61 protein-coding genes and 4 tRNA genes are annotated in these 54905 nt (G+C 64.7%); 59 read left to right on the forward strand and 6 right to left on the reverse strand.

The window, feature by feature from the left end; translation table 11 throughout:
- The first annotated feature begins 209 nt into the window (after positions 1 to 209).
- The 4 genes from IEX88_RS23070 (at position 210) to IEX88_RS23085 (ending at position 3979) form a co-directional block, all read left to right on the forward strand.
- Complete coding sequence (locus IEX88_RS23070; RefSeq protein WP_188854847.1) at positions 210 to 971, forward strand: SDR family oxidoreductase; 762 nt, start codon at positions 210 to 212, stop codon at positions 969 to 971.
- A gap of 58 nt (positions 972 to 1029) precedes the next feature.
- A complete protein-coding gene (locus IEX88_RS23075) occupies positions 1030 to 1455 on the forward strand; it encodes a cupin domain-containing protein (RefSeq protein ID WP_188854848.1) in 426 nt (141 codons plus the stop codon).
- 81 nt (positions 1456 to 1536) lie between these two features.
- Positions 1537 to 3006, forward strand: coding sequence for a mechanosensitive ion channel domain-containing protein (locus tag IEX88_RS23080; protein ID WP_188854849.1), 1470 nt, complete (start codon positions 1537 to 1539; stop codon positions 3004 to 3006).
- A 208-nt stretch (positions 3007 to 3214) separates the two neighbouring features.
- Positions 3215 to 3979, forward strand: coding sequence for an SDR family NAD(P)-dependent oxidoreductase (locus tag IEX88_RS23085; protein WP_188854850.1), 765 nt, complete (start codon positions 3215 to 3217; stop codon positions 3977 to 3979).
- Positions 3980 to 4182: 203 nt separating this feature from the next.
- Here IEX88_RS23085 and IEX88_RS23090 read toward each other — a convergent pair.
- Positions 4183 to 4258, reverse strand: a tRNA-Thr gene (locus IEX88_RS23090).
- Positions 4259 to 4457: 199 nt separating this feature from the next.
- Here IEX88_RS23090 and rbsK point away from each other — a divergent pair.
- The 8 genes from rbsK (at position 4458) to IEX88_RS23130 (ending at position 12333) form a co-directional block, all read left to right on the forward strand.
- The gene (gene rbsK / locus IEX88_RS23095) at positions 4458 to 5378 is read left to right on the forward strand and encodes a ribokinase (RefSeq protein ID WP_210319328.1); all 921 of its coding nucleotides are present in this window, start codon (positions 4458 to 4460) and stop codon (positions 5376 to 5378) included.
- Positions 5379 to 5639: 261 nt separating this feature from the next.
- Positions 5640 to 6698: a sugar phosphate isomerase/epimerase family protein gene (locus IEX88_RS23100; protein ID WP_188854852.1), complete on the forward strand. Its 1059-nt coding sequence runs from the start codon at positions 5640 to 5642 to the stop codon at positions 6696 to 6698.
- 69 nt (positions 6699 to 6767) lie between these two features.
- The gene (locus tag IEX88_RS23105) at positions 6768 to 7946 is read left to right on the forward strand and encodes a Gfo/Idh/MocA family protein (RefSeq protein ID WP_188854853.1); all 1179 of its coding nucleotides are present in this window, start codon (positions 6768 to 6770) and stop codon (positions 7944 to 7946) included.
- Between the two features lie 430 nt (positions 7947 to 8376).
- Complete coding sequence (locus tag IEX88_RS23110; protein ID WP_188854854.1) at positions 8377 to 8565, forward strand: hypothetical protein; 189 nt, start codon at positions 8377 to 8379, stop codon at positions 8563 to 8565.
- Between the two features lie 151 nt (positions 8566 to 8716).
- Positions 8717 to 9124 carry a peptide-methionine (R)-S-oxide reductase MsrB gene (msrB, locus tag IEX88_RS23115; RefSeq protein ID WP_188854855.1) on the forward strand — a complete coding sequence of 136 codons (408 nt, stop codon included), beginning with the start codon at positions 8717 to 8719 and terminating at the stop codon, positions 9122 to 9124.
- A 133-nt stretch (positions 9125 to 9257) separates the two neighbouring features.
- Positions 9258 to 9701 carry an iron-responsive transcriptional regulator RirA gene (gene rirA / locus IEX88_RS23120; protein ID WP_188854856.1) on the forward strand — a complete coding sequence of 148 codons (444 nt, stop codon included), beginning with the start codon at positions 9258 to 9260 and terminating at the stop codon, positions 9699 to 9701.
- Between the two features lie 295 nt (positions 9702 to 9996).
- Positions 9997 to 11238, forward strand: coding sequence for an aromatic ring-hydroxylating oxygenase subunit alpha (locus tag IEX88_RS23125; protein WP_188854857.1), 1242 nt, complete (start codon positions 9997 to 9999; stop codon positions 11236 to 11238).
- A gap of 6 nt (positions 11239 to 11244) precedes the next feature.
- Positions 11245 to 12333: an FAD-binding oxidoreductase gene (locus tag IEX88_RS23130; RefSeq protein ID WP_188854858.1), complete on the forward strand. Its 1089-nt coding sequence runs from the start codon at positions 11245 to 11247 to the stop codon at positions 12331 to 12333.
- A gap of 319 nt (positions 12334 to 12652) precedes the next feature.
- Here the strand turns inward: IEX88_RS23130 and IEX88_RS23135 are convergent, their stop codons facing one another.
- Complete coding sequence (locus IEX88_RS23135) at positions 12653 to 13678, reverse strand: zinc ABC transporter substrate-binding protein (protein ID WP_188854859.1); 1026 nt, start codon at positions 13676 to 13678, stop codon at positions 12653 to 12655.
- A 161-nt stretch (positions 13679 to 13839) separates the two neighbouring features.
- On the opposite strand from IEX88_RS23135, the gene IEX88_RS23140 reads away from it, so the two are divergent.
- Genes IEX88_RS23140 through IEX88_RS23150 form a run of 3 tightly spaced genes read left to right on the forward strand, consistent with a single transcriptional unit; the run spans position 13840 to position 15966 of the window.
- Complete coding sequence (locus IEX88_RS23140) at positions 13840 to 14763, forward strand: ATP-binding cassette domain-containing protein (protein WP_244640454.1); 924 nt, start codon at positions 13840 to 13842, stop codon at positions 14761 to 14763.
- On the forward strand, positions 14753 to 15574 hold the full coding sequence (locus IEX88_RS23145) for a metal ABC transporter permease (RefSeq protein WP_188854860.1): 822 nt from the start codon (positions 14753 to 14755) through the stop codon (positions 15572 to 15574). Before IEX88_RS23140 ends, IEX88_RS23145 begins: the two co-directional genes overlap by 11 nt.
- A complete protein-coding gene (locus tag IEX88_RS23150; RefSeq protein ID WP_188854861.1) occupies positions 15571 to 15966 on the forward strand; it encodes a Fur family transcriptional regulator in 396 nt (131 codons plus the stop codon). The genes IEX88_RS23145 and IEX88_RS23150 overlap by 4 nt, the downstream gene beginning before the upstream one ends.
- A gap of 12 nt (positions 15967 to 15978) precedes the next feature.
- Here IEX88_RS23150 and IEX88_RS23155 read toward each other — a convergent pair whose 3' ends face one another.
- Complete coding sequence (locus tag IEX88_RS23155) at positions 15979 to 16659, reverse strand: DUF1007 family protein (protein WP_188854862.1); 681 nt, start codon at positions 16657 to 16659, stop codon at positions 15979 to 15981.
- 181 nt (positions 16660 to 16840) lie between these two features.
- Positions 16841 to 17701, reverse strand: a complete 861-nt coding sequence (locus IEX88_RS23160) for a TrmH family RNA methyltransferase (protein ID WP_188854863.1) — start codon at positions 17699 to 17701, stop codon at positions 16841 to 16843.
- 186 nt (positions 17702 to 17887) lie between these two features.
- Between IEX88_RS23160 and IEX88_RS23165 the strand changes: the two genes are divergently transcribed.
- From IEX88_RS23165 to tuf (IEX88_RS23175), 3 genes are all read left to right on the forward strand, one after another.
- Positions 17888 to 17971, forward strand: a tRNA-Tyr gene (locus IEX88_RS23165).
- A gap of 58 nt (positions 17972 to 18029) precedes the next feature.
- Positions 18030 to 18103: transfer RNA gene (locus tag IEX88_RS23170), tRNA-Gly, on the forward strand.
- Positions 18104 to 18228: 125 nt separating this feature from the next.
- A complete protein-coding gene (gene tuf / locus IEX88_RS23175) occupies positions 18229 to 19404 on the forward strand; it encodes an elongation factor Tu (protein ID WP_188854864.1) in 1176 nt (391 codons plus the stop codon).
- A gap of 180 nt (positions 19405 to 19584) precedes the next feature.
- On the opposite strand, the gene IEX88_RS23180 is transcribed toward tuf (IEX88_RS23175), so the two are convergent.
- Positions 19585 to 20328, reverse strand: a complete 744-nt coding sequence (locus IEX88_RS23180; RefSeq protein WP_188854865.1) for a hypothetical protein — start codon at positions 20326 to 20328, stop codon at positions 19585 to 19587.
- A 109-nt stretch (positions 20329 to 20437) separates the two neighbouring features.
- Positions 20438 to 21400 (reverse strand): hypothetical protein, encoded by a 963-nt coding sequence (locus IEX88_RS23185; protein WP_188854866.1) that lies wholly within the window; start codon positions 21398 to 21400, stop codon positions 20438 to 20440.
- Positions 21401 to 21638: 238 nt separating this feature from the next.
- Here IEX88_RS23185 and IEX88_RS23190 point away from each other — a divergent pair, with 238 nt between their 5' ends.
- The 41 genes from IEX88_RS23190 (at position 21639) to IEX88_RS23390 (ending at position 54802) form a co-directional block, all read left to right on the forward strand.
- A complete protein-coding gene (locus IEX88_RS23190; protein WP_244640455.1) occupies positions 21639 to 22334 on the forward strand; it encodes a glycosyltransferase family protein in 696 nt (231 codons plus the stop codon).
- A gap of 35 nt (positions 22335 to 22369) precedes the next feature.
- A complete protein-coding gene (locus IEX88_RS23195) occupies positions 22370 to 23248 on the forward strand; it encodes a 3-deoxy-manno-octulosonate cytidylyltransferase (RefSeq protein ID WP_188854868.1) in 879 nt (292 codons plus the stop codon).
- 70 nt (positions 23249 to 23318) lie between these two features.
- Positions 23319 to 23394 (forward strand) — tRNA-Trp (locus tag IEX88_RS23200).
- A gap of 240 nt (positions 23395 to 23634) precedes the next feature.
- Positions 23635 to 23835, forward strand: a complete 201-nt coding sequence (gene secE, locus IEX88_RS23205) for a preprotein translocase subunit SecE (RefSeq protein WP_188854869.1) — start codon at positions 23635 to 23637, stop codon at positions 23833 to 23835.
- A 22-nt stretch (positions 23836 to 23857) separates the two neighbouring features.
- Positions 23858 to 24388, forward strand: coding sequence for a transcription termination/antitermination protein NusG (nusG, locus tag IEX88_RS23210; RefSeq protein WP_188854870.1), 531 nt, complete (start codon positions 23858 to 23860; stop codon positions 24386 to 24388).
- Positions 24389 to 24594: 206 nt separating this feature from the next.
- Positions 24595 to 25023, forward strand: coding sequence for a 50S ribosomal protein L11 (gene rplK / locus IEX88_RS23215; RefSeq protein WP_188854871.1), 429 nt, complete (start codon positions 24595 to 24597; stop codon positions 25021 to 25023).
- 4 nt (positions 25024 to 25027) lie between these two features.
- A complete protein-coding gene (gene rplA / locus IEX88_RS23220) occupies positions 25028 to 25726 on the forward strand; it encodes a 50S ribosomal protein L1 (RefSeq protein WP_188854872.1) in 699 nt (232 codons plus the stop codon).
- 384 nt (positions 25727 to 26110) lie between these two features.
- A complete protein-coding gene (rplJ, locus tag IEX88_RS23225; protein ID WP_188854873.1) occupies positions 26111 to 26629 on the forward strand; it encodes a 50S ribosomal protein L10 in 519 nt (172 codons plus the stop codon).
- 48 nt (positions 26630 to 26677) lie between these two features.
- Complete coding sequence (rplL, locus tag IEX88_RS23230) at positions 26678 to 27052, forward strand: 50S ribosomal protein L7/L12 (protein ID WP_188854874.1); 375 nt, start codon at positions 26678 to 26680, stop codon at positions 27050 to 27052.
- A 365-nt stretch (positions 27053 to 27417) separates the two neighbouring features.
- Complete coding sequence (rpoB, locus tag IEX88_RS23235; RefSeq protein ID WP_188854875.1) at positions 27418 to 31554, forward strand: DNA-directed RNA polymerase subunit beta; 4137 nt, start codon at positions 27418 to 27420, stop codon at positions 31552 to 31554.
- A gap of 142 nt (positions 31555 to 31696) precedes the next feature.
- Positions 31697 to 35893, forward strand: coding sequence for a DNA-directed RNA polymerase subunit beta' (gene rpoC / locus IEX88_RS23240; protein WP_188854876.1), 4197 nt, complete (start codon positions 31697 to 31699; stop codon positions 35891 to 35893).
- Between the two features lie 513 nt (positions 35894 to 36406).
- Positions 36407 to 36778 carry a 30S ribosomal protein S12 gene (gene rpsL, locus IEX88_RS23245; RefSeq protein WP_188854972.1) on the forward strand — a complete coding sequence of 124 codons (372 nt, stop codon included), beginning with the start codon at positions 36407 to 36409 and terminating at the stop codon, positions 36776 to 36778.
- A 56-nt stretch (positions 36779 to 36834) separates the two neighbouring features.
- Positions 36835 to 37305: a 30S ribosomal protein S7 gene (gene rpsG, locus IEX88_RS23250; protein ID WP_188854877.1), complete on the forward strand. Its 471-nt coding sequence runs from the start codon at positions 36835 to 36837 to the stop codon at positions 37303 to 37305.
- Between the two features lie 30 nt (positions 37306 to 37335).
- Complete coding sequence (gene fusA, locus IEX88_RS23255; protein WP_188854878.1) at positions 37336 to 39426, forward strand: elongation factor G; 2091 nt, start codon at positions 37336 to 37338, stop codon at positions 39424 to 39426.
- 68 nt (positions 39427 to 39494) lie between these two features.
- Positions 39495 to 40670 carry an elongation factor Tu gene (tuf, locus tag IEX88_RS23260; RefSeq protein ID WP_188854864.1) on the forward strand — a complete coding sequence of 392 codons (1176 nt, stop codon included), beginning with the start codon at positions 39495 to 39497 and terminating at the stop codon, positions 40668 to 40670.
- Between the two features lie 171 nt (positions 40671 to 40841).
- Positions 40842 to 41150: a 30S ribosomal protein S10 gene (gene rpsJ / locus IEX88_RS23265; protein WP_007066362.1), complete on the forward strand. Its 309-nt coding sequence runs from the start codon at positions 40842 to 40844 to the stop codon at positions 41148 to 41150.
- A gap of 25 nt (positions 41151 to 41175) precedes the next feature.
- Complete coding sequence (gene rplC, locus IEX88_RS23270; protein ID WP_188854879.1) at positions 41176 to 41898, forward strand: 50S ribosomal protein L3; 723 nt, start codon at positions 41176 to 41178, stop codon at positions 41896 to 41898.
- A complete protein-coding gene (gene rplD, locus IEX88_RS23275; RefSeq protein WP_188854880.1) occupies positions 41898 to 42518 on the forward strand; it encodes a 50S ribosomal protein L4 in 621 nt (206 codons plus the stop codon). The genes rplC and rplD overlap by 1 nt, the downstream gene beginning before the upstream one ends.
- Positions 42515 to 42808, forward strand: a complete 294-nt coding sequence (locus IEX88_RS23280; protein WP_188854881.1) for a 50S ribosomal protein L23 — start codon at positions 42515 to 42517, stop codon at positions 42806 to 42808. Before rplD ends, IEX88_RS23280 begins: the two co-directional genes overlap by 4 nt.
- Positions 42809 to 42830: 22 nt before the next feature.
- A complete protein-coding gene (rplB, locus tag IEX88_RS23285; protein WP_188854882.1) occupies positions 42831 to 43667 on the forward strand; it encodes a 50S ribosomal protein L2 in 837 nt (278 codons plus the stop codon).
- A 12-nt stretch (positions 43668 to 43679) separates the two neighbouring features.
- The gene (gene rpsS, locus IEX88_RS23290) at positions 43680 to 43958 is read left to right on the forward strand and encodes a 30S ribosomal protein S19 (RefSeq protein ID WP_188854883.1); all 279 of its coding nucleotides are present in this window, start codon (positions 43680 to 43682) and stop codon (positions 43956 to 43958) included.
- A gap of 2 nt (positions 43959 to 43960) precedes the next feature.
- A complete protein-coding gene (gene rplV / locus IEX88_RS23295) occupies positions 43961 to 44350 on the forward strand; it encodes a 50S ribosomal protein L22 (RefSeq protein ID WP_188854884.1) in 390 nt (129 codons plus the stop codon).
- Positions 44350 to 45057, forward strand: a complete 708-nt coding sequence (gene rpsC, locus IEX88_RS23300) for a 30S ribosomal protein S3 (RefSeq protein ID WP_188854885.1) — start codon at positions 44350 to 44352, stop codon at positions 45055 to 45057. Before rplV ends, rpsC begins: the two co-directional genes overlap by 1 nt.
- A gap of 25 nt (positions 45058 to 45082) precedes the next feature.
- Complete coding sequence (rplP, locus tag IEX88_RS23305; protein WP_188854886.1) at positions 45083 to 45496, forward strand: 50S ribosomal protein L16; 414 nt, start codon at positions 45083 to 45085, stop codon at positions 45494 to 45496.
- A gap of 11 nt (positions 45497 to 45507) precedes the next feature.
- The gene (gene rpmC / locus IEX88_RS23310; protein WP_188854887.1) at positions 45508 to 45708 is read left to right on the forward strand and encodes a 50S ribosomal protein L29; all 201 of its coding nucleotides are present in this window, start codon (positions 45508 to 45510) and stop codon (positions 45706 to 45708) included.
- Positions 45709 to 45719: 11 nt separating this feature from the next.
- Complete coding sequence (rpsQ, locus tag IEX88_RS23315; RefSeq protein ID WP_188854888.1) at positions 45720 to 45962, forward strand: 30S ribosomal protein S17; 243 nt, start codon at positions 45720 to 45722, stop codon at positions 45960 to 45962.
- 143 nt (positions 45963 to 46105) lie between these two features.
- Positions 46106 to 46474: a 50S ribosomal protein L14 gene (gene rplN, locus IEX88_RS23320; RefSeq protein WP_056504767.1), complete on the forward strand. Its 369-nt coding sequence runs from the start codon at positions 46106 to 46108 to the stop codon at positions 46472 to 46474.
- Between the two features lie 12 nt (positions 46475 to 46486).
- Positions 46487 to 46810, forward strand: a complete 324-nt coding sequence (gene rplX / locus IEX88_RS23325; protein WP_188854889.1) for a 50S ribosomal protein L24 — start codon at positions 46487 to 46489, stop codon at positions 46808 to 46810.
- Positions 46803 to 47360, forward strand: a complete 558-nt coding sequence (gene rplE / locus IEX88_RS23330; RefSeq protein ID WP_188854890.1) for a 50S ribosomal protein L5 — start codon at positions 46803 to 46805, stop codon at positions 47358 to 47360. Before rplX ends, rplE begins: the two co-directional genes overlap by 8 nt.
- A gap of 25 nt (positions 47361 to 47385) precedes the next feature.
- Positions 47386 to 47691, forward strand: a complete 306-nt coding sequence (gene rpsN / locus IEX88_RS23335) for a 30S ribosomal protein S14 (RefSeq protein ID WP_188854891.1) — start codon at positions 47386 to 47388, stop codon at positions 47689 to 47691.
- Between the two features lie 12 nt (positions 47692 to 47703).
- Complete coding sequence (gene rpsH, locus IEX88_RS23340; RefSeq protein ID WP_188854892.1) at positions 47704 to 48102, forward strand: 30S ribosomal protein S8; 399 nt, start codon at positions 47704 to 47706, stop codon at positions 48100 to 48102.
- A 42-nt stretch (positions 48103 to 48144) separates the two neighbouring features.
- A complete protein-coding gene (gene rplF / locus IEX88_RS23345; RefSeq protein ID WP_188854893.1) occupies positions 48145 to 48678 on the forward strand; it encodes a 50S ribosomal protein L6 in 534 nt (177 codons plus the stop codon).
- 10 nt (positions 48679 to 48688) lie between these two features.
- The gene (gene rplR / locus IEX88_RS23350) at positions 48689 to 49051 is read left to right on the forward strand and encodes a 50S ribosomal protein L18 (RefSeq protein ID WP_188854894.1); all 363 of its coding nucleotides are present in this window, start codon (positions 48689 to 48691) and stop codon (positions 49049 to 49051) included.
- Positions 49052 to 49120: 69 nt separating this feature from the next.
- Positions 49121 to 49672: a 30S ribosomal protein S5 gene (rpsE, locus tag IEX88_RS23355; protein ID WP_188854895.1), complete on the forward strand. Its 552-nt coding sequence runs from the start codon at positions 49121 to 49123 to the stop codon at positions 49670 to 49672.
- Between the two features lie 68 nt (positions 49673 to 49740).
- Positions 49741 to 49944 carry a 50S ribosomal protein L30 gene (rpmD, locus tag IEX88_RS23360; protein ID WP_188854896.1) on the forward strand — a complete coding sequence of 68 codons (204 nt, stop codon included), beginning with the start codon at positions 49741 to 49743 and terminating at the stop codon, positions 49942 to 49944.
- A gap of 17 nt (positions 49945 to 49961) precedes the next feature.
- Complete coding sequence (rplO, locus tag IEX88_RS23365; protein ID WP_188854897.1) at positions 49962 to 50435, forward strand: 50S ribosomal protein L15; 474 nt, start codon at positions 49962 to 49964, stop codon at positions 50433 to 50435.
- Between the two features lie 129 nt (positions 50436 to 50564).
- The gene (gene secY, locus IEX88_RS23370) at positions 50565 to 51908 is read left to right on the forward strand and encodes a preprotein translocase subunit SecY (protein ID WP_188854898.1); all 1344 of its coding nucleotides are present in this window, start codon (positions 50565 to 50567) and stop codon (positions 51906 to 51908) included.
- Positions 51905 to 52573, forward strand: a complete 669-nt coding sequence (locus tag IEX88_RS23375) for an adenylate kinase (protein WP_188854899.1) — start codon at positions 51905 to 51907, stop codon at positions 52571 to 52573. Before secY ends, IEX88_RS23375 begins: the two co-directional genes overlap by 4 nt.
- A gap of 227 nt (positions 52574 to 52800) precedes the next feature.
- Positions 52801 to 53169, forward strand: coding sequence for a 30S ribosomal protein S13 (rpsM, locus tag IEX88_RS23380; RefSeq protein WP_188854900.1), 369 nt, complete (start codon positions 52801 to 52803; stop codon positions 53167 to 53169).
- A gap of 85 nt (positions 53170 to 53254) precedes the next feature.
- On the forward strand, positions 53255 to 53641 hold the full coding sequence (gene rpsK, locus IEX88_RS23385; protein WP_188854901.1) for a 30S ribosomal protein S11: 387 nt from the start codon (positions 53255 to 53257) through the stop codon (positions 53639 to 53641).
- 141 nt (positions 53642 to 53782) lie between these two features.
- On the forward strand, positions 53783 to 54802 hold the full coding sequence (locus IEX88_RS23390; RefSeq protein WP_188854902.1) for a DNA-directed RNA polymerase subunit alpha: 1020 nt from the start codon (positions 53783 to 53785) through the stop codon (positions 54800 to 54802).
- Positions 54803 to 54905 lie beyond the last annotated feature (103 nt).

Genomic DNA, 54905 nt, shown 5'->3' on the forward strand with positions numbered 1-54905 from the left:
ACAGGAAAGGGCCCGATCGGGCCCTTTCCTGTGTCGTGCCCTCTCGGACGCGTGGCCTGGTTTTACTCCGCCACACTGGCCTGGAATTGCTCCGCCGTTGACACAGGACGCCCGCGACGGCCGGCAGGCGGTCACACGGCGACTGCCAACAGACCAATCCCAAAATCTGAAACGTGTCCGCCTTGAACGGCGGCAACTGGAGCACTCCCATGAAGATCGTCATCATCGGCGGAACCGGGCTGATCGGCTCGAAGACCGTCACGCGCCTTCGCGACCGCGGTCACGAGGTGATTGCCGCCTCGCCGAACACCGGCGTCAACACCATCACGGGCGAGGGCCTCGCCGAAGCGCTCATCGGCTGTGACGTGGTGCTCGACCTCGCCAACTCGCCCTCCTTCGCCGATCAAGACGTGCTCGACTTCTTCGGCACCGCGGGCCGCAATCTTCTGGCGGCCGAGAAGGTCGCCGGCGTCAAGCACCACGTCGCGCTGTCGGTGGTCGGTACCGAGCGGCTGCAGGAGAGCGGCTATTTCCGCGGCAAGCTCCTGCAGGAAAAGCTGATCCGCGAGAGCGGCATGCCTTACACCATCGTCCACTCGACACAGTTCATGGAGTTCCTCAGCGGCATCGCCAATTCCGGCACCGTCGGCCAGGCCGTCCATCTGTCGCCTGCCTTCGTCCAGCCGATCGCCTCGGACGACGTCGCCGACGCAATGGCCGACATCGCGCTGGCCGCGCCGGCCAACGGCATCGTCGAGATCGCGGGCCCCGAGCGGGTTCGTCTCAGCGACCTCGTGCAGCGCTACCTCACCGCCACCAAGGATCCCCGTACCGTCGAGGCGGACCCGGAGGCCAAGTATTTCGGCGCCCGGCTCGACACCCTGTCGCTCGTGTCGGAGGGCAACCCGCGCCTCGGCCACGTCACCTTCGAGACGTGGTTCGCCACAGCGCCTCCAGCCCCCGCCCATTGAACCGATCGGCGTTGCAGAGTCGCGACGCCCCAACCCCGCATCCGGAAAGGACATCAGCATGATCCGTCTTCTCGCCCCCGTCCTGGCACTCGGCCTCGCCTTCGTCGCCGGCGCCAGCGCACACGATACCGAGACCGCGTACAAAGCCTCGAAGGTCACGCTCGTCTACGAGCACGAACTGCCGAACGTGCCCGGCAAGAGCATCAAGGGCGTTCTGGTCGAATACGGCCCCGGGGGCTTCTCCGCGGGCCATACGCACCCGGATTCGTCCTTCATCTACGCCACCGTCTTGGAAGGTGCGATCCGCAGCCAGGTCAACGACGGACCAGTCACCGTCTATCGCGCCGGCGAAAGCTTTTCGGAGTATCCGGGCGACCGCCACGCCGTCAGTGCGAACGACAGCGAGACGGCGCCGGCAAAACTGCTCGCGGTCTTCGTGCTCGACACCGCCGACAAAGAACTCGTCACCCCGCTTAAGCCCTGAGTGAGCAGCCGAGCCGCGCCGGCGACAGCCGGTGCGGCTCGAATTTTCGTCTCCATCGGGAGACCCGCTGAGGTCGGTGCGATGTTCTCGACAGTTTCTCCGATCGACATGCTCATCGGTATCGGCCTCGGCAGCATCGTCCTCTGGCACGTCGTGCCGGTCGGCCGTACCAAGACCCGCCTGATTGCCCAGCTGGTCCTCTTCGCGGCGATGACCCTCGTCCTCGTCGGCTACGACCTCTCTCCGGTGCGTTTCGAAGGTTTTCGCGGCAGCGGGCCGGAGGCGCTGCCGCTCCAGGCGGCGAAGCTGTTGTGGTGGCTGCATCTGGCCTGGGCGCTGATCGGCCTCGTCCGGATCTATCTCGTGCTTGAGGGCCGGCCCCGCGAAGCGCGGCTGCTGCAGGATCTGGTCGTCGGGATCGTCTATCTCGGCATGGCCTGCTCCATGCTGGCCTTCGTCTTCGGGGTGCCGATCGGAACGCTCGTGGCCACCTCCGGCGTGGTCGCGATCCTTCTCGGCCTCGCCCTGCAGAGCACGCTCGGGGACGTCTTCTCGGGCATCGCGCTGACGGTCGGCCGGCCCTACGTCATCGGCGATTGGATCCTGCTCGCCGACGGCACCGAGGGCCGAGTCGCCGCAAGCAACTGGCGCTCGACCCATCTTCGCACCGGTTCCAGCAACATCGTCGTGATTCCCAACAGCTTGCTGGCAAAACTTGCCCTGACCAATGTCAGCCGGCCGAACGAGACGCATTTCATGATGCTGCCGCTTCGCATCGCACCGACGCGCATGCCCTCGGTCATCGTCGAAGTGATGCGTGCGGCGCTCGCCAGCAGCAATGCGATCCTCCAGACCCCGGCGCCGGTGGTGGTGCTGCTGGGATTGGACGCGTCGGCTCTGGCCTTCGAGCTGCAATTCGCTGTCCGCAGCCCGTCGCAGCGGGTTGCGGCGCGAAACGAGGTGCTCGATCGCGTCTACCGTCATTGCAAGGCCGCCGGCCTTCTCCTGGCCTTGCCGCCGACCGGCGGCTTCGCCGGCAACCATCCGACCGAAGAGACGGTCCATCCGCCGACGGTCACCCCGTTGGAGCTGATCGACGCCATGCCGATCTTCGGGAGTCTCGTCACCGCGGAGAAAGCCGCGCTGGCCGCTTCGGCGGTCACCCGAAGCTTCGAGCGCGGCGAGGTCATCGTGCGCGAGGGTGAACGGCTGACGAATCTCATGATGATCCGGGCGGGGACGGTCGCCCGACAGTGCAACGGCGAGCCACGCGGTTTTCTGTCGCCGGGTGACTGCTTCGGCGAGACGGGATTGCTCACGGGGAGCGGTGAAGCCTGCACGCTGGAAGCGTTGAGCCGGGTGACGGCCTACGCCCTCGACCAGAATGCCTTTTCCGGGCTTCTCGCCGACCGGCCGGCGCTGGCCGAGGACCTGGCGCTGCACCTGTCGCAAGGCGTCGTCTCGGCTCCCAACGGCGCCAATGTCGCCGGCCACTCGGACGGTCGGGTGCAGGCTGTGCTCAGGTCGATCCAGACCGTCTTTCATCGCTAAGGGCGATGCTGGGACGGGCGGCACCGACCTAATTTCCTCTCGCCGCCGGTGCTCGATGAGGCTCGAGCTGCAGCGGCAGAGCGGTTCCTCCGGAAGGCTAAGCCGGCGCCCTCACGGCCGATCGCCGAGACCGCGGCAAGGGACATCGCTTCGACGTCTCGAAGTGGATGGGGAGGATTTCGACCTCTCTTTCAGTAAGGATTAGGCAATGAAGGAATTCTCAAACCGCCGTGTCGTCGTGATCGGTGGAAGTCGCGGCATCGGGCTCGCGGTAAGCCGCATTCTGGTGGAACGCGGTGCCCGTCTGGCGATCGGAGCGCGTGACACTGAAATCCTTGAATCGGTGAGATGCGACCTTCTTCGCACCGAAGGCGCGGAGATTCATGTCGGCAAGTGCGACATCGGTTATACCGCCTCGACATGCGACTTCGTCAAAGCTGCCGACGCGCATCTGGGCGGGATCGACGTTCTCATCAACTGCGCTTCGCGTTTCACCCGATCGGACGACGAGGACGCGTGGATCGAGGCTCTGAACGTCGATCTCCTGGGTGTAGTCCGCGCCCTCAAAGCTGCCGTGCCGATGCTGAAACGAAGCGGCAACGGCACTGTCGTCACGATGTCCTCCGTGGGCTCCCGGACCGCCCATCCGCAACGCCAGGCCTACGGCGCGGCGAAGGCCGCGCTGGAGCAGTACACCCGCGCCAGCGCGAGGCGCTACGCTCCAGACGGCATCCGGGTGAACTGCGTCGTGTCCGGCTCTGCCGACTTTCCGGGCGGGATCTGGGATGAAACGCGGAAAAACGACCCACAAGCGTACGAGGCCGCCCGACGAAGCATCCCCCTTGGCGGCTTTGCCGAACCAAGGGACATCGCCGAAGCCGTGGTGTTCCTCGCTTCGGAGCGGGCTCGCTGGATCACCGGTCAGTGTATCCTGGTAGACGGCGGCCAAGCCGCTGCCATGCTGGCGGCATAACGACCGCTCAGCACGACCGCTCCGATTGAGGCGCGGATCGGATTCTATGTCGTGGTCGATCAGCTTTGAAGACTTCACGCTGCGACTCGCGCAGGATTTCGAGTTAGCCTCGCATTCGAGGGAGCACAGAGGGGTCACGGTATGCCAGCTCGGCGAGTGACACCCTGAGGTCTGCTGAAAGCTTTGCTGCGTAAGGTTTGGCGTGGTGCCGGCTGCAGGGCTCGAACCCGCGACCCCCTGATTACAAATCAGGTGCTCTACCAACTGAGCTAAGCCGGCCTCGGCGAGGCGATAGCATAGTCGGATCGACGGTGCAGCCGAATTTTTAGAGGCTGGGCGGCGTGGGGTGGTCTCTGGGCGGCGGGACCTGTTGCACGGGACGGGCGCGGCGACCTATAGCGCGGGGACGGGGATGAACCGGCCCTGCGGCGACTGCCCTGGCTGGCTCGGACCCTCATCGCAAGAAGGGAGTGATCGCTTGGGCCCCCGTATCGGCGTCATCGGCTCGAACATGATGGATCTCGTCACCTATGGCGCGCGCATGCCCCGTCGCGGGGAAACGCTGGCGGCCGATTCCTTTGCCATCGGCCATGGCGGCAAGGGCGCCAACCAGGCGATCGCGGCGGCCCGCCTCGGCTCGGACGTCGTCATGGTGACGAAGGTCGGGGACGACAGCTTCGCCGACCAGCAGATCCAGAATTTCCGCGCCAATGGCGTCTCCACCGCGCATGTCGGGCGCGTCGCGGGCGTCTCCTCGGGCGTCGCGCCGATCTTCGTCGACCATGCGGGCGAAAACGCCATCCTCATCGTCAAGGGTGCCAACGATCACCTCGCGCCAGCCGACGTCGACGCGGCGGCCGAGGCGCTGTCGACCTGCCGGCTGATCCTGTTGCAGATGGAGGTGCCGGCCGAGACCGTCTATCACGCCATCGCCTTCGGCAGAGCGAGGGGCATCGAGGTCCTGCTCAATCCGGCGCCCGCGGCCGCCGACCTCGACGTCGAGAAAATCCGCGACGCCGACTTTCTCGTGCCGAACGAGACGGAGCTGGCGATCCTGTCCGGCATGCCGGTGTCGGGCGCGGCCGAGGTCGAGGCGGCGGCCCGCAGCCTGATCGCCAAGGGCATCAAGACCGTCATCGTCACCATGGGCAGTCGCGGCGCGCTGCTGGTGACGGCCGAGGCGGTGCGGCCCGTGGCCCCGGTGAAGGTGGACCCGGTCGATACGACCGGCGCCGGCGACGCCTTCATCGGCGCTTTCGCGCACTTCTACGCCGGTGGCGACAGCGTCGAGGCGGCGCTTGGCCAGGCCGCGCGCTATGCCGCGCTGTCGATCACGCGGCGCGGCACGCAGGCCAGCTATCTCACCGCCGAGGCGTTTCGGGCCGCCGCGGCAGACTGAAGCGGCGGGGGATGGCCGGCCTCGTCGGCTGAAGCTGGCCGGACACGGGGGAGCGCGCTGGCCGCCGCCATGCGGCAAGCGTGCGGGGCGCCGGCCGGGCCGCCTGGATGCCAGCCGCGCGACGCACTTGCTTCCCAGGCAGAGAAGAAATCGCCGACGCGCTTCATATTGCCGGTGAGCCCGACTAAGCTCCGCCCGATGCGCGGGGAGAACGAACCGGTTGGGAGGCCGGGGCCCGCGCCGAATTGAAACGGGAGGGTCATGATGAAGACGATGAAGGGGCCAGGTATCTTTCTCGCCCAGTTCGCAGGCGATGCGGCACCGTTCGGCAGCCTGGCGGAGATCGCCGGCTGGGCGGCCGATCTCGGCTACAAAGGCGTGCAGATCCCGACCTGGGACGCGCGCCTCTTCGATCTGAGCAAAGCCGGCACGTCGAAGGACTATTGCGACGAGATCGCCGGCGTCTGCCGCGAGGCCGGCGTCGAGATCACCGATCTGTCGACGCACCTGCAGGGCCAGCTTGTCGCCGTCCATCCCGGCTTCGACGACGCCTTCGACGGCTTTGCCGCGCCGGAAGTGCGGGGCAATCCCAAGGCGCGGCAGGCCTGGGCGGTCGAGCAGCTGAAGCTCGCGGCGAAGGCGTCGGCGCATTTCGGCTTCAAGAGCCACGTCACCTTTTCCGGCGCGCTCGCCTGGCCCTATCTCTATCCCTGGCCGCAGCGGCCGGCCGGCCTCGTCGAGACGGCGTTCGACGAACTGGCCCGGCGCTGGACGCCGATCCTCGACGCCTTCGACGAAGCCGGCTGCGACGTCGGCTACGAGATCCATCCCGGCGAGGACCTGTTCGACGGGGCGACCTTCGAGATGTTCCTCGAGCGGACCGGCCACCATCCGCGCTGCCAGATCAACTATGATCCCTCGCACTTCGTGCTGCAGCAGCTCGACTACCTCGACTTCATCGACATCTACCACGAGCGGATCTGCGCCTTTCACGTCAAGGACGCCGAGTTCAACCCGACCGGCCGTCAGGGCGTCTATTCCGGCTACCAGCCCTGGGTGAAGCGGGCTGGGCGCTTCCGTTCGCTCGGCGACGGGCAGGTGGATTTCGCCGGGATCTTCTCGAAGCTCGCCGAATACGACTACGATTCCTGGGCCGTGCTGGAATGGGAATGCTGCCTGAAATCGCCGGCGCAGGGCGCCGCCGAGGGCGCGCCCTTCATCGCCAGCCACATCATCGAGGTGACCGACAAGGCTTTTGACGATTTCGCCACCGGCGGAACCGACGAGGCGGCGAACCGGCGGATGCTGGGCATCGACTGACGGGGCTACGGCGGAAACAAATCCCATGAGCGCCGCCAGAGCGCCGGGGAGCATGACGGGGAGAATAACATGAGCATCGAGGGACGCAGCGAGCGAGGCGGGAAGCGCATCCGGCTCGGCATGGTCGGCGGCGGGCAGGGCGCCTTCATCGGCGGCGTGCACCGCATCGCGGCGCGGATCGACGACCGGTTCGAGCTGGTGGCGGGGGCGCTGTCGTCCGATCCCGAGCGGGCAAGGGCGTCGGCGCGGGAGATTGGGCTCACCGACGAGCGCAGCTATGGCAGCTACGCGGAAATGGCCGAACGCGAGGCGGCGCGGCCGGACGGCATCGAGGCCGTGGCGATCGTTACCCCCAACGCCACGCATTTTCCGGTCGCCCGCGCCTTCCTGGCCCGGGGCGTGCACGTCATCTGCGACAAGCCGGTGACCACCACGCTCGCCGATGCGCGGGAGCTGGCGCGGCTGATCGAGGCGAGCGGCAAGGTTTTTGTCCTCACCCACAACTATTCCGGCTATCCGATGATCCGGCAGGCCCGGGAGATGGTGGCGGGCGGCGTGCTCGGTGAGATCCGACTGGTGCAGGCGGAATATGTCCAGGACTGGCTGACCGGCCGCACCGAGGACTCGGGCTCCAAGCAGGCAGGGTGGCGCGTCGATCCGGCACAGGCCGGGGCCGTCGGCTCGATCGGCGACATCGGCACCCATGCCTTTCACCTCGGCAGTTTCGTCAGCGGGCTCGAGGCGGAGGAGCTCGCGGCCGATCTCCACACCTTCGTCGACGGTCGAAGACTCGACGATAACGCCCACATCATGCTGCGTTATCGCGGCGGCGCCCGTGGCACGCTCTGGTGCAGCCAGGTCGCGCCGGGCAACGAGAACGGGCTGAAGCTGCGCGTCTATGGCACGAAGGGCGGGCTGGAATGGAGCCAGGAAAACCCGAACCTTCTCTGGTACACGCCCCTTAGCGAACAGAAGCGGCTGGTGACGCGCAACGGCGCCGGTGCCGGCCCTTCCGCAGCCCGAGTCTCGCGCATTCCGGCCGGGCATCCCGAGGGCTATCTCGAAGGCTTTGCCACCATCTACGCCGAGGCTGCCGCGGCGATCCGGGCCTGCGATGCTGGTGAGGCCCTGCCGCCGGAGGTGCTCTATCCGACCATCGCCGACGGCATCGCGGGCCTCGCCTTTATCGAGGCGGCCGTCCGGTCGTCGCAGTCGGGAAGCGCCTGGACGCCAGTCGAAGCCGGGTAGGGCGCCGCACGGTAAGGCGACCTGTGGCCGGCCCGCCCGAAGGGCACAGGCCCGTTCGGCCGGCCGGCCGACCAGGCGTGGCGCGCCGTCACGATGGCTCATAAGGCGTCCTCCATGCCTCGCACGCCGAAGGGGTAAGCCCCGGCCATCCCAGGCGCTTTCCGCAGCGAAGCTCGCCTCCTGGATCCGGAAAACCTGTCAAGGTGATGATATCGAAGGCTTTCGAGATCGTCGCAGGCGGAGGTGCCTCGACGGGGGTTTTCCGTCTCCGCCGAGATCTCTCTCCGCCCGCCGCGGCTTCGTGATCGCCTCCCGGGGAACGCTCCCTGCCGAATTCTGTTGTGATTTCAAGGCCGGACACAAGGTGTCGGGCCGCAATCAGGCGGTAGGTCGAGGATGCCCGCCGCGGGAATGAAAGGGAGGACGGGACATGTCGGATCAAGAGACGGAACGCACCGACGGCGGCCACGATGCCAAGGGCGGCGTGCGCGCACCGGAAGATTCGGTCGGCAAGGCCGTCGGCTATTCGGACGAAGACCCGGCGGAAAGGGTCAGCGGCGCCGACGGGCTGCGGCCCCGCCAGCCGGACCAGGGAACGCCCGGTGCACCGCGCCGGTAAGATAGACCGGCGGGATCGACGGGCCTTGGCCGCCTGATCGAGGGAGAGGGTCCGGCAGCGGGCTCTCTTCCCACCGTTTGCGGCCGCGGCCTTTGTGTCCCATATCAGGGCAACAGTGGCCTTCCGGGCCCGATCGAGCGGAGAGACTTTTATGGACGTCCAGACCTACCCCGTGACCCGAACCGACGCCGAGTGGCGCGCTTTGCTGACGCCGGAGCAGTACCGCGTGATGCGGGCCCATGGCACCGAGCGGCCGGGAAGCTGCGCCCTGAATTACGAGAAGCGCGACGGGACCTTCACCTGTGCCGGCTGCGATCAGGAGCTCTTCACCTCGACGCGCAAATTCGAGAGCGGCACCGGCTGGCCGAGCTTCAACGATCCGCTTCCGGGCGCGATCGCCACGACCGTCGACCGGACGCTGGGCATGGTACGGACCGAATGCCATTGCGCGCGCTGCGGCAGCCATCTCGGCCATGTCTTCGACGACGGTCCGCCGCCGACGCATCTGCGCTATTGCATCAACGGGGTGGCCATGAACTTTCAGCCGGTCGCCGACTGAGGCGAACGGACACCCGGTGCACACGAAATGCGGCGCCGCGTAAATGAGGGCTTCATTTAACTTGGAATTCTTCTAAGGTGAATGCGGGAGTCGCCTTTCGGCGGCTTCCGACACGAACCTGGGAACGATGACCATGCGCCTGACCCGTCAGACGAACCATGCGATCCGGATGCTGATGTATTGCGCGGTCAACCCTGGCAAGCTCAGCCGCGTGGGAGACATCGCCGCCGCGTATTCGCTGTCCGAGCTGTTCCTTTTCAAGATCCTCCAGCCGCTCGTCATGGCGGGCCTCGTCGAGACGGTCCGGGGCCGCAATGGCGGCATTCGTCTGGCCAAGCCCGCCGAGCAGATCACCTTGCGGGCCGTGGTCGAGGTGACGGAGGAGAGCTTCGCCCTCGCGGAATGCTTCGAGACCGGTGCTACCGATTGCCCGCTGATCGACAGCTGCGCGTTGAATGCCGCCCTGCACAGGGCGCTCGACGCCTTTCTCGGTGTCCTCGGCAACTACACGATTGCCGACCTGTCCAGCCAAACCTCCGTCATGCGCCACCGTCTGGGACTTGCCGAGGTCGCCTGAGCGGCTGGCACTCTCTTTCACGCCGTAATTTTGCCCGCGATGTCGGGAAAATGCAGCCCGGTCGCGCGATGTCGTAGACAGCGACGAAGCTGTCGCTTTTACCGGCTCGAACGCAGCGGTGCAGTGCTGTTATCCGCTTGTCTTTCAGGCCAGATCCGGCCGGGAGGGCGAGGATGACCGGATCCCCGCCGAGCGTCGCAGGTCCATGACGATTTGCGACAGATCGGGCGGGTTCACTCCCCCGGGGAGCGAGGCCGGCGCAGGTGTGACTCCCTTTGGCGATGTGGAGATTGGCATGAACGTTCGCGATGAGATGCTGGCAAAGCTCCAGCGGCGTAAACCCGGCTACAGCCTGGAGCAGGCGTTCTACAGCGATCCCGACTACTACCAGCTGGATCTCGAGACGATCTGGTATCGCGACTGGTTGTTCATGGGCCACGATTGCGAGCTGCCCAAGCCCGGCAGCTACATGACCGCGCAGGTCGGCGCCTATCCCGTGCTGATCGTGCGCGACGCCCAGAAGAACGTCCGCGCCTTCCACAATGCCTGCCGTCATCGCGGTTCGCGCATCTGCTCGGCGGAGAAGGGCACGGCGGCGAAGCTCGTCTGCCCCTATCACCAGTGGACCTACGAGCTCGACGGGCGCCTCCTGTTCGCCCGCGACATGGGTGCCGATTTCAAGCCGACCGAGTTCGGCCTGAAGCCGATCCACTGCGAGACCGTCGGCGGCTACATCTTCGTCAATCTCTCCGAGATCGCGCCGGACTTCTCGCCCGTCCGCGAGATGGTCGAGCCCTATTTCGCGCCGCACACGCTGTCGGAGACCAAGGTCGCCTTCGAGATGACCATCGTCGAGAAGGGCAACTGGAAGCTCACCTGGGAGAACAACCGGGAGTGCTACCACTGCGCCGGCAGCCATCCCGAGCTCTGCCGCACCTTCCCGGAAGCGCCTGGTGTGACGGGCGTCGACGCGATGGAGGAGCCGGAGATCGCCGAACACTGGCAGCGCTGCGAGGCTGCAGGCCTGCCGAGCCAGTTCAAGATCTCGCCCGACGGCCAGTTCCGCGCCGCGCGCATGCCGCTGCTGCGCGATGCCGTCAGCTTCACCATGTCCGGCAAGGCCGCTTCGAAGAAGCCGCTGTCGCCGAACGTGTTGACGCCGCAGATCGGCACCATGCTGCTCTTCCACTACCCGACCACCTGGAACCACATCCTCGGCGACCACGCCTCGTCCTTCCGCGTGCTGCCGCTCGGCCCGAACGAGACGCAGGTGACGACGAAGTGGCTGGTGCACAAGGATGCCGTCGAGGGCGTCGACTACACCATCGATGAGCTGACGAAGGTCTGGATCGCCACCAACGATCAGGATCGGCGCATCATCGAGGAGAACCAGTTCGGCATCAATTCGCCCGCCTACACGCCCGGCCCCTACTCGCCGGTGCACGAGGGCGGCGTGTTGCAGTTCGTCGACTGGTACTGCAACTTCATGGAAACGCGCCTTCGGGGTGCGAGCATGCCGCATCTGAAGGTTGCCTGATCCCTCATGACTCCAGCACCGCGACACAAGCATCTCGACGAGATGCGTCCCTGGAACGACCAGGTCCAGGTTCTCGAATGCGTCGCGGTGTTGCCGGAGACCCCGGATGTCATGACGTTCTCGTTCCAGACGCCGGATGAATCCTGGTTCCGCTATCATCCCGGCCAATTCATCACGCTGGAGCTGCCGATCCCCGGCGCGCCGATGCTGCGGACCTATACGCTGTCCTCCAGCCCGTCGCGGCCGCTGTCGGTTTCGGTGACGGTGAAGGCGCAGGCCGGCAGCGTCGCCAGCCGCTGGATGTTCGACAATGTCCGGGAGGGCGTGCGGCTGAAGGCCTATGGCCCGGCCGGCATCTTCACCTTCCACAACCATCCGGCCGAGCGCTATCTCTTCATCTCGGCCGGATCCGGCATCACGCCGATGATGTCGATGACGCGTTGGCTCTACGACTACGCCCGCCACACCGACATCAAGTTCATCCACTGCGCGCGCAGCCCGACCGACATCATCTTCCGCGCCGAGCTTGAGCGCATGGCGGCGCGGGTGAATGACATCGAGCTCGCCTGGATCGTCGAGCGCGCCGATCCCTTCGATGCCTGGACGGGCTACAAGGGCCGCATCAACAGCCTGATGCTGGAACTCATCGCCAGCGACTATCAGGAGCGGGAGATCTTCTGCTGCGGCCCGGCCGTCTTCATGCAGGCCGTGCGCGACATCCTGAACGCCGCCGCTTTCGACATGACGCACTACCACGAGGAAAGCTTCGCCGCGCCGCTGGCCGAAGATCTCGGTCTGGTCGGCATCGACGACGTCATTCCAGAGGAAGGCAAGGGCGCGCGCGTCGTCTTCGCCACGTCCGGCCTCGAAGCCGCCTGCACCGAGACCGACACCATCCTGCAGGTCGCCAAGGGCCTCGGTCTCAACATCCCGAGCGCCTGCCAGTTCGGCGTCTGCGGCACCTGCAAGACGAAGAAGATCTCCGGCGAAGTGCACATGGTGCACAATGGCGGCATCCGCGACGACGAGGTCGAGGAAGGCTACATCCTCGCCTGCTGCTCCAAGCCGATCGGCCGGGTGGAAGTGGAAGCCTGAGCGGCGGGAGTCGTGTCGATGTCCGCGTGAGAAGCATCCGCCGCCGCAGCAAAACCCACAGGGCTGGCCTTGTCATCAACGCACGAGACGTCCGCACACCCCGAGAGATAGTCATTCTCGGGGCTTGACCCGAGAACCTATGCCGCGAGCATTCCGTAGCCGCTCGGGGTCAGATCGACTGTCGTCCGGGACGATGGTTCGGCGCCTCGGCATGGGTCGTCGGGTCAAGCCCGACGATGACTAGGATCAGTGATAGTGGCCGGGTTCAAGCCGTCAGACACGGGCTGACAACCTCCCTCGGCCCTCAGCCCTCACTCCATCAGCCCTGCGGCGTCAGGCAGTCCGTCAGCGCCGTCGTCAGGCCGTCGATCAGCTGGAAATAGAGCTCCGGGCCGTCCTCCAACGCGGCGCCCTCGGGATCCAGCACGCCCGTGCGGGCCTCGCTGCCCTCGGTGACGACCGTGACGAGTTTCGGCTCGAACTGCGGCTCCGCGAAGACGCAGGTGGCGCCGAGGCTGCGGACCTTCTCCTGGATCTCGGCGATACGCTGGACGCCCGGAATGGATTCGGGGCTGACCGTGATGGAGCCGGCGGCGGTGACGCCGAAACGGTTCTCGAAATACTGGTAGGCATCGTGGAAGACGATGAAGGGTTTTCCGGCGACCGGCGCCAGCGCCGCCTTCGTCGAGGCGGTCAGGCTATCCAGCCGGGCGGAGACTTTCGCGGCATTGGCCGCATAGGCCGCGGCGTCGGCCGGATCGGCCTCGGAGAGAGTCGCGGCGATGACGGCGACCATTGCCTTGGCGTTCACCGGGTCGAGCCAGAAATGCATGTCGATCTCGTCGTGCCCGTGCCCGGCGTGGGCCGCGTGCCCTTCGTGCTCGGTCGCCGCTTCATGGTCGTGCCCGGCGTGGTCGTGTCCGGCTGCCGCCTCGGCTTCATGAGATCCAGCGGCCTCTTCGGCACCGTGCTCATGCGCGTCGAAGCTGCCGCCTTCTCGCAAGGGGAGGTGGAGGAGGCCCGGCGCGTCGACGAGTTCCACCGATTTCGCCTTGGCGCCCAGTGTCTCGATCGGCTTGACGAGAAAGGCCTCCAGATCGTCGCCGGCCCAGAAGACGATGTCGGCCGCTTCCAGATCCGCGGCGTTGGACGGCTTCATCGCATAGGTATGCGGCGAGGCGCCGCCGTCGACGATCAGGCTGGGCTCGCCGACGCCCTGCATGACCGCGGCGACGAGCGAATGGATTGGCTTGATCGACGCGACCACGCGGGGCTCGGCCGAGGCGGGGACGGACAGCCCGATGAGGGAGACGGTGGCGATCAGCATGGCGTTGAGGAGCCGCATGGCGAGGTTCTCCGGCGTTTGAACATGTAACGATATTACAGGACCTTGCGTCATGCTATAACGTTGACAATATTGGCGAGCAAGCCTGGCCCGTCGATTTCCCGACTGAGCCGCCGGCAAGGCGCGGGACGGCTGCGCTGCACAGGACGACAGGGGCCGGGTTGACCAGAGATCTGCTTATCGAACTCGAGGGTGCCGGCATCAGCCGTGCCGGACGTTGGTTGGTGCGGGGTGTCGACCTCAGCGTGCGGCGGGGCGAGATCGTCACGCTCATCGGTCCCAACGGCTCGGGCAAGAGCACGACGGCGAAGATGGCGATCGGCCTGATGAAGCCGGACGAGGGCCGTGCCACGCGGCGCGACGCGCTTGCCGTCGGCTATGTCCCGCAAAAACTGTCGGTCGACTGGACGCTGCCGCTGACGGTCGAGCGGCTGATGTCTCTGACCGCCCGGCTTGCGGCGGCCGAGATCGATGCGGCACTTGCCAGCGTCGGCATAGCGCATCTCAAGAAGGCCGAGGTGCAGCATCTCTCCGGCGGCGAGTTCCAGCGGGCCCTGCTCGCCCGGGCGCTCGCCCGCAAGCCCGACCTCCTCGTGCTCGACGAGCCGGTGCAGGGCGTCGATTTCACCGGCGAGACGCAGCTCTACGATCTGATCGGCGAGATTCGCGATCGCACCGGCTGCGGTGTCCTCCTGATCTCGCACGATTTGCATGTGGTGATGGCGCAGACCGACACGGTCGTCTGCCTCAACGGCCATGTCTGCTGCCGCGGCACGCCGGAAAAGGTCGCGGCCAGCCCGGAATATCTGAAACTGTTCGGCGCGCGGGCGGCCGGGACGCTCGCGGTCTACCGGCATCACCACGACCACACGCATCTGCCGGACGGGCGCGTGGAGCATGCCGACGGGACGCTGACCGACCATTGCCATGCCGGCGACGGCCATCACGATCACCACGGCAACGCGCACGACCATAGCGGCCACGCGCACGAGCCGGCGGGGAGCGTGACGCCGGGCGAGTCCGCTTCGACTCTCCTGGAGCCGCGCGCGGCCGCAACTGCCGGGAGCCACGTCCATGCTGGATGATTTTTTCGTCCGCGCCGTGCTCGCCGGCATCGGCCTGGCGCTGACGACCGGACCGCTCGGCTGTTTCGTCGTCTGGCGCAAGATGGCCTATTTCGGCGACACCATGGCGCATTCGGCGCTGCTCGGCATCGCCCTGTCGCTCGTCCTCGACATCGACATGATGATCGGCGTCTTCGTCGTGGCGGCCGTGGTGTCGCTGTCGCTGATCGTCCTACAGCGCAAGGGGACGCTGTCGACCGACGCCCTGCTCGGCATCCTGTCGCATGCGACGCTGGCGCTCGGCCTCGTCCTCGTCGCCTTCATGACCTGGGTCAGGATCGACCTGATGGGCTTTCTCTTCGGCGACATCCTGGCAGTGTCGAAAACCGATCTCGTCGCCATCTACGCCGGCGGCGCGCTGGTTCTCGGCGTGCTGGCCTTCCTGTGGCGGCCCCTCCTGGCGGCGACGGTCAGCCCGGAGATCGCCGAGGCCGAGGGCATGCGGCCCGAGCGCTCGCGGCTGGTGTTCATGCTGCTGATGGCGCTGGTCATCGCCATTGCGATGAAGATCGTCGGCATCCTCCTGATCACCGCGATGCTGATCATTCCCGCGGCGACCGCCCGGCGTTTTGCCGCGACGCCGGAGCGCATGGCGGTGACGGCGGCCCTTCTCGGCGCGCTGTCGGCCGTCGGCGGCCTGTTCGGCTCGCTGGAGTTCGACACGCCGTCCGGCCCGTCGATCGTCGTCGCTGCGCTCGGCCTCTTTCTCCTCAGCCTCATTCCGTTCAAGATGACCGCGGCCACCGACGGCCGCCTGCCGAAGGCACGATGACCATGACGCCCACGCTGACGAAGAACCAGAACCTCGTGCTCGGCGCCCTCGAAAAGGCCGAGGGGCCGCTCAGCGCCTACACCATCCTCGACACCCTGCGCGATGACGGCCTGAGGGCGCCGTTGCAGGTCTACCGGGCGCTCGACAAGCTGCTCGTCTACGGTCTGGTGCACCGGCTGGAGAGCCTCAACGCCTTCGTCGCCTGCGCCCATCCGCACTGCCACGCCTCCTCGATGATGGCCTTCGCCATCTGCGAGAAATGCGGCAGCGTGTCGGAGTTTTCCGATGAAGGGGTCGAAGAGCGCCTGACGGGCTGGGCACGCGACAACCGGTTCAAGTCGTCGAAGACGACGATCGAGATCAAGGGCGTCTGCATGGCCTGCGCCGCCTGAGTCGGGGGATTCTCAGCCCTGCCGGCAGTCGACGCTGAATTTCGTCGACAGCACCTCGGAGAACTTGATCCCGTCCTCCGGCACCGTCTCGTCGGTGCCGAGCGCCGAAATCGTCGCCATCCAGGATTTCGCCGCCTCGTCCGGCGTCGGTACCGATTCGCCGGTCTTGCAGTCTCCCGGCAGCCCCTTCGTCAGGAAGGCGCCGGTCTCGGCGAAATCGAAGGCGACGAAGTAGGTGTTGTCGAAATTCGAGAAGGTGGTCGACTGACCCGTCAGCAGCACCGGTTTCTCCGGGGTCAGGGCGAAGGAGAATTTCAGCTGGCCGCGCTTCGCGTCGTAGGCGACGTCGAGCGCCGGGGGCGCGGTCATGGCGATGTCGCCGGCACCCTGGCGCACGAAGGTGTAGTAGGACCATTCCTTGATCGAGGAGCCGACCTGCTTGCCGACGGCGGCGAGTTCGTCAGGGTCGAGCGTGCCGTTGGCGTTCTCGTCGAAGTCGACGACGACGCTCGAGGAGAACAGTTCGTCCATCCACCAGCTGTTGTGAAGGGCGAGAAGGTGACCGTCCGGGGTCGCGCTGACCGTCATCGTGGCGCTGGCAAATACATGCGGATGCGCCGCGGCAGGGGCGGCGGCCCCGAGCAGCAGACCGATCGCCAAGAGTGCTTTGACCGATCCTGGGTGTGAACGCATTCTGCCTCTCCGCTGTGCCAGGCTGTCCCAGCCTGCCAGCATGGCGAAATTACGGGCGGCGGCGCACCGGCGGCGCCGTTCGCTCCCGATGGGGCCCGCAGGCGGACCGCCCGAGCAGGCCTGTCGCCCGCCTTGCGGCCGCCGGAAGTTCGCCAGGGGTTTTGGACCCGGCCTCGGACCGTCAGGCGAGAAAGCGGCGTGCGGCGTAGAGCGCGACGGCCGCGGCGTTGGAGACGTTCAGCGAACGGATTTCGCCCGGCACTTCGAGACGCGCCAAAACGTCAACGGTGTCGCGCGTCTTCTGCCGGAGGCCCTTGCCCTCGGCGCCGAGGACGAGCGCGATCTTCTCGCCAGCGAACGCCGTTTCGAGCGCGGCGCCGCCGTCGGAGTCGAGACCGACGGTCTGGAAGCCACGCTTCTTCAGCGTGCCGAGCGCGTCGGCGAGATTGACTACCTGGATATAGGGGACGAGCTCCAGCGCGCCCGAGGCGGCCTTGGCGAGGACGCCCGATTCTTGCGGCGAATGGCGCGACGTCGTGACGATGGCACCAGCGCCGAAAGCGGCGGCCGAGCGCAGGATGGCGCCGACATTGTGCGGATCGGTGACCTGGTCGAGCACGAGCACCAGGACCGAATCGCCGAGCTCGGCGAGGGCATGGCCGCCGAGAGGATCCGCCTCCAGCATCACGCCCTGGTGCACGGCATCGCTGCCGAGCTCGACGTCGAGCGCGCGCGGCTCGACGATTTCCATCGGGCAGGGCGCATCGGTATCGCCGAGCTCCAGCCGCTGCAGCGCGTTGCGGGTGACGAGCAGGCGGTGCAGCCGGCGATCGGGGTTCTTCAGCGCGGCCGCCACAGTGTGCAGCCCGTAGAGCCTCACCCGGTCTTCCGGCCCTGGCCGACCGGGATGGGACGGCCGCGAGGCGGAGGCGGGGTGCGCTCCCGTCTCCGGCTTGCCGCCCGCCTTGGCATCGCGAAAACTGCGGCGCAGCGTGGCGAAGTGGCTGTCTTTGGGGGTGTGGCTCTTGGAATCTTTGCTCATGAGCCTGTCTAGCGATACCGGACCCTCGGCTCAATCTTATTCGCGCACCATCTGCACCTTCTGCCGCGGCAACGATTGACAGGGCCGGGAAGGCTCTGCATAACGCCGCCCGGAAGACGAAGCCGCTTCGGTGGTTTCTTCGTCTCCCATCGGCGCCGAGAGCTCTTGTCTTTCGGTGGCGGTTATGGAGGGATGCCCGAGTGGTTAAAGGGGACGGACTGTAAATCCGTTGGTTCGCCTACGTTGGTTCAAATCCAACTCCCTCCACCATAACCTGCCGGCTGCCCGCCGGATCTGAATGCCGGCACCACTCTGCCGGACCTGGCATGCGGGTATAGCTCAGTGGTAGAGCAGCAGCCTTCCAAGCTGAATATGCGGGTTCGATTCCCGCTACCCGCTCCAGCCACTCACCCCCTGACGCGATAGTTGGCCAGGAACCCGCGTGATTTGTCGCGGGCGCTTGTGTTTCTCCGGCCAAGTCTCTATGTCGCGGCCTCATTCGCAAATGTTCTTCAAGGGTACCCGGAATGGCCAAGAGCAAATTCGAGCGCAACAAGCCGCATGTGAACATCGGCACGATCGGTCACGTCGACCACGGCAAGACGAGCCTGACGGCGGCGATCACGAAGTACTTCGGCGAGTACAAGCGCTACGACCAGATCGATGCGGCGCCGGAAGAGAAGGCGCGCGGCATCACGATCTCGACGGCGCACGTCGAGTATGAGACGCCTAACCGCCACTACGCCCACGTCGACTGCCCGGGCCATGCCGACTACGTCAAGAACATGATCACCGGTGCCGCCCAGATGGACGGCGCGATCCTGGTCTGCTCGGCGGCCGACGGCCCGATGCCGCAGACCCGCGAGCACATCCTGCTCGCCCGTCAGGTCGGCGTTCCCGCGATCGTGGTGTTCCTGAACAAGGTCGACCAGGTCGACGACGAGGAGCTCCTGGAGCTCGTCGAGCTCGAAGTTCGCGAGCTCCTGTCGATGTACGAATATCCGGGCGACGACATCCCGATCGTCAAGGGTTCGGCCCTGGCCGCTCTGGAGGACTCGAACAAGGTCATCGGCGAAGACGCCGTGCGCGCCCTGATGGCCGCCGTCGACGAGTACATCCCGACGCCCGAGCGTCCGATCAACATGCCCTTCCTGATGCCGATCGAAGACGTGTTCTCGATCTCGGGCCGCGGCACGGTCGTCACCGGCCGCGTCGAGCGCGGCATCGTCAAGGTCGGCGAGGAAGTCGAGATCGTCGGCATCCGCGACACCAAGAAGACGACGGTCACCGGCGTCGAGATGTTCCGCAAGCTGCTCGACCAGGGCCAGGCCGGCGACAACATCGGCGCACTCGTTCGCGGCGTCGACCGCGAGGGCGTCGAGCGCGGCCAGGTGCTGTGCAAGCCGGGCACCGTGAAGCCGCACACGCGCTTCATGGCCGAGGCCTACATCCTGACGAAGGAAGAGGGTGGCCGTCACACGCCGTTCTTCACCAACTACCGGCCGCAGTTCTACTTCCGCACGACGGATGTGACCGGCGTCGTCACGCTGCCCGAGGGCACCGAGATGGTCATGCCCGGCGACAACGTCACCATGGACGTCAAGCTGATCGTGCCGATCGCGATGGAAGACAAGCTGCGCTTCGCCATCCGCGAAGGCGGCCGCACCGTCGGCGCCGGCATCGTGTCGTCGATCCTCGAGTAGTCGCTGCTCGTCAGAAAGAACCGAAGAGCGGGTCCGCAAGGGCCCGCTTTTTTTTGGCCTCGGCCTCGCGCTGTTTTCGACCGAGGCAGGGAAGGCTCGCCGTGACGAGCTCGCTCGCTTGGCGGACGCGCGGCGCCGGGGCAAACATCATCGATCGCGTACAGGCGGCAGGCTGTCGGCTCAGCGAGCGGGAAGCTGCCGATCCGGCGTCCACAGGGCAAGACCGCTGTCGCGGGCGAGGTCGGTCTCGGTCGTGAACAGCCGCGGATGGTCGCGCAAACGATCGAGGATGAAGCTGTCCTCGTCCGTCTGGCGGCGGACACGGCCCAGGTCGTCGTAGGAATGGCCGACCTTGGAGAGCGAGATGCCCGCCACCACGATCTGCGGCACCCCCAGCAGCAGGCCGTAGCAGATCGCCGCGACGCCATTGGTCACCTTGCCGAGGTCGCCGATCGCCTCGACGGAGGAGCCGCTGACATGCGTCACCATCGCTTCCCGGTCGCGCCGGCGCAGCGCCGCGATCCGGCCGATGTGATCGTGTGGTTTCGGCGTGACCAGCAGGCGCAGAAAGATCTCGGGAGCCGTGTGGATCCACAGGAGGCCCCGCGTGTCGAGATGCGGATGCTCCGTCCAGGATTTCTTCTTGGCGCGGATGGTGAGGTCGGCGCGTCCGAGGCCCATGGCGGCGGCCGAGCGACCGGCGTTGTTGATGTCGATCCGGGCGAAGCCGCGCCGGAGCGTCTCGGGCACCGTCGGATCGGGCGCCGAACCGAAGACGAGCCAAGGGCGATCGCGAATGCCGAGACGGTCGAGAAACCGACCCTGGCGGCCAACGAAGCGGTCCCGGGCGAATGGGCCGGCATCCCGGTCGTCTGCGGCCTCGACCGAGCCGGTCGCTGAGCCGGGGTGGCTGTTCTCAGGCATGGGCGGCGTCACTTCGTAAGGAACAAGGGCGCCGACGAACACCGGCGGTGGCTTCTGGCATGCGGATCTGGAACGGACAAGGCGGGCAGGGTCGGCGGAGGGCAAGGGGTCAGCCATTTCCCGCCAGACCGGCCGGGACGCCCGGCATGTCCGGCACCTGCGGCACCTGCGGCACCTGCGGATAGCGCGCGTCGACCGCGCGCTTGGCATCTCCGTACTGGTCGGAGTTTTTCACCGCCCAGCCCTTGGCCATCCAGATCACCGCCTCCCCGGAGAAGTCGAAATCCGACAGCGGGTCGGGCATGTCCGCGACCTGCAACTCCCGCCGGTGCTTCATCGTGCGCATCAGATAGAAGAGGACGATCTGGTCCAGGTGATACAGGGGCCGGATGGCAAAGATCGCGGCGATCGCTCGTCCCACTGCGGAGACGTAGCGGCGGCCCGCCGGCGTCGGGTTGAAGCCGACGGCACCGGCGCGCAGACGGCGGCTGACGCTGCTCTCGGTCGGGCGCTGGATCAGAACCGCATCGCCCCTGGCCTGTGCGGCGGCGTAGGCCGGCCAGATCGGCTTGACCGCGATGGCATCCACGTCGATGCACAAGACCGGCACCTTCGCCTCACGCATCACGGCGGCGGCGATCAGAAAGCGCGCGGAAGCGAGGTAGACTGTTCGATAGCGCAGGCCCTCGGCGAGGCGGCAGTCGTCCACCGTCCAGGTCAACTGGACATGGGTCAAAAGTGCCGGCAGCCCGCCGATGTGCCGGAGGGTCGCGGCGCTGGGTCGGCAGAGATGCAGATGCACCTGCTGGCGCTCGCCCTGGTCCTCGATCGACAGCAGCAGTGTGATCGCAAAACGCCAGTAGTAGAGATCGTCGCAGGCCGCGAGGATGACGCCGCCGGTGGAGCCGGGGTAGGAGCCGGTCACGCCGGCCTCGAAGGTCGCAAAGGCGTCGCTGCCGAACCGTTCGCTGCGCAGGGCGCTTTGCGTCCGGCGCCAGATCCGGAATTTCTGCCAGGTCGAGTGGCGCTTTTGCGCAATGATCTCCGGCCGGGCCGTCAAGACTTCTTCCATCAATTGCGGTTCTCCACCCGTTCCCGCCTGCCGACCGGGCCCTCTTGCCCGGGGCGGGACCTCGTCGTGCTAGCTGATAAACCGGCTTGAGGCCATTTCCCAATTGCCCTAATGAGTCAGCCGTCCGCCGGAAGCACTGTCTTGTCGGCGTCTTGTCAACCGGTCCGCATCCCCTGCACCCGCCGGCGGAGCAGATGCGGAAACGGTCCAGCGCCGATCGTGCATGGGAGATGCCACCTTGACCATCGATACCGCCCGCGTCTTCATCGGCTTCGACTCCAAAGAGGTCGTCGCGTACCACGTGCTGGCCCAGAGCGTCATCGAGCACGCCACGATGCCGGTATCGTTCACACCGATCGTGCTGCCGCACCTCGAAAAGACATTCACGCGCGAGCGCAACCCTTTACAAACGACGGAATTTTCCTTCTCCCGTTTCCTGGTTCCGGCTCTCAGCGACTTCCAGGGCTGGAGCCTGTTCATGGACTGCGACATGCTGATGCGCGCGGACATCGCCGAGCTCTGGGCGCTGCGCGACGATCGCTACGCGGTGATGTGCGTCAAGCACGACTACCAGCCGAAGGTCGAGACGAAATTCCTCGGTCAGACGCAGACGAAGTACGAGAAGAAGAACTGGTCGAGCTTCGTCCTGTTCAACAACGCCAAATGCCGGGCGCTGACCACCGACTACGTCAACACCGCCACCGGGCTGGAGCTTCACCAGTTCAAGTGGCTCGGCGACGACAATCTGATCGGCGAAGTGCCGGCGAGCTGGAACTGGCTGGTCAACGAATACGACCACGACCCGGAAGCCAAGAACATCCATTTCACCGATGGCGGTCCGTATTTCGACGAGTATCGCAACGACGACTATGCCGACGAGTGGTTCGCCATGCGCGAGCGGACGCTGCACGTGCAACAGCGCGGCGAGGCGTGAGCCAAGGGCCGGCCACGGCCGCGGGAGACGCAGGCGTGTCTGACGCCGGAAAAGGGCAGGAGGGCGTCTCGCTGCCGGCGGACGCCGAGGGCTGGGCCGCCTTCTTCGGCCGCTACCGCGACATCGTGCTGGTCGCCAACAGCGACAAGGTCGACATGGCGGCGCTGGTCGAGCAGTTCGGCCCGGACGCGCTCTTCGTCTTCTTCAACAAGGTCTACAAGGTGCTTTCCGCCCCGTTCGGTGGCGCGGCGCTGCTGGTCGCGCGCAGCAGCGAAGCCGGGGCGAACATCGTCTACCGGCGCGAGGTCGAGACGGTTGCCGGCTATTTCCAGGCTCCCGGGTTTGCCGGGATTTTGAACCTGAAAGCGGCGGACCGCGAGCGCTTCAGCGCGGCGGGCGAGTTTGGCAGCCGCAGCGTCGGATTTCTCGACCTGTCGCACCATTTCGTCGGCTTCTATCCTGAGGGCCGTCTGCCCAGCAGCGGATTTGCCCTCGCCGTCTGGCTGGCGGAACGCCGACTCCCCGGCCGGGTCACGCTGGCGGGATTTTCCGGGCAGCGCGGCGAAGACCGAAAGCTCTTTCGCATCCATGACTGGATCTTCGAGCAGATCGTGCAGCGACTCCTGGTGCAGGCAGGCCGGATCAACACCGTCGGCGAGGCTGCCCCGGCCGGAAATCTGGCCCGCATCGCCGACCGTTTTCCCGAGGTCGAGGCCCGCGACATCGTCCTCGTGGCTTCCGACATCCTGGCTGCCCGGCTGGACGAAGCCGACACCGTCATCGACGGTCTTCTCTCGGCCACCCGCTGGCAACGCATGCTGCGACGCGCCTTCCGGCGGCTGAAGCCGAAGACGCGCAAGCAAAAACTAGCCGACTCCAAAGTTGGCGCGGGAGAAGGGGCTGCGCGCCGGTGAACCGATCGCGGGCCTGATTGTCGCTTGCCAATTCCTCCGGCTTTGATTATGCGGTGTCTTGCCAAAGCGAAGGGGCATAGCTCAGTTGGTAGAGCGGCGGTCTCCAAAACCGCAGGTCGTCGGTTCGAGCCCGGCTGCCCCTGCCAGGCAAACCCAGCATCGGGATCTGACGATCCCCAAATGGGGTGATGGCGTGGCCACCGGTGTCGAGATTTTGTCTCCGCCGTGATCGGTGCGGACAAAAGCCGACCCAGCCAAGATTAACATTTGACCTTCTCCAGGGCTTGTGAATCGGTTGGCGGGCGGATATGTAGAGCCCAATATCTGAAACAGTGGCGCGAGAGGCTGATGGTCAGCTTCTACGCGCCTATGGTTGTGAGCGTTGTATGGCTTCCAAGACCAGCCCTTTCGCCTTCCTGCAGCAGGTCAAGGCGGAGACTGCCAAGGTCACCTGGCCCTCACGGCGTGAGACGGTGATTTCGACGATCATGGTGCTGGTGATGGTGGCGTTTGCCTCCGTTTTCTTCTTCCTGGCCGACCTTGCTTTCGGCTATGCGATGAGCCTGATCCAAGGCGCGAGCTTCTGACATTCGGAGACATTGAAATTTCATGACGGCTCGCTGGTACATCGTTCAGGCCTACTCGAATTTTGAGAAGAAGGTGGCTGAATCGATCGAGGAACAAGCCCGGCAGAAGGGTCTGTCCGACAAGTTCGAAAAGATCCTGGTGCCGACGGAGAAGGTCGTCGAGGTCAGGCGTGGCCGCAAGGTGGACGCGGAGCGGAAGTTTTTCCCCGGCTACGTCCTGGTCAAGGCCGAGTTGACCGACGAGGTCTTCTCGATGATCAAGAACACGCCGAAGGTGACCGGGTTCCTCGGTCCCGACAATCGGCCGGTGGCGATCTCCGAGAACGAGGCCAATCAGATCCTGATGCAGGTTCAGGAGGGCGTCGAGCGTCCCAAGACGACCATCTCGTTCGACATCGGCGAGCAGGTCCGCGTCTCGGACGGTCCTTTCGCCTCGTTCAACGGAACGGTGCAGGAAGTCGATCAGGAACGCGCCCGCCTCAAGGTGGAAGTGTCGATCTTCGGGCGTGCGACGCCGGTCGATCTGGAATTCAGTCAGGTCGAAAAGGTCTGATCGAAGGAGACGAGCACCGTGGGCTGCCTGGCAGCGCGCGGTGTCCGCGCAGGCGGGCGTTCTCCACAAAGCGTGCGGGAGGCAGGGCCGGTTTAGCCGCCGGAACGAGCCGCACCGCGCAACTGCGATAGCGTCGCCCAGGCGACCCGCCGCTTCCGCTCCGTCCCCGACGAGAGCGAAGGGCGCAACGACAAAGGCAGAAACGTATGGCTAAAAAAATTGCAGGCCAGCTGAAGCTCCAGGTCAAGGCGGCGTCCGCGACGCCGTCCCCGCCGATCGGACCGGCGCTGGGTCAGCGCGGCATCAACATCATGGAATTCTGCAAGGCGTTCAACGCCCAGACGCAGGAAATGGAGAAGGGTTCGCCCGTCCCCGTCGTGATCACCTACTACGTCGACAAGTCCTTCACCTTCGTGATGAAGACGGCCCCGGTCAGCTTCTTCCTGAAGAAGGCCGCCGGCCTGACAGCCGGCTCCAAGGAGCCCGGCAAGGTCAATGCCGGCTCGGTGACGCGCGAGCAGGTTCGCGAGATCGCGACCGCCAAGCTCAAGGACCTCAACGCAAACGACATCGACTCGGCCATGCTGATGATCGAAGGTTCGGCCCGTTCCATGGGCCTGGAAGTGGTGGGCTGAGACCATGGCAAAAGCTGGCAAGCGTATCGCCAACGCACGCACCGGAATCGACCGCGAGAAGCTCTACGGCCTCTCCGAGGCGCTGAAGATGCTGAAAGAGCGGGCCACCGCCAAGTTCGACGAGACCATCGAGATCGCGATGAACCTCGGCGTCGATCCCCGCCACGCCGACCAGATGGTCCGCGGCGTCGTCAACCTGCCGAACGGCACCGGCCGCACCGTGCGCGTCGCGGTCTTCGCGCGCGGCGACAAGGCTGAAGAAGCCCGTGCCGCCGGCGCCGACATCGTCGGCGCGGAAGATCTCGTCGAGCAGGTCCAGGCCGGCAACATCGACTTCGATCGTGCCATCGCGACCCCGGATATGATGGGCCTCGTCGGCCGCCTCGGCAAGGTTCTCGGCCCCCGCGGCCTGATGCCGAACCCGCGTGTCGGCACGGTCACGCCCGACGTCGCCGCCGCCGTCAAGGCATCCAAGGGCGGTGCCGTCGAGTTCCGCGTCGAGAAGGCCGGCATCGTGCATGCCGGCGTCGGCAAGGTCTCGTTCGAGCTCGACGCTCTGGCCGAGAACATCCGCGCCTTCGCCGATGCCGTCCAGAAGGCCAAGCCGTCGGGCGCCAAGGGCAACTACCTGCAGCGCATCTCGGTCACCTCGACCATGGGACCGGGCGTCAAGGTCGAACTGTCGAGCATCCAGGCCTCCTAAGGCTTTCGCTGGCATCTGCCGGCATCAGAATTGCGGTGGCGGGCCAAGGCCCGTCGCCCAAACTGCGTCCCGGGATTTTGGTCCCGGTGCAGGGGGAGCCTCGGCTCCCCGACCTGTCCAAGACTGCAGGCGACCTGACGGCCTCGTGCCGAACGGTCTTAATCGACGAAAGCCTGTAGTAGACGGGGAATGTTCCGATTTTCCCGGGCGATAAGCCCGGTCTTTTGGTTCGAACCTCCGAATGCCTTGTGTCACCCGCGCGATCCCTGAGGAGAGCGCGATCAGCCAAGGGGACAGGATCCTCGAGCGTCGCCCGGGTGGTCCGGGTGGCAAAAGGCAACCGGTGACTGTTCACGTCGAACGGTCGCTTAACTGGAGAGAGGCATGGAAAGAGCGGAAAAGCTCGAGTTCGTCACGGAACTCCACGAGACCTTCAAGGCCTCGGGTGCTGTCGTGGTGGCTCGCTATGTCGGTCTCACGGTCGCGCAGATGAACGATCTTCGTTCAAAGATGCGCGCATCGGGAGCCACCGTCAAAGTCGCGAAGAACCGTCTTGCCAAGATCGCTCTTCAAGGCACGGATGCCGAACCGATCGCTGGACTTTTCGAAGGCCAGACACTGATCGCTTACTCAAGCGATCCGATCGCGGCACCGAAGGTCGCCAACGACTACGCCAAGGGGAACGACAAGCTCGTCATCCTCGGCGGCTCGATGGGAAAGACCACACTCGATGCGGATGGCGTCAGGGCTCTTGCCTCGCTGCCATCGCTCGACGAACTGCGTGGCAAGCTGGTGGGTATGATTCAGACCCCGGCAACCCGCATCGCAGGCGTCGTCGCCGCGCCGGCAGCTCAGCTGGCACGCGTGTTCGCAGCTTATGCCAAGAAGGACGAGGCGGCCTGAGGTTGGTTCCTCGCTGCATCATTTGTTCGAACCTGAAAGGAATATCCCATGGCTGATCTGGCCAAGATCGTTGAAGACCTGTCGACCCTGACCGTCCTCGAGGCGGCTGAACTGTCGAAGATGCTGGAAGAAAAGTGGGGCGTCTCCGCCGCCGCGCCGGTCGCTGCTGCTGCCTCGGGCGGTGGTGCGGTTGCCGAAGCGGTTGAAGAGAAGACCGAGTTCGACGTCATTCTGGTTGCCGCTGGCGCCCAGAAGATCAACGTCATCAAGGAAGTCCGCGCGATCACGGGCCTCGGCCTGAAGGAAGCCAAGGACCTCGTCGACGGCGCGCCGAAGCCGGTCAAGGAAGGCGTCAACAAGGACGAATCCGCCAAGATCAAGGACCAGCTCGAGAAGGCTGGTGCGACGGTCGAAATCAAGTAATCGCGGGTTTCCCCCGCGTTTGCGCACGAGAACTAACAGGCGGGACGGCATATTGCCGTTCCGCTTTCCGTGCTCCTGAAGCGAGACGTTCTTGCATGGGAGTTCTACCGCGCTGCAGTGGCGGCGCGGGCAGGGGCGGGCATCTCATGCCCGTGCGCGGGTCTCCCGGCGACCGTCAGCGGTCGCCCGGAGACCCGGGCTAGCGGTTCTCTCACTCAAGAGAGGGCGGCTCCGAACGAAGTCGATGCCCTGGCAGTCCCGATCGCGGGAAATTTTGCTCAGGGCTCCCTCTCGCCAGAGGGGGACAGTGGTGTTTCAGCCCCGGCCGGCAGGCGACGGGGCGTAGTCGAAATGAAGGAGCGACAATGTCTCAGACGACGACGTTCAGCGGTCGCAGGCGGGTGCGCAAGTTCTTCGGGTCCATCCCCGAGGTTGCCGAAATGCCTAACCTGATCGAGGTCCAGAAGGCCTCCTACGATCAGTTCCTCATGGTCAAGGAGCCGGAAGGCGGGCGCGGCGACGAGGGCCTGCAGGCCGTCTTCAAATCCGTCTTCCCGATTTCCGACTTCTCGGGCCAGTCGATGCTCGAATTCGTCAAGTACGAGTTCGAGGCGCCGAAGTTCGACGTCGACGAGTGCCGCCAGCGCGACATGACGTTCGCCGCGCCGCTGAAGGTGACGCTGCGCCTCATCGTGTTCGACATCGACCCGGACACCCAGGCGAAGTCGATCAAGGACATCAAGGAGCAGGACGTCTACATGGGCGACATGCCCCTGATGACGTCGAACGGCACCTTCATCGTCAACGGCACCGAGCGCGTCATCGTCTCGCAGATGCACCGCTCGCCGGGCGTGTTCTTCGACCACGACAAGGGCAAGAGCCATTCCTCGGGCAAGCTGCTGTTCGCTGCCCGCGTCATCCCGTATCGCGGCTCCTGGCTCGACATCGAGTTCGACGCCAAGGACGTGGTCTTCGCGCGCATCGATCGCCGCCGCAAGATTCCCGTGACCTCGCTCCTGATGGCGCTCGGCATGGACGGCGAGGAGATCCTGTCGACCTTCTACAACATCGTCGAGTTCCAGAAGGGACCCGATGGCTGGCGGATTCCGTTCTCCGTCGAGCGCGTCCGCGGCCAGAAGGCGGTCACGGACCTCATCGACGCCGATTCCGGCGAAGTGCTGGTCGAGGCCGGCCAGAAGGTCACGGCGCGCCAGGCGCGGCAGATGAAGGAAAAGGGCGTCGTCGCCCTGCGCGCCACCGAGGAAGACCTCTGGGGCAACTACCTCGCCAAGGACATCGTCAACTACCAGACGGGCGAGGTCTATCTCGAGGCCGGTGACGAGATCGACGAGAAGACGCTGAAGGTCTTGATCGACGCCGGCCACGAGACGATCGAGGTCCTCGACATCGATCACGTGACCGTCGGCGCCTACATCCGCTCCTCGCTCGCCATCGACAAGAACGAGAGCCGCCAGGACGCGCTGTTCGACATCTACCGCGTCATGCGTCCGGGCGAGCCGCCGACCATGGACACGGCTGAAGCCATGTTCAACTCGCTGTTCTTCGACTCGGAGCGCTACGACCTCTCGGCCGTCGGCCGCGTGAAGATGAACATGCGTCTCGACGTCAATGCCGAGGACACCGTGCGCGTGCTGCGCAAGGAGGACATCCTCGCCGTCGTCAAGACGCTGGTGAACCTGCGCGACGGCAAGGGCGAGATCGACGACATCGACAACCTCGGCAACCGCCGGGTGCGTTCGGTCGGCGAGCTGATGGAAAACCAGTACCGGGTCGGCCTGCTCCGCATGGAGCGCGCCATCAAGGAGCGCATGTCCTCGGTCGAGATCGACACGGTCATGCCGCAGGATCTGATCAACGCCAAGCCCGCGGCTGCCGCCGTGCGCGAGTTCTTCGGCTCCTCGCAGCTCTCGCAGTTCATGGATCAGACCAATCCGCTGTCGGAAATCACCCACAAGCGTCGTCTTTCGGCGCTCGGACCCGGTGGCCTGACGCGCGAGCGCGCCGGCTTCGAAGTCCGCGACGTGCATCCGACCCATTACGGCCGGATCTGCCCGATCGAGACCCCGGAAGGCCCGAACATCGGCCTTATCAACTCGTTGGCGACGTTTGCTCGCGTCAACAAGTACGGCTTCATCGAGAGCCCGTACCGGAAGGTCATCGACGGCAAGATCACCCACGACGTCGTCTATCTCTCGGCGATGGAAGAGGCCAAGCACCACGTCGCGCAGGCCAACGCCGTCATCACCCCTGAGATGACCTTCGAGAGCGAGTTCGTCGTGTGCCGTCACTCGGGCGACGTCTTCATGACGCCGCGCGACAACGTCGATCTCATGGACGTCTCGCCGAAGCAGCTGGTCTCGGTCGCCGCGGCGTTGATCCCGTTCCTCGAGAACGACGACGCCAACCGAGCCCTCATGGGCTCGAACATGCAGCGTCAGGCCGTGCCGCTGGTGCGGGCCGAAGCGCCGTTCGTCGGCACCGGCATGGAGCCGATCGTCGCCCGTGACTCCGGCGCCGCCATCGGTGCCAGGCGGACCGGCGTCGTCGACCAGGTCGACGCGACGCGTATCGTCATTCGCGCCACCGAAGACCTGGAAATGGGCAAGACCGGCGTCGACATCTACCGCCTGATGAAGTTCCAGCGCTCGAACCAGAACACCTGCATCAACCAGCGTCCGCTGGTTTCCGTGGGTGACCGGGTGCAGAAGGGCGACATCATCGCGGACGGCCCGTCCACCGATCTCGGCGATCTCGCCCTCGGCCGCAACGTGCTCGTCGCGTTCATGCCGTGGAACGGCTACAACTACGAGGATTCGATCCTCCTCTCCGAGCGCATCGTCGCCGACGACGTCTTCACCTCGATCCACATCGAGGAGTTCGAGGTCATGGCGCGCGATACCAAGCTCGGGCCTGAGGAAATCACCCGCGACATTCCGAACGTCTCGGAAGAAGCGCTGAAGAACCTCGACGAAGCCGGCATCGTCTACATCGGCGCGGAAGTGGCGCCGGGCGACATCCTTGTCGGCAAGATCACGCCGAAGGGCGAAAGCCCGATGACGCCGGAAGAGAAGCTCCTGCGCGCCATCTTCGGCGAGAAGGCCTCGGACGTGCGCGACACGTCCAACCGCATGCCCCCCGGCACCTACGGCACCGTCGTCGAGGTCCGCGTGTTCAACCGTCACGGCGTCGAGAAGGACGAACGCGCCATGGCGATCGAGCGCGAGGAGATCGAGCGTCTCGCCAAGGATCGCGACGACGAGCAGGCGATCCTCGACCGTAACGTCTACGGCCGTCTGATCGACATGCTCGACGGCCAGGTGGCGCTTGCCGGTCCTAAGGGCTTCAAGAAGGGCGCGACGGTCAATCCCGACCTGATGCGCGAATTCCCGCGGTCGCAGTGGTGGATGTTCGCCGTCGAGGACGAGCGTCTGCAGGGCGAGCTCGAGGCGCTGCGCGGCCAGTACGACGAGTCCAAGAAGACCCTCGAAGGGCGCTTCATGGACAAGGTCGAAAAGGTGCAGCGCGGCGACGAACTGCCGCCCGGCGTCATGAAGCAGGTCAAGGTCTTCGTCGCCGTCAAGCGCAAGATTCAGCCCGGCGACAAGATGGCCGGACGCCACGGCAACAAGGGCGTGGTCTCGCGCATCCTGGCCGTCGAGGACATGCCGTTCAACGAGGACGGCACGCATGTCGACATCGTGCTCAACCCGCTCGGCGTGCCGAGCCGGATGAACGTCGGACAGATCCTCGAGACGCATCTGGGCTGGGCTTGCGCCGGCATGGGCCGGAAGATCGGCGACATGCTGGAGGCCTACCAGAAGTCGCTCGACGTGAAGCCGCTGCGCGACGAGATCGCGTCGCTCCTCGGCGACAACGACCGCAACGAGAAGGTCAAGGACTACGACGACGAGTCCGTCCTGACCCTCGCCAAGCAGATGAAGCGCGGCGTTTCCATCGCCACGCCCGTCTTCGACGGCGCGGTCGAGGCCGACATCGTCGAGATGCTGGAGAAGGCGGGGCTCAAGGGATCGGGCCAGGTCACGCTGTACGACGGTCGTACCGGCGAGTCCTTCGATCGTCAGGTGACGGTCGGCTACATCTACATGCTGAAGCTGCACCATCTGGTGGACGACAAGATCCACGCCCGGTCGATCGGCCCGTACTCGCTGGTCACCCAGCAGCCGCTCGGCGGCAAGGCGCAGTTCGGCGGACAGCGCTTTGGCGAGATGGAGGTCTGGGCGCTCGAGGCCTATGGCGCGGCGTACACGCTGCAGGAGATGCTGACGGTCAAGTCCGACGACGTCGCCGGACGCACCAAGGTCTACGAGTCGATCGTGCGCGGCGACGATGCGTTCGAGTCGGGCATCCCCGAGAGCTTCAACGTTCTCGTCAAGGAAATGCGCTCGCTCGGCCTCGATGTCGACCTGGCCAACTCGATCGACGCGCCGGTGCAGCCGGCTCTGCCGAACGCTGCCGAATAGGCCGCGACACGTTATCTGGCCGCGGCTTGCGCCGCGGCCTTGTCGACGCCTCGTTTGAGGCGTCGGTTCGTCCGTTCGGAATTTCTGGTCGCCGGCCTCGTCCGGCGCAATCGGGGCTATCATGCCCCATGAGGAGAGCCCCATGAACCAAGAGGTTATGAACCTTTTCAATCCTCAGGTGCAGGCGCAGACTTTCGACTCGATCCGCATCTCGCTGGCCAGCCCCGAGAAGATCCTGTCCTGGTCCTTCGGCGAAATCAAAAAGCCGGAAACCATCAACTACCGGACCTTCAAGCCGGAGCGCGACGGCCTGTTCTGCGCCCGGATCTTCGGGCCGATCAAGGACTACGAGTGCCTGTGCGGCAAGTACAAGCGCATGAAGTACAAGGGCATCATCTGCGAGAAGTGCGGCGTCGAGGTCACCCTCTCGCGCGTGCGGCGCGAGCGCATGGGCCATATCGAGTTGGCCGCCCCGGTCGCCCATATCTGGTTCCTGAAGTCGCTGCCGAGCCGCATCGGCACGCTGCTCGACATGACTCTGAAGGACATCGAGCGGGTCCTCTACTTCGAGAACTACATCGTCACCGAGCCGGGCCTCACCGCGCTGAAGGAGCACCAGCTCCTGTCGGAAGAGGACTACATGCTCGCCGTCGACGAGTATGGCGAGGATAGCTTCACCGCGCTGATCGGCGCCGAGGCGATCCAGGAACTTCTGGCGACGATGGATCTCGAGACGATCGCGGGCGACCTGCGCACGGATCTGGCCGAGACCACCTCGGAGCTGAAGACCAAGAAGCTGATGAAGCGTCTGAAGATCGTCGAGAACTTCATCGAATCCGGCAACAAGCCGGAGTGGATGATCATGCGCATCGTGCCGGTGATCCCGCCGGACCTTCGCCCGCTCGTCCCGCTGGACGGCGGCCGCTTTGCCACGTCCGATCTCAACGACCTCTACCGCCGCGTCATCAACCGCAATAACCGCCTGAAGCGGCTGATCGAGCTGCGCGCCCCCGGCATCATCATCCGTAACGAGAAGCGGATGCTGCAGGAAGCCGTCGACGCTTTGTTCGACAACGGCCGTCGCGGCCGCGTCATCACCGGCGCCAACAAGCGTCCGCTGAAGTCGCTGTCCGACATGCTGAAGGGCAAGCAGGGCCGCTTCCGCCAGAACCTGCTCGGCAAGCGCGTCGACTATTCCGGCCGCTCGGTCATCGTGACCGGGCCCGAGCTGAAGCTGCACCAGTGCGGCCTGCCGAAGAAGATGGCGCTCGAGCTGTTCAAGCCGTTTATCTATGCGCGCCTCGACGCCAAGGGCTTCTCCTCCACGGTGAAGCAGGCCAAGAAGCTCGTCGAGAAGGAGCGTCCGGAAGTCTGGGATATCCTCGACGAGGTGATCCGCGAGCATCCGGTTCTCTTGAACCGCGCGCCGACCCTGCATCGCCTCGGCATCCAGGCTTTCGAGCCGGTGCTGATCGAAGGCAAGGCGATCCAGCTGCATCCGCTCGTCTGCACGGCCTTCAACGCCGACTTCGACGGTGACCAGATGGCGGTGCACGTGCCGCTGTCGATCGAGGCGCAGCTCGAAGCCCGCGTCCTGATGATGTCGACCAACAACATCCTGCATCCCGCGAACGGCCAGCCGATCATCGTGCCGTCGCAGGACATGGTGCTGGGTCTCTATTATCTGTCGATCATGAACGAGAACGAGCCGGGGCAGGGCATGGCCTTCTCCGACATCGGCGAGCTCGAGCAGGCCGTGTTCACCAAGACGGTGACGCTGGCGTCGAAGATCCGTGGCCGCTTCAAGACCGTCGACGCCGAAGGCAAGCCGGTCTCGAAGATCTACGAGACGACGCCGGGCCGCATGCTCATCGGTCAGCTCCTGCCGAAGAACCACATGGTGCCCTTCGACATCTGCAACGAGCTGATGACGAAGAAGAACATCTCGCGGATGATCGATCAGGTCTACCGTCACTGCGGCCAGAAGGACACGGTGATCTTCTGCGACAAGATCATGCAGCTCGGCTTCAAGCACGCCTGCATGGCCGGCATCTCGTTCGGCAAGGACGACATGCTCATCCCGGAAACCAAGCCGCGGATGATCGCCGAGACGCAGACGCTCGCGAAGGAATTCGAGCAGCAGTACAATGACGGCCTGATCACTCAGGGCGAGAAGTACAACAAGGTGGTCGATGCCTGGGCCAAGTGCACGGACAAGATCGCCGAAGAGATGATGATCCGCATCAAGGCGATCGAGTTCAACGAGGACGGCCGTCAGAAGCCGATGAACTCGATCTACATGATGTCGCACTCCGGTGCGCGTGGCTCGCCGACGCAGATGCGGCAGCTCGCGGCGATGCGCGGCCTGATGACCAAGCCTTCGGGCGAGATCATCGAGACGCCGATCATCTCGAACTTCAAGGAGGGCCTGACGGTTCTCGAATACTTCAACTCGACCCACGGCGCCCGTAAGGGTCTCGCGGACACCGCGTTGAAGACGGCGAACTCGGGCTATCTGACGCGTCGTCTCGTCGACGTGGCGCAGGACTGCATCATCACGCAGACCGATTGCGGCACCGAGAAGGGCCTAACGATGCAGCCCATCGTCGATGCCGGCCAGGTGGTGGCCTCGATCGGCCAGCGCATCCTGGGCCGTACGGCACTCGAGGACATCGTGCATCCTCTCACCGGGGAGGTCATCGTCAAGGGTGGCGTCACTATCGAGGAGCCGGATGTCGAGATCATCGAGAAGGCGTCGATCCAGTCGGTGAAGATCCGTTCGGCGCTCACCTGCGAGATCCGGACCGGCATCTGCGCCATCTGCTACGGGCGCGATCTCGCCCGCGGCACGCCCGTCAACATGGGCGAGGCCGTCGGCGTCATCGCCGCGCAGTCGATCGGCGAGCCGGGCACCCAGCTCACCATGCGCACGTTCCACATGGGCGGCACGGCGCAGGTGGTCGACTCGTCATTCCTCGAAGCGTCCTACGAAGGCACGGTGCAGATCCGCAACCGCAACGTGGTTCGGAACTCCGACGGGCGTCTGGTGGCGATGGGCCGCAACATGGCCATCCTCATCCTCGACCCCGCCGGCAAGGAACGCGCCTCGCACCGCGTCACCTACGGCAGCCGCGTCTTCGTCGACGACGGCGACCAGGTTCGTCGTGGCCAGCGTATCGCGGAGTGGGACCCCTACACCCGTCCGGTCCTCACCGAAATCGACGGCATCGTCGAGTTCGAGGATCTGGTCGAGGGCGTCTCCGTCTCCGAGCAGGCGGACGAGGCGACCGGCATCACCAAGCGGGCGGTCATCGACTGGCGGGCAAGCCCGCGCGGTCAGGACCTGAAGCCGGCGATGATCATCCGCAACGAGGCGGGCGAAGTGCAGAAGCTCGCCCGTGGCACGGATGCCCGGTACTTCCTGTCGGTCGACGCCATTCTGTCGGTCGAGCCGGGTTCCAAGGTCCGCGCCGGCGACGTGCTGTCGCGTATTCCGATGGAAAGCGCCAAGACCAAGGACATCACGGGTGGTCTGCCGCGCGTCGCCGAACTGTTCGAGGCCCGCAAGCCGAAGGACAACGCGGTCATCGCGGAGATCGACGGCACGGTGAAGTTCGGCCGCGACTACAAGAACAAGCGCCGGATCATCATCGAGCCGCATGAGGACGGCGTCGAGGCGGTCGAGTACCTGATCCCGAAGGGCAAGCCTTTCCATCTCCAGGAAGGCGACGTCATCGAGAAGGGCGACTACATTCTCGACGGCAATCCGGCACCGCACGACATCCTGGCCATCCGCGGCGTGGAGGCTCTCGCGAGCTACCTCGTCAACGAGATCCAGGAGGTCTACCGGCTGCAGGGCGTGCTCATCAACGACAAGCATATCGAGGTCATCGTCCGGCAGATGCTGCAGAAGGTCGAGATCGTCGAATCCGGCGATTCCGGCTACATTCCGGGCGACCATGTCGACCGGATCGAGCTCGCCGAACTCAACGAGCGGCTGGAGGAGGAGGGCAAGCGCCCGGCTTCCGGCAACCCGGTCCTGCTCGGCATCACCAAGGCCTCGCTGCAGACGCCGTCCTTCATCTCGGCGGCTTCTTTCCAGGAAACCACCCGCGTCCTCACCGAGGCGGCGGTTGCCGGCAAGACCGATACGCTGCAGGGTCTGAAGGAGAACGTCATCGTCGGCCGCCTCATCCCGGCCGGTACCGGTGGCATGATGACCCAGGTGCGTCGCATCGCGACGGCCCGCGACGACCTCATCATCGAGGACCGTCGCTCGACGTCGAATGCGGCGGGCGCCGACCGCATGCTGACGGACATGACGAACGCGGCCGAATAGGCCCTCGTTCGGCGGAGAAATCCGCGTCGTCACTGAGCAAGTGGAAGGCCGTCCTGAGGGGCGGCCTTTCGCGTTAAGGGCCCAGGGCGCCCGGGCTGCAGTGCGCTTGCCAACGGCGGTGCTATGCTTGCAGGTGACGAAGAGTCACGGGGGTCCAGCACCTTCACGCGGTCTTAACGTTTTGACCCAGCCGCCGGCGCCGCAAGCAAAAGCATTGCGTCACGTCACTTGACGGGCAGGGGCAGAATCGTTAAACACCGGCCAACAGAGCCGATGTGAAGCCGAATCTTCCCCAGGACGCCGCGTCCGGGAAAAGCGCTTCAAACAAGGCCCCGTTCAACGAGACGACAAATCGCTGGCCGCATGACCGGAAATTCCGGTCCTCTGCATTTTTCCAGGCAGTCCGCAACACATGCGGATCGATGCCTGGATACGTGCATGATGGGTCTGACCCGTGATGCCGGCCTTGCCGTTCGTGGCGAACCGGAATTTGAAAGAAGAGGTAAGGTTGGAATGCCGACCATCAACCAGCTGATCCGCAACCCGCGCGTTCGCCCTGCCGAGCGCAATACGGTTCCGGCCCTTGAAGCCAACCCGCAGAAGCGCGGCGTTTGCACGCGCGTCTACACGACGACCCCGAAGAAGCCGAACTCGGCTCTGCGTAAGGTCGCCAAGGTTCGCCTCGTGAACGGTTTCGAAGTCATCGGGTACATCCCGGGCGAGGGCCATAACCTTCAGGAGCACTCCGTGGTCATGATCCGCGGCGGTCGCGTGAAGGATCTTCCCGGCGTTCGCTACCACATCATCCGCGGCGTGCTCGACACCCAGGGTGTCAAGGACCGCAAGCAGCGGCGTTCGAAGTACGGCGCCAAGCGTCCGAAGTAAGACGCTCAACGGTTCCTGAAGCCAGAGCCGACTGCCAGAGATTGAGAGACCTATAGATGTCCCGTCGTCACAGTGCCGAAAAGCGCGAAATCAACCCGGACCCGAAGTTCGGCGATCTCGTCGTCACCAAGTTCATGAACGCCGTCATGTACGACGGTAAGAAGTCGATCGCCGAGCGGATCGTCTATGGCGCGTTTGACGTCGTCAAGGACAAGAGCCGCCAGGAGGCTCTCACGATCTTCCACCAGGCGCTTGAGAACATTGCGCCGCATGTCGAAGTCCGTTCGCGGCGCGTCGGCGGTGCGACCTACCAGGTCCCGGTCGACGTTCGTCCGGAGCGTCGTCAGGCCCTGGCGATCCGCTGGCTGATCACCGCCGCCCGCAACCGGAACGAGACCACCATGGTCGACCGTCTTTCCGGCGAGCTGATGGATGCGGCGAACAACCGCGGTACGGCCGTCAAGAAGCGCGAAGACACGCACCGCATGGCGGAAGCGAACCGCGCCTTCTCGCACTACCGCTGGTAACCCCCGAAGTTTATTGAAAGGCGAAGCCATATGGCCCGCGAATATAAGATCGAGGACTACCGCAACTTCGGGATCATGGCGCACATCGACGCCGGCAAGACCACGACGACCGAGCGGATTCTCTACTACACCGGCAAGTCCCACAAAATCGGCGAAGTGCACGACGGCGCGGCGACGATGGACTGGATGGAGCAGGAGCAGGAGCGTGGCATCACGATCACCTCCGCTGCCACGACCACCTACTGGGCCGGTCGCGACGGCACCATGCGCCGCTTCAACATCATCGACACTCCCGGCCACGTCGACTTCACCATTGAAGTCGAACGCTCGCTGCGCGTTCTCGACGGCGCGATCGCGCTGCTCGACGCCAATGCCGGCGTAGAGCCGCAGACCGAGACCGTCTGGCGCCAGGCCGACAAGTACCACGTGCCGCGGATGATGTTCGTCAACAAGATGGACAAGACCGGCGCGGACTTTTACCGCTGCGTCGACATGGTCAAGACGCGCCTCGGCGCCCGTCCGATCGTCGTCCAGCTGCCGATCGGCGCCGAGACCGAGTTCAAGGGCGTCGTCGACCTGATCGAGATGAACGCCCTGATCTGGCGCGACGAGTCGCTCGGCGCCAAGTGGGATGTCGTCGAGATCCCGGCCGACATGGTCGATAAGGCCAATGAATACCGCGAGCTTCTCATCGAGACCGCCGTCGAAGTCGACGAGAAGGCGATGGAAGATTATCTCGAGGGCGTCATGCCCGACAACACCAAGCTGCGCGCGCTGATCCGCAAGGGCACCTGCGACGTCTGGTTTACGCCGATCTTCTGCGGCTCGGCCTTCAAGAACAAGGGCGTCCAGCCCCTGCTCGACGGCGTCGTGGAATACCTGCCGTCGCCGATCGACGTGCCGGCGATCAAGGGCATCGACCCGAAGAACGACGCCGAGATCGAGCGTCGCGCTTCGGACGACGAGCCGCTGTCGATGCTGGCCTTCAAGATCATGAACGACCCCTTCGTCGGTTCGCTCACCTTCTGCCGCATCTATTCGGGCAAGGTCTCCAAGGGGACGGCGCTGCAGAATACGGTCAAGGACAAGAAGGAACGTCTCGGCCGGATGCTGCAGATGCATTCCAACTCGCGGGAAGACATCGAAGAGGCCTTCGCCGGCGACATCGTCGCTCTGGCCGGCCTCAAGGACGTCACCACGGGCGACACGCTCTGCGACCCGCTGAAGCCGGTCATCCTGGAGCGCATGGAGTTCCCCGAGCCGGTCATCGAGATCGCGATCGAGCCGAAGACCAAGGGCGACCAGGAAAAGATGGGCCTCGCGCTCAACCGCCTGGCCGCCGAGGATCCGTCCTTCCGCGTCAAGACCGACGAAGAGTCGGGCCAGACGATCATCGCCGGCATGGGCGAGCTGCACCTCGACATTCTCGTCGACCGCATGCGCCGCGAGTACAAGGTCGAAGCCAACATCGGCGCCCCGCAGGTCGCCTATCGCGAGACGATTACCCGCGGTGCGGATGTCGACTACACGCATAAGAAGCAGACCGGTGGTACCGGCCAGTTCGCGCGGATCAAGATCCACATCGAGCCGGGCGAGCCGGGCACGGGTTACGTGTTCGAGTCCAAGGTTGTCGGTGGTTCGGTTCCGAAGGAATACGTGCCGGGCGTCCAGAAGGGTATCGCTTCGGTGATGACCTCCGGCCCGCTCGCTGGCTTCCCGATGGTCGACATCAAGGCCGAGCTCCTCGACGGCGCCTACCATGACGTCGACTCCTCGGTCCTGGCCTTCGAAATCGCCTCCCGCGCCGGCTTCCGTGAAGCCATCGCCAAGGCGTCGCCGAAGCTGCTCGAGCCGGTGATGAAGGTCGAGGTCGTGACCCCCGAGGATTACGTTGGTGACGTCATCGGCGATCTGAACTCGCGTCGTGGTCAGATCCAGGGCACCGAGACCCGCGGCATCGCAACCGTGGTGAACGCCATGGTGCCGCTGGCCAACATGTTCGGCTACGTCAACACGCTGCGTTCGATGTCGCAGGGACGGGCCCAGTACACGATGTCCTTCGACCACTACGAGCAGGTTCCGAACCAGGTCGCCGAAGAGATTCAGAAGAAATTCGCCTGACGCGTTAACCGCGAGGCGATCACCGAACAGGGCCGTTCGCGGTCCGAACAAGACAATGGAGTGGCAACATGGCCAAGAGCAAATTCGAGCGCAACAAGCCGCATGTGAACATCGGCACGATCGGTCACGTCGACCACGGCAAGACGAGCCTGACGGCGGCGATCACGAAGTACTTCGGCGAGTACAAGCGCTACGACCAGATCGATGCGGCGCCGGAAGAGAAGGCGCGCGGCATCACGATCTCGACGGCGCACGTCGAGTATGAGACGCCGAACCGCCACTACGCCCACGTCGACTGCCCGGGCCACGCCGACTACGTCAAGAACATGATCACCGGTGCCGCCCAGATGGACGGCGCGATCCTGGTCTGCTCGGCGGCCGACGGCCCGATGCCGCAGACCCGCGAGCACATCCTGCTCGCCCGTCAGGTCGGCGTTCCCGCGATCGTGGTGTTCCTGAACAAGGTCGACCAGGTCGACGACGAGGAGCTCCTGGAGCTCGTCGAGCTCGAGGTTCGCGAGCTCCTGTCGATGTACGAATATCCGGGCGACGACATCCCGATCGTCAAGGGTTCGGCGCTCGCCGCTCTGGAAGACTCGAACAAGGTCATCGGCGAAGACGCCGTGCGCGCCCTGATGGCCGCCGTCGACGAATACATCCCGACGCCCGAGCGTCCGATCAACATGCCCTTCCTGATGCCGATCGAAGACGTGTTCTCGATCTCGGGCCGCGGCACGGTCGTCACCGGCCGCGTCGAGCGCGGCATCGTCAAGGTCGGCGAGGAAGTCGAGATCGTCGGCATCCGCGACACCAAGAAGACGACGGTCACCGGCGTCGAGATGTTCCGCAAGCTGCTCGACCAGGGCCAGGCCGGCGACAACATCGGCGCACTCGTTCGCGGCGTCGACCGCGAGGGCGTCGAGCGCGGCCAGGTGCTGTGCAAGCCCGGCACGGTGAAGCCGCACACGCGCTTCATGGCCGAGGCCTACATCCTGACGAAGGAAGAGGGTGGTCGTCACACGCCGTTCTTCACCAACTACCGGCCGCAGTTCTACTTCCGCACGACGGATGTGACCGGCGTCGTGACGCTGCCCGAGGGCACCGAGATGGTCATGCCCGGCGACAACGTCACCATGGACGTCAAGCTGATCGTGCCGATCGCGATGGAAGACAAGCTGCGCTTCGCCATCCGCGAAGGCGGCCGCACCGTCGGCGCCGGCATCGTGTCGTCGATCCTCGAGTAGGACGACTGAGTTTGGGCCGGCCCGTCCCTTTGACAGGGGCGGGCGGCCCTGCCCGGAAACGGGCGGTTGGTTCGCTGCCGTGCAGCGTTCCGTTTGAATTGGCTGAAGACTGACAAGCGCTCGGACAGTTGCCGGCGAACCGGCAGTTCGCCGACGAGAGGATGAATTCCAATGAACGGCCAGAATATCCGCATCCGCCTGAAGGCGTTCGATCACCGGGTTCTCGATGCGTCGACCCGCGAGATCGTCTCGACGGCGAAGCGTACCGGCGCCAACGTGCGCGGACCGATCCCGCTGCCGACGCGCATCGAGAAGTTTACCGTGAACCGCTCGCCCCACATCGACAAGAAGTCGCGCGAGCAGTTCGAAATGCGCACCCACAAGCGTCTGCTCGACATCGTCGACCCCACGCCCCAGACCGTGGATGCTCTCATGAAGCTCGACCTCGCCGCTGGCGTCGATGTCGAGATCAAGCTCTGATCAGAGCACGGGAAGGATAACGCGCATGCGTTCAGGTGTGATTGCACAGAAGGTCGGCATGACCCGCGTCTATAACGACGCCGGCGAACATGTTCCGGTCACCGTTCTCAAGATCGAGAACTGCCAGGTCGTGGCTCAGCGGACCGAGGACAAGCACGGCTACACCGCCGTGCAGCTCGGCGCCGGGCTCGCCAAGGTCAACAGGACGTCCAAAGCCATGCGCGGGGTTTTCGCGCAGGTCTCGGTCGAGCCGAAGAAGCGGCTCGTCGAGTTCCGCGTCTCGGAAGACAACATGATCGAGCTGGGCGCCGAGCTCACCGCCGAGCATTTCGTCCCCGGCCAGAAGGTCGATGTGACGGGCACGTCGGTCGGTAAGGGCTTCCAGGGTTCGATGAAGCGCCACAACTTCGGTGGTGGCCGCGCGACCCATGGTAACTCGGTCTCCCACCGCGCGCACGGTTCGACCGGCCAGCGGCAGGACCCGGGCAAGGTGTTCAAGGGCAAGAAGATGGCCGGCCACATGGGTGCGACCCGCGTGACGACCCAGAACCTCGAAGTCGTCCGCACGGACGCCGACAAGGGCCTGATCCTCATCCGCGGCGCCGTTCCCGGCTCCAAGGGCGGCTGGATCCTCATCCGCGACGCCGTGAAGATGGCGCTGCCGGAATCGGCTCCGAAGCCTGCTGGCCTTCGCGCGTCTGCAAACGGCGGTAACGAGACCGCGGCAGCCTCCGAGGGAGCGGAATAATGGACATCACGATCAAGTCTCTCGACGGCAAGGATGCCGGCACGGTGACGCTGGCCGACGAGATCTTCGGCCTGATGCCGCGCGAGGACATCCTGCAGCGGATGGTTCGCTGGCAGCTGGCCAAGCGCCAGCAGGGTACGCACTCGACCCTCGGCCGCGCCGAGATCGCCCGCACCGGCGCCAAGCTCTACAAGCAGAAGGGCACCGGTCGTGCCCGTCACGGCTCGGCGCGTGCGCCGCAGTTCCGCGGCGGTGGCCAGGCCCACGGCCCGAAGTCGCGCAGCCACGCCCATGACCTGCCGAAGAAGGTCCGCCAGCTCGCGCTGCGCCACGCCCTCTCGGCCAAGGCGCGCACCGGCTCGATCGTCGTCATCGACGACCTGACGGCGACGGACGCCAAGACCAAGAACATGGTTTCGACCTTCGAGGGTCTGGGCCTCGCCAACGCACTGTTCATCGGCGGTTCGGTCCTCGACGTGAACTTCTCGCGCTCGGCCCGCAACATTCCGAACATCGACGTGCTGCCGATCCAGGGCATCAACGTCTACGACATTCTCCGCCGGCATACCCTGGTTCTGTCCAAGGCTGCGGTCGAAGCTCTGGAGGAGCGGTTCAAATGAGCGACCTTCGCCATTACGACGTCATCACCAGCCCGGTGATCACGGAAAAGTCGACCATGGTGTCGGAGTTCAGCCAGGTCGTCTTCAACGTTCCGAAGACGGCGACCAAGCCGCAGATCAAGGCGGCCGTCGAGTATCTCTTCGGCGTCAAGGTCACCGCGGTGAACACGCTGATCCGCAAGGGTAAGACGAAGCGCTTCCGGGGCCGCATCGGTCATCAGAGCGACCAGAAGAAGGCCATCGTAACGCTGGCCGAAGGCCAGTCGATCGACGTGTCGACGGGCCTCTGAAGGCGAGCTTGGGATTTAAGTCATGGCATTGAAAAATTACAATCCGGTGACGCCGAGCACACGCCAGCTCGTCCTCGTCGACCGTTCGGGACTGTGGAAGGGCAAGCCGGTCAAGATTTTGACCGAAGGCCTGTCGCAGAAGGGCGGACGCAACAATACCGGCCGCATCACCGCCCGCTACCAGGGCGGCGGACACAAGCGCTCGTACCGCATCATCGACTTCAAGCGCCGCAAGCTCGACATGGTCGGGACGGTCGAGCGGCTTGAATACGATCCGAACCGCACCGCGTTCATCGCGCTGATCAAGTACGAGGACGGCCACCTGGCCTACATCCTCGCGCCCCAGCGCATCGCCGCCGGCGACAAGGTCGTGTCGGGTCTGTCGGGCGTCGACATTAAGCCGGGCAACGCGATGCCGCTGTCGTCCATGCCGGTCGGCACGATCGTGCACAACGTCGAGATGAAGCCGGAGAAGGGTGGCCAGATCGCCCGCTCCGCCGGCACCTACGCTCAGCTCGTCGGCCGCGATGCCGGCATGGCGATCCTGCGCCTCAACTCGGGCGAACAGCGCCTGGTGTCGGGCATGTGCTTTGCGACGGTCGGCGCGGTGTCGAACGCCGATCACGGCAACATCAATCTCGGCAAGGCCGGTCGTAACGTCTGGCTCGGCAAGCGTCCGCATGTTCGCGGCGTCGCCATGAACCCGGTCGATCACCCGCACGGCGGCGGCGAAGGCCGCACCTCCGGCGGTCGTCATCCGGTGTCGCCATGGGGTCAGCCGACCAAGGGCAAGCGGACCCGCCAGAACAAGGCGACCGACCAGTTCATCATGCGCTCGCGTCACCAGCGCAAGAAGTAAGAGGGTTTCTTCATGGCACGTTCCGTCTGGAAGGGTCCGTTCGTCGATGGTTACCTTCTCAAGAAAGCCGACAAGGTGCGCGAAGGCGGCCGCAACGAGGTGATCAAGATCTGGAGCCGTCGCTCCACGATCCTGCCGCAGTTCGTCGGTCTCACCTTCGGTGTCTACAACGGCAGCAAGCACATCCCGGTCAATGTCAACGAGGACATGATCGGCCACAAGTTCGGTGAGTTCTCCCCGACCCGCACCTATTACGGGCACGGCGCCGACAAGAAGTCGAAGAGGAAGTAACGATGGGCAAGCCAAAGCTGGAACGCCAGCTGAAGGATACCGAGGCGCGCGCTGTCGCCCGGACCATCCGTGTCAGCCCGCAGAAGCTCAACCTCGTCGCCGCGATGATCCGCGGCAAGAAGGTCCAGACGGCACTCGCCGACCTGACCTTCTCGCGCAAGCGCATCTCGGAAACCGTGCTGAAGACGCTGCAGAGCGCCATCGCCAATGCCGAGAACAATCACGATCTCGACGTCGACGCGCTTGTTGTCGTCGAGGCCTATGTCGGCAAGTCGATCACCATGAAGCGTTTTCACGCTCGTGGCCGCGGTCGGGCCAGCCGGGTTGAGAAGCCTTTCTCGCATCTGACGATCGTCGTGCGCGAAGTGGCTGAAATCGAGGAGGCTGCCTGATGGGTCAGAAAATCAATCCGACCGGTTTCCGGCTCGGGATCAACCAGACCTGGGATTCGCGCTGGTATGCGAACACCGGCGAATACGGCGTGCTGCTGCATGAGGACCTTGCGATCCGCAAGTACCTGATGGAAGAGCTCAAGCAGGCGGCGGTCTCCAAGATCGTCATCGAGCGTCCGCATAAGAAGTGCCGCATCACGATCCACTCGGCGCGTCCGGGCATCGTCATCGGCAAGAAGGGCGCCGACATCGAGAAGCTTCGCAAGAAGCTCGGCACGATGACGAAGGCCGAGACGCACATCAACATCGTCGAGGTGCGCAAGCCTGAGACCGACGCGACGCTCGTCGCGCAGTCGATCGCCCAGCAGCTCGAGCGCCGCGTCGCCTTCCGTCGCGCCATGAAGCGCGCCGTCCAGTCGGCGATGCGCCTCGGCGCCGAGGGCATCCGCATCAACTGCGGTGGCCGTCTCGGCGGCGCGGAAATCGCGCGCATGGAATGGTACCGCGAGGGACGCGTTCCGTTGCACACATTGCGCGCGGACATCGATTACGGTACGGCCGAGGCACACACGGCCTACGGCGTCTGCGGCGTCAAGGTCTGGATCTTCAAGGGCGAGATCCTCGAACACGATCCGATGGCCTCCGAGCGCCGCGCGATCGAGGGCGATCAGTCGGGCGGCGGTAACCGTCGTCGCGAACACGCCTGATCATAAGGGTTTCGGAGTAGAATAGATGCTGCAACCAAAGCGCACGAAATACCGGAAGACGTTCAAGGGACGGATTCACGGCGCCGCCAAGAGCGGCACGAATCTCGACTACGGCACCTACGGCCTGAAGGCCGTGGAGCCGGAGCGGGTCACCGCGCGCCAGATCGAGGCCGCCCGCCGCGCCATCACACGTCAGATGAAGCGCCAGGGTCGGGTCTGGATCCGGATCTTCCCGGACGTGCCGGTCACGGCCAAGCCGACCGAAGTGCGCATGGGCAAGGGCAAGGGTTCCGTCGAATATTGGGCGGCCCGGGTTCATCCTGGCCGTATCATGTTCGAGATCGACGGTGTATCCGAAGAGCTGGCCCGCGAGGCCATGCGTCTCGGCGCTGCGAAGCTGCCGATCCGGACGCGCTTCGTCCAGCGCATTGCTGAATAGGGAGAGGTGACATGAAAGCCTCCGAGTTGAAGACCAAGACTTCCGACGAGCTGACCGACGCTCTGGGCAAGCTGAAGAAAGAGCAGTTCAATCTGCGCTTCCAGGGCGCCACCGGCCAGATCGAGAACACCTCGCGTGTTCGCCAGGTGCGTCGCGACATCGCGCGGATCAAAACCATCGCCCGCCAGCAGGCGGCCGAGACAAAGTCCTGAGGTAGAACACTATGCCCAAACGCGTTTTGCAGGGGACAGTGGTCTCCGACAAGAATGAGAAGACCGTCGTCGTCCTCGTCGAGCGTCGCTTCACGCACCCCCTGTTCAAGAAGACGGTGCGGCGCTCGAAGAAGTACAAGGCGCATGACGAGAACAACCTTTGCAAGGTCGGCGACCAGGTTTCCATCGAGGAGACCCGGCCAATCTCGAAGGACAAGACCTGGATCGTCCTGCGCGACGAAGCCTCGGCCTGATATTTCCCGAGTGACGCGGTCTTTCCGCGTTTTCGGACCCCGAGCGTCGCACTGCGGTGTGGCGCTCCTGTTTTTGAATTGAGCCCGTGATTTCCCTGGCCATAGCCGGGGAGCGAGCTCATAGCGTTTGAAGGCGGCCTGACATGATTCAGATGCAAACAAACCTCGACGTGGCCGACAATTCCGGCGCTCGTCGTGTCATGTGCATCAAAGTGCTCGGCGGCTCGAAGCGGAAGTATGCCTCGGTCGGCGACATCATCGTCGTCTCGATCAAAGAGGCGATCCCGCGCGGCCGCGTGAAGAAGGGCGACGTGATGAAAGCCGTGGTGGTTCGTACCGCCAAGGACATCCGTCGTGCCGACGGTTCGGTGATCCGGTTCGACCGGAATGCCGCCGTCCTCATCGACAACAAGAAAGAGCCGGTCGGCACGCGTATCTTCGGACCGGTCCCCCGCGAGCTTCGTGGACGCAACCACATGAAGATTATCTCGCTGGCGCCTGAAGTGCTGTAAGGAACCGGATCGATGCAAAAGATCAAAAAGGGCGACAAGGTCGTCGTGCTGGCTGGCAAGGACAAGGGTCGTGCCGGCGAAGTGCTGAAAGTCATGCCGAAGGACGACCGTGCGGTCGTGCGCGGGATCAACATGGTCAAGCGCCATACCCGCCAGAGCGCCACGCAGGAAGCCGGCATCATTTCCAAGGAAGCCTCTATCCACCTGTCGAACCTGGCGGTCGCTGACCCGAAGGACGGCAAGCCGACCCGCGTCGGCTTCGCGGTGGTCGGCGAGGGCGAATCGGCGCGCAAGGTTCGCGTCGCAAAGCGTTCGGGAGAACAGATCGATGTCTGATACCCAGTACATTCCGCGGCTCAAGGCGGTCTACCGGGCCGACATCCGCAAGGCGCTGCAGGAAGAGTTCTCCTACGCCAACGAGATGATGGTCCCGCGTCTGGACAAGATCGTTCTCAACATGGGCGTGGGCGAGGCGACTGCCGACTCCAAGAAGCCCACCGTCGCTGCCGAGGACCTCGCCCGGATCGCCGGCCAGAAGCCTGTGATCACTAAGGCTCGGACCTCGATCGCCGGCTTCAAGGTGCGCGAGCACATGCCGATCGGCGCGAAGGTCACGCTGCGCAAGGACAAGATGTACGAGTTCTTGGATCGCCTGATCCAGATCGCTCTGCCGCGCGTCCGCGATTTCCGGGGCCTCAACCCCAAGAGCTTCGATGGCAATGGCAATTTCGCCATGGGCATCAAGGAACACATCGTGTTCCCCGAGATCGACTACGACAAGGTCGATCAGATGTGGGGCATGGATATCATCGTGTGTACGACGGCGAAGACCGACGACGAAGCCCGGGCGCTGCTGAAGGCGTTCAACTTCCCGTTCCGCCAGTAACGGCGCGCGAGCAAAGGACGAAGATATGGCTAAGAAAAGCTCGATCGAGAAGAACAAGCACCGCCAGGAACTGGTGGCCAAGTTCGCCGCCAAGCGGGCGGCCCTCAAGGTCGTCACCAAGGACCAGAGCGCCAGCATGGAAGACCGCTTCCGCGCACAGCTGGCGCTTGCCGAGCTGCCGCGCAACGGCTCCAAGGTTCGGCTTCGCAACCGCTGCGAAGTCACCGGGCGCCCGCGCGCCTATTATCGCAAGCTGAAGATGTCGCGTATCGCGCTCCGGGATCTCGGCAATAACGGCCAGATTCCCGGCATCGTGAAGTCGAGCTGGTAAGGAGTAGACCCCATGTCTTTGTCAGATCCCCTCGGCGATATGCTGACCCGCATCCGCAACGCCGTCATGCGGAACAAGACCTCGGTGATGACGCCGGCCTCCAAGCTGCGCGGCCGCGTTCTGGACGTGCTGAAGGACGAAGGCTATATCCGTGGCTACACGGAGACGGCGTTCGAAAACGGCAAGTCGGAATTCGAGATCGAGCTGAAGTACTACGAAGGCGGTCCCGTCATCCGCGAGATCGCGCGTGTGTCGAAGCCTGGCCGTCGCGTCTACGTCTCGGCCAAGACGATCCCGCACATCGCCAACGGGCTTGGCATCTCGGTCCTGTCGACGCCCAAGGGCGTGATGGCCGACCACAGTGCCCGTGAACAGAATGTCGGCGGCGAGATCCTGTGCCGCGTCGTCTGACGCAGCACAGCTTTCAACGCGTAGAAACGAACAGGTTTCAACATGTCTCGTATTGGTAAGAAGCCCATTTCCATCCCCAAGGGCGTGACCGCGACGGTCGACGGCCAGACGGTGACGGCCAAGGGCACGAAGGGCGAACTGATGTTCGTCGTCAACGACGAGGTCCTGGTCAAGATGGAAGACGGCGCCATCGCCGTCGATCCGCGCGACCAGACCAAGGTGGCCCGTTCCAAGTGGGGCATGTCGCGCACCATGATCGCCAACATCCTCGCGGGTGTCGAGAAGGGCTTCGAAAAGAAGCTCGAGATCAACGGCGTCGGCTACCGCGCCTCGCTGCAGGGCAAGAACCTGCAGCTGGCTCTTGGTTTTAGCCACGAGGTGCTCTATCCGGTGCCTGAGGGCATCCAGATCACCGTGCCGAAGCCGACCGAGATTCTCATCTCCGGCATCGACAAGCAGCGTGTCGGTCAGGTTGCCGCCGAGATCCGCGACTATCGCGGGCCCGAGCCTTACAAGGGCAAGGGCGTGAAGTACGCGGGCGAAGTGATCGTCCGCAAGGAAGGCAAGAAGAAGTAGGGCTGAACCAATGGCTACCCAGAAAGAAAATCTGCGGCGTCGCGCTTCGCGCGTCCGTCGTTCGCTGAAGAAGGTGGCCAACGGACGCCCGCGTCTCTCGGTCCATCGCTCTTCCAAGAACATCTATGCCCAGGTCATCGACGACGTCGAAGGCCGCACGCTTGCGGCCGCGTCGACGCTCGACGCCGGCCTGCGCAAGGAATTGAAGACCGGCGCCGATACGGGCGCCGCCGCTGCCGTTGGCAAGCTCGTCGCCGAGCGTGCCAAGGAAGCCGGCGTCACCGACGTCGTCTTCGATCGGGGTGCCTTCATCTATCACGGCCGCATCAAGGCGCTTGCCGAATCGGCCCGTGAAGGCGGCCTGAACTTCTAAGCCCGGCACCGCTCGAGAAGAGCGGGCCGACAATGCTGGACGCCTCCGGAAAAGAATAAGGATAGGATCATGGCGCCAAGAGACGATCGCAATAACCGTACCGAGCGTGACGACGGCTTCGTCGACAAGCTCGTCCACATCAACCGTGTCGCCAAGGTCGTGAAGGGTGGTCGCCGTTTCGGCTTCGCTGCTCTCGTCGTCGTCGGCGATCTGAAGGGCCGCGTCGGCTTCGGTCACGGCAAGGCGCGGGAAGTGCCTGAGGCCATCCGCAAGGCGACGGAAGCCGCCAAGCGCGACCTGATCTTCGTGCCGCTGCGCGACGCGCGCACGCTGCATCATGACGTCGCTGGCCGCCATGGCGCCGGCAAGGTCTACATCCGTTCGGCTGAAGCCGGTACCGGCATCATCGCCGGCGGACCGATGCGCGCTGTGTTCGAGGCCGTCGGCGTGCACGACGTCGTCGCCAAGTCGCTGGGCTCGTCCAATCCCTACAACATGGTGCGCGCGACTTTCGACGCGCTCAAGGGATCGATGCACCCGAAGGACGTCGCTTCGCGTCGCGGAATCAAGTATTCCGCGCTTCAGGCTCGCCGTCGCGACCTCGTCGCCGTCGAAGACTGATTGGTCTAGGATTGATTGGTGGGGCAGGGCGCTTGACGCGCCCGCCCGCCTGACGAAGGAGCCCAGCGATGGCCGATACGAAAACCCAGGGCAAGACTGTCACAGTCGAACAGATCGGTAGCCCGACCCGCCGTCCGATCGAGCAGCGCCAGACGCTGATCGGTCTCGGCCTCAACAAGATGCATCGTACCCGGACCCTCGAGGACACGTCCTCGGTTCGCGGCATGATTGCCAAGGTCAGCCATCTCGTCCGCGTTGTGGACGAGGCCTGATCCCGGGAGCTTAAGCTATGAAACTCAATGAGATTTCCGATGTGGCCGGCGCCACCCACGCGCGCAAGCGGGTGGGTCGCGGTATCGGCTCGGGAACCGGCAAGACCGGTGGACGCGGCGTCAAGGGTCAGAAGTCGCGTTCCGGCGTGGCGATCAATGGTTTCGAGGGCGGCCAGATGCCGCTGTACCGCCGTCTGCCTAAGCGCGGCTTCGTGAACATTTTCGCCAAGGACTACACCGTCGTGTCCCTGGCGCGCATCCAGATCGCGATTGACGCGGGCAAGCTCGATGCGAGCCAGCCGATCGACGTCGCGGCACTGAAGTTGGCCGGTATCGTCCGCAAGACCCGGGACGGCGTTCGTCTTCTCGGCGACGGTGAAGTGACGGCCAAGCTCGCGATCACGGTCGCGGGTGCTTCGAAGTCGGCGATCGAAAAGATCGAAAAGGCCGGCGGTTCCGTCACGCTTCCCGCGGTCGCCGCGGAAGCCTGATCACCGGCCGGGCGAGGGCGGTAGCCTTCGCTTGATTGCGTCGGCACAGCCGCCTATCTCTCGTATTCCCTCGGGGGGAGGGGGCTGTGTGTCCGACCCCCCCTGAGGCAATCCGGAGATATCTCGACGATGGCATCGGCTGCGGAACAACTTGCCGCGAATCTGAACTTCTCTGCCTTCGCGAAGGCCGGAGACCTCAAGAAACGAATCTGGTTCACCCTCGGGGCCCTCTTGGTCTACCGCCTGGGAACCTACATCCCGATGCCCGGTATCAATCCGGACGCGCTGGCTCAGGCTTTCCAGCAGCAGTCGAGCGGCATTCTCGGCCTGTTCAACATGTTTGCCGGCGGCGCCGTCGGTCGCATGGCGATCTTCGCCCTCGGCATCATGCCGTACATCTCCGCTTCCATCATCATCCAGCTAATGACCTCGGTCATCCCCGCTCTGGAGACGTTGAAGAAGGAGGGCGAGCAGGGCCGCAAGGTCATCAATCAGTACACCCGCTACGGCACCGTGCTTCTGGCACTGGTCCAGGCTTATGGCATCGCCGTCGGCTTGGAATCGTCGACGAACATCGTCAGCGATCCCGGCACCTTCTTCCGCATCTCGACCGTCCTGACGCTGACCGGCGGCACGATGTTCCTGATGTGGCTCGGCGAGCAGATCACCGCGCGCGGCATCGGCAACGGCATCTCGCTGATCATCTTCGCCGGCATCGTCGCCAACCTGCCCAGCGCCATCGCCAACCTGCTCGAGCTCGGCCGCACCGGCGCGCTCTCGGCCGCGGTCATCCTGCTCGTGATCATTGTGGCGATCGCCTGCATCGGCGGCATTGTCTTCTTCGAGCGGGCCCAGCGCCGGCTTCTCATCCAGTATCCCAAGCGCCAGGTCGGCAACCGGATGTTCCAGGGCGACACCTCGCACCTGCCGCTGAAGCTGAACACCGCCGGCGTCATCCCGCCGATCTTCGCCTCGTCGCTGCTGCTGCTGCCGGTCACGGTCGCCAACTTCGCCAATACGTCGGACCTGCCGAACTGGGTGGGCGCCGTCGTCGCCTCGCTCGGCCATGGGCAGCCTCTGTACATGCTGCTCTATGCCGCGATGATCGGCTTCTTCGCCTTCTTCTACACGGCCGTGGTCTTCAATCCGAAGGACACTGCCGACAATCTGAAGAAGCATGGCGGCTTCATTCCGGGCATCCGCCCGGGCGACCGCACCGCCGACTACATCGACTACGTGCTGACCCGCATCACCGTGATCGGCGCTATCTATCTCATCGTGATCTGTCTACTGCCCGAATTCCTCATATCGGCTGCCGGCGTTCCGTTCTATCTCGGTGGTACCTCGCTGTTGATCGTGGTCAGCGTGACGATGGATACCGTCGCTCAGGTGCAGGGTCACCTGCTGGCACATCAATACGAAGGGCTCGTCAAGAAGGCGAAGCTCCGTGGGGGGAAGCGGGGAGCGAGATGAGGCTGATACTTCTAGGGCCACCGGGCGCGGGCAAGGGCACGCAAGCCCACCGCCTGATCGTGAAATACGGCATCGTGCAGCTGTCGACGGGGGACATGCTGCGCGCTGCGGTCGCCGCGAAGACCGAAATCGGCCTGAAGGCCAAGTCGGTGATGGATGCGGGCTCGCTCGTGTCGGACGACATCGTCAACGCGATCATCGCCGAGCGCGTGGATCAGCCGGACTGCGCCAACGGGTTCATTCTCGACGGCTATCCCCGGACGCTCCAGCAGGCCGATTCGACCGAGGCCATGCTCCGCTCCAAGGGGCTGAAGCTCGACCACGTGATCGAGATGCGCGTCGACGACGACGTTCTCGTTCACCGCGTCTCCGGTCGCTACACCTGTGCAAACTGCGGTGCGGTCTATCATGACACGGACCGCAAGCCGCGCACCGAGGGCGTCTGCGACGATTGCGGCCATTCCAATTTCAAGCGCCGGCCCGACGACAATGCCGACGTGATGCGGACGCGCCTGCGCGCCTACTACAAGGAGACCTCTCCTCTGGTGGGCTACTATCACTGCAAGGGCATCCTCAGCTTCATCGACGGGATGAAGTCGATCGACGAAGTCACCGCGGATCTCCAGGCGATTCTCGAGGGAGCGCCGGCGACCGTCGCCGGGTGAGACGCGGCACCGGGTTCCGGCCTGGTGCTGGACGCGCTGCCCAGACAAGCATTGCCGGCCTTGGTTGACTCAGGCCGGCGTTCGAGACTATATCCGGCGCCATATCGCGATCATTCTTGCGGTCGGCCCGGGTTCCCTTTGAGGAGCACGAGCCGGGCACTTTTCGCTTACCGGCTCCGTTCCTTGCGTTCCAAGGGCTTCGAGCCCCAATTTCAAGGAGTACGGACTTGGCCCGTATCGCAGGCGTTAACATCCCGACCAACAAGCGCGTGATCATCGCGCTTCAGTACATCCACGGCATCGGCCCGACCGTCGCCAAGGAAATCGTCGAGAAGGTCAATCTCGGCCCCGAGCGTCGCGTCAACGACCTGACCGATTCGGAAGTCCTGCAGATCCGCGAAATGATCGATCGGGACTATCAGGTCGAAGGCGATCTGCGCCGCGAGACCTCGATGAACATCAAGCGTCTGATGGATCTCGGCTGCTACCGTGGCCTGCGCCATCGTCGTGGTCTTCCGGTCCGCGGTCAGCGCACCCACACCAATGCCCGCACCCGCAAGGGTCCTGCCAAGGCGATCGCCGGCAAGAAGAAGTAATTATCGAGGCGCCCGGCACACGGGCGCGTCGGTGGTGGAGCCGCTGGCATTACGGCGGTGTCGATATCTCAAGAAAGAATAGACCATGGCTAAAGAGCAGCGCATTCGCCGTCGCGAACGCAAGAACATCTCGTCGGGCGTCGCCCACGTCCAGTCGACCTTCAACAACACGCTGGTCACCATCACCGACGCGCAGGGCAACACGATCGCCTGGTCGTCGGCCGGTGCTCAGGGCTTCAAGGGCTCGCGCAAGTCGACCCCGTTCGCCGCCCAGATCGCTGCCGAGGATGCTGCCAAGAAGGCGCAGGAACACGGCATGCGGACCCTCGAAGTCGAGGTCTCCGGACCTGGCTCGGGCCGCGAATCGGCGCTTCGCGCCCTGCAGGCCTCCGGCTTCACGATCACCTCGATCCGTGACGTGACGCCGATCCCGCACAACGGCGTGCGCCCGCGCAAGCGTCGGCGCGTCTAGTCCGGATAAGTTTGACTGCGATGCCGCCCCTGTCCAAGGGGCGGCGTTCGTATGATCGGCCCCTTGGGGAAGGTGATCCCTTCCTCGCTCAGACCTATCGCCACGATTGGATGGTGGCGAGGTTACTGAAAGGCGAACGCCATGATTTCCAACAACTGGCAAAATCTCACCAAGCCCAACAGCGTGGTTTTCAAGAGCGGCGGTAGCCGCACGAAGGCTTCGCTGACGGCCGAGCCGCTGGAGCGCGGCTTCGGCCTGACGCTCGGCAATGCCCTGCGCCGCGTGCTGCTGTCGTCCCTCCAGGGCGCGGCCGTTACCGCGATCCAGATCGACGGCGTGCTGCACGAGTTCTCCTCGATCCCGGGCGTTCGCGAGGATGTCACGGACATCGTCCTCAACGTCAAGGAAATCGCCATTGGCATGCAGGGCGAAGGCCCGAAGCGGATGGTGCTGCGCAAGTCCGGTCCCGGCATCGTGCGCGCCGGCGACATTCAGACGGTCGGCGACATCGAGATCCTGAACCCCGACCACGAGCTCTGCACCCTCGACGAGGGCGCCGAGATCCGCATCGAGTTCACGGTCGACACCGGCAAGGGCTACGTCCCGGCCGACCAGAACCGTGCCGAAGATGCGCCGATCGGACTGATCCCGGTCGACAGCCTGTTCTCGCCGGTGAAGAAGGTGTCCTACAAGGTCGAGAACACCCGCGAGGGGCAGGACCTGAACAAGGACAAGCTCACCATGCAGATCGAGACCGACGGGTCGATCTCGGGTGAGGATTCGGTCGCCTATGCCGCGCGCATCCTGCAGGACCAGCTGTCGATCTTCGTCAACTTCGAAGAGCCGCAGCGCGAGACCCGCAGCGCCGAGGAACACATCGCGGAACTCGCCTTCAACCCGGCCCTCCTCAAGAAGGTCGACGAGCTCGAGCTGTCGGTGCGTTCGGCGAACTGCCTGAAGAACGACAACATCGTCTACATCGGCGACCTGATCCAGAAGACCGAGGCGGAGATGCTCCGGACCCCGAACTTCGGCCGCAAGTCGCTGAACGAGATCAAGGAGGTCCTGGCTGCCATGGGCCTGCATCTCGGCATGGAAGTCAGTGCCTGGCCGCCGGAAAACATCGACGATCTGGCCAAGCGCTACGAAGACCAGTACTAAGCATTTTCCCTGCCGCCTCCGGGCGGCAGGTTTCTATCCCGCCTGGGAGGCGGGTTCGACAGACTGCTTAATCATTCAAAGGCACATGCACATCGCTTTCGGG

Origin of the sequence: Aureimonas glaciei (assembly GCF_014643375.1) — a bacterium.
GTDB lineage: Bacteria > Pseudomonadota > Alphaproteobacteria > Rhizobiales > Rhizobiaceae > Plantimonas > Plantimonas glaciei.

Bases quoted from the DNA above. Each gene is read 5' to 3' on its own strand.
- rplA (WP_188854872.1), top strand. From the start codon at position 25,028: ATGGCAAAAGCTGGCAAGCGTATCGCCAACGCACGCACCGGAATCGAC.
- IEX88_RS23110 (WP_188854854.1), top strand. From the start codon at position 8,377: ATGTCGGATCAAGAGACGGAACGCACCGACGGCGGCCACGATGCCAAG.
- rplD (WP_188854880.1), top strand. From the start codon at position 41,898: ATGGACATCACGATCAAGTCTCTCGACGGCAAGGATGCCGGCACGGTG.
- IEX88_RS23130 (WP_188854858.1), top strand. From the start codon at position 11,245: ATGACTCCAGCACCGCGACACAAGCATCTCGACGAGATGCGTCCCTGG.
- rplR (WP_188854894.1), top strand. From the start codon at position 48,689: ATGGCTACCCAGAAAGAAAATCTGCGGCGTCGCGCTTCGCGCGTCCGT.
- tuf (WP_188854864.1), top strand. From the start codon at position 18,229: ATGGCCAAGAGCAAATTCGAGCGCAACAAGCCGCATGTGAACATCGGC.
- rpsH (WP_188854892.1), top strand. From the start codon at position 47,704: ATGTCTTTGTCAGATCCCCTCGGCGATATGCTGACCCGCATCCGCAAC.
- rpsK (WP_188854901.1), top strand. From the start codon at position 53,255: ATGGCTAAAGAGCAGCGCATTCGCCGTCGCGAACGCAAGAACATCTCG.
- IEX88_RS23180 (WP_188854865.1), bottom strand. From the start codon at position 20,328: ATGCCTGAGAACAGCCACCCCGGCTCAGCGACCGGCTCGGTCGAGGCC.
- rpsN (WP_188854891.1), top strand. From the start codon at position 47,386: ATGGCTAAGAAAAGCTCGATCGAGAAGAACAAGCACCGCCAGGAACTG.
- rplN (WP_056504767.1), top strand. From the start codon at position 46,106: ATGATTCAGATGCAAACAAACCTCGACGTGGCCGACAATTCCGGCGCT.
- rpmC (WP_188854887.1), top strand. From the start codon at position 45,508: ATGAAAGCCTCCGAGTTGAAGACCAAGACTTCCGACGAGCTGACCGAC.
- rpsG (WP_188854877.1), top strand. From the start codon at position 36,835: ATGTCCCGTCGTCACAGTGCCGAAAAGCGCGAAATCAACCCGGACCCG.
- rpsC (WP_188854885.1), top strand. From the start codon at position 44,350: ATGGGTCAGAAAATCAATCCGACCGGTTTCCGGCTCGGGATCAACCAG.
- IEX88_RS23375 (WP_188854899.1), top strand. From the start codon at position 51,905: ATGAGGCTGATACTTCTAGGGCCACCGGGCGCGGGCAAGGGCACGCAA.
- secE (WP_188854869.1), top strand. From the start codon at position 23,635: ATGGCTTCCAAGACCAGCCCTTTCGCCTTCCTGCAGCAGGTCAAGGCG.
- rpsQ (WP_188854888.1), top strand. From the start codon at position 45,720: ATGCCCAAACGCGTTTTGCAGGGGACAGTGGTCTCCGACAAGAATGAG.
- fusA (WP_188854878.1), top strand. From the start codon at position 37,336: ATGGCCCGCGAATATAAGATCGAGGACTACCGCAACTTCGGGATCATG.
- IEX88_RS23075 (WP_188854848.1), top strand. From the start codon at position 1,030: ATGATCCGTCTTCTCGCCCCCGTCCTGGCACTCGGCCTCGCCTTCGTC.
- IEX88_RS23390 (WP_188854902.1), top strand. From the start codon at position 53,783: ATGATTTCCAACAACTGGCAAAATCTCACCAAGCCCAACAGCGTGGTT.
- IEX88_RS23150 (WP_188854861.1), top strand. From the start codon at position 15,571: ATGACCATGACGCCCACGCTGACGAAGAACCAGAACCTCGTGCTCGGC.
- rplJ (WP_188854873.1), top strand. From the start codon at position 26,111: ATGGAAAGAGCGGAAAAGCTCGAGTTCGTCACGGAACTCCACGAGACC.
- rplL (WP_188854874.1), top strand. From the start codon at position 26,678: ATGGCTGATCTGGCCAAGATCGTTGAAGACCTGTCGACCCTGACCGTC.
- rplK (WP_188854871.1), top strand. From the start codon at position 24,595: ATGGCTAAAAAAATTGCAGGCCAGCTGAAGCTCCAGGTCAAGGCGGCG.
- rpsJ (WP_007066362.1), top strand. From the start codon at position 40,842: ATGAACGGCCAGAATATCCGCATCCGCCTGAAGGCGTTCGATCACCGG.
- rpmD (WP_188854896.1), top strand. From the start codon at position 49,741: ATGGCCGATACGAAAACCCAGGGCAAGACTGTCACAGTCGAACAGATC.
- rpsL (WP_188854972.1), top strand. From the start codon at position 36,407: ATGCCGACCATCAACCAGCTGATCCGCAACCCGCGCGTTCGCCCTGCC.
- nusG (WP_188854870.1), top strand. From the start codon at position 23,858: ATGACGGCTCGCTGGTACATCGTTCAGGCCTACTCGAATTTTGAGAAG.
- IEX88_RS23160 (WP_188854863.1), bottom strand. From the start codon at position 17,701: ATGAGCAAAGATTCCAAGAGCCACACCCCCAAAGACAGCCACTTCGCC.
- rplV (WP_188854884.1), top strand. From the start codon at position 43,961: ATGGGCAAGCCAAAGCTGGAACGCCAGCTGAAGGATACCGAGGCGCGC.
- rplP (WP_188854886.1), top strand. From the start codon at position 45,083: ATGCTGCAACCAAAGCGCACGAAATACCGGAAGACGTTCAAGGGACGG.
- secY (WP_188854898.1), top strand. From the start codon at position 50,565: ATGGCATCGGCTGCGGAACAACTTGCCGCGAATCTGAACTTCTCTGCC.
- rpsE (WP_188854895.1), top strand. From the start codon at position 49,121: ATGGCGCCAAGAGACGATCGCAATAACCGTACCGAGCGTGACGACGGC.
- tuf (WP_188854864.1), top strand. From the start codon at position 39,495: ATGGCCAAGAGCAAATTCGAGCGCAACAAGCCGCATGTGAACATCGGC.
- IEX88_RS23145 (WP_188854860.1), top strand. From the start codon at position 14,753: ATGCTGGATGATTTTTTCGTCCGCGCCGTGCTCGCCGGCATCGGCCTG.
- IEX88_RS23125 (WP_188854857.1), top strand. From the start codon at position 9,997: ATGAACGTTCGCGATGAGATGCTGGCAAAGCTCCAGCGGCGTAAACCC.
- IEX88_RS23135 (WP_188854859.1), bottom strand. From the start codon at position 13,678: ATGCGGCTCCTCAACGCCATGCTGATCGCCACCGTCTCCCTCATCGGG.
- rplO (WP_188854897.1), top strand. From the start codon at position 49,962: ATGAAACTCAATGAGATTTCCGATGTGGCCGGCGCCACCCACGCGCGC.
- rplC (WP_188854879.1), top strand. From the start codon at position 41,176: ATGCGTTCAGGTGTGATTGCACAGAAGGTCGGCATGACCCGCGTCTAT.
- rirA (WP_188854856.1), top strand. From the start codon at position 9,258: ATGCGCCTGACCCGTCAGACGAACCATGCGATCCGGATGCTGATGTAT.
- IEX88_RS23070 (WP_188854847.1), top strand. From the start codon at position 210: ATGAAGATCGTCATCATCGGCGGAACCGGGCTGATCGGCTCGAAGACC.
- rplF (WP_188854893.1), top strand. From the start codon at position 48,145: ATGTCTCGTATTGGTAAGAAGCCCATTTCCATCCCCAAGGGCGTGACC.
- IEX88_RS23280 (WP_188854881.1), top strand. From the start codon at position 42,515: ATGAGCGACCTTCGCCATTACGACGTCATCACCAGCCCGGTGATCACG.
- rplX (WP_188854889.1), top strand. From the start codon at position 46,487: ATGCAAAAGATCAAAAAGGGCGACAAGGTCGTCGTGCTGGCTGGCAAG.
- rpsS (WP_188854883.1), top strand. From the start codon at position 43,680: ATGGCACGTTCCGTCTGGAAGGGTCCGTTCGTCGATGGTTACCTTCTC.
- rpoC (WP_188854876.1), top strand. From the start codon at position 31,697: ATGAACCAAGAGGTTATGAACCTTTTCAATCCTCAGGTGCAGGCGCAG.
- IEX88_RS23085 (WP_188854850.1), top strand. From the start codon at position 3,215: ATGAAGGAATTCTCAAACCGCCGTGTCGTCGTGATCGGTGGAAGTCGC.
- IEX88_RS23080 (WP_188854849.1), top strand. From the start codon at position 1,537: ATGTTCTCGACAGTTTCTCCGATCGACATGCTCATCGGTATCGGCCTC.
- rpoB (WP_188854875.1), top strand. From the start codon at position 27,418: ATGTCTCAGACGACGACGTTCAGCGGTCGCAGGCGGGTGCGCAAGTTC.
- rplB (WP_188854882.1), top strand. From the start codon at position 42,831: ATGGCATTGAAAAATTACAATCCGGTGACGCCGAGCACACGCCAGCTC.
- IEX88_RS23100 (WP_188854852.1), top strand. From the start codon at position 5,640: ATGATGAAGACGATGAAGGGGCCAGGTATCTTTCTCGCCCAGTTCGCA.
- IEX88_RS23185 (WP_188854866.1), bottom strand. From the start codon at position 21,400: ATGGAAGAAGTCTTGACGGCCCGGCCGGAGATCATTGCGCAAAAGCGC.
- IEX88_RS23105 (WP_188854853.1), top strand. From the start codon at position 6,768: ATGAGCATCGAGGGACGCAGCGAGCGAGGCGGGAAGCGCATCCGGCTC.
- rplE (WP_188854890.1), top strand. From the start codon at position 46,803: ATGTCTGATACCCAGTACATTCCGCGGCTCAAGGCGGTCTACCGGGCC.
- IEX88_RS23155 (WP_188854862.1), bottom strand. From the start codon at position 16,659: ATGCGTTCACACCCAGGATCGGTCAAAGCACTCTTGGCGATCGGTCTG.
- msrB (WP_188854855.1), top strand. From the start codon at position 8,717: ATGGACGTCCAGACCTACCCCGTGACCCGAACCGACGCCGAGTGGCGC.